Annotated in this window: 43 protein-coding genes and 1 pseudogene; 21 read left to right on the top strand and 23 right to left on the bottom strand. The window is 73.5% G+C overall.

Features of this window, described 5'->3' with window-relative positions; all coding sequences use genetic code 11:
- Positions 1-132: 132 nt before the first annotated feature.
- The gene (locus tag AAFN69_RS12775; protein WP_347728549.1) at positions 133-636 is read left to right on the top strand and encodes an NUDIX domain-containing protein; all 504 of its coding nucleotides are present in this window, start codon (positions 133-135) and stop codon (positions 634-636) included.
- A 15-nt stretch (positions 637-651) separates the two neighbouring features.
- On the opposite strand, the gene AAFN69_RS12780 is transcribed toward AAFN69_RS12775, so the two are convergent.
- The 3 genes from AAFN69_RS12780 to AAFN69_RS12790 are packed head-to-tail and all read right to left on the bottom strand — an operon-like array spanning position 652 to position 4,211.
- On the bottom strand, positions 652-2,940 hold the full coding sequence (locus AAFN69_RS12780) for an FtsX-like permease family protein (RefSeq protein ID WP_347728550.1): 2,289 nt from the start codon (positions 2,938-2,940) through the stop codon (positions 652-654).
- A 3-nt stretch (positions 2,941-2,943) separates the two neighbouring features.
- Positions 2,944-3,708: an ABC transporter ATP-binding protein gene (locus tag AAFN69_RS12785; protein WP_347728552.1), complete on the bottom strand. Its 765-nt coding sequence runs from the start codon at positions 3,706-3,708 to the stop codon at positions 2,944-2,946.
- Positions 3,705-4,211 carry a PadR family transcriptional regulator gene (locus AAFN69_RS12790; RefSeq protein WP_347728553.1) on the bottom strand — a complete coding sequence of 169 codons (507 nt, stop codon included), beginning with the start codon at positions 4,209-4,211 and terminating at the stop codon, positions 3,705-3,707. Before AAFN69_RS12790 ends, AAFN69_RS12785 begins: the two co-directional genes overlap by 4 nt.
- A 205-nt stretch (positions 4,212-4,416) precedes the next feature.
- Between AAFN69_RS12790 and AAFN69_RS12795 the strand changes: the two genes are divergently transcribed.
- The 4 genes from AAFN69_RS12795 (at position 4,417) to AAFN69_RS12810 (ending at position 9,470) form a co-directional block, all read left to right on the top strand.
- On the top strand, positions 4,417-5,688 hold the full coding sequence (locus AAFN69_RS12795; protein ID WP_347728555.1) for an ABC transporter substrate-binding protein: 1,272 nt from the start codon (positions 4,417-4,419) through the stop codon (positions 5,686-5,688).
- A 344-nt stretch (positions 5,689-6,032) separates the two neighbouring features.
- Positions 6,033-7,496: a hypothetical protein gene (locus AAFN69_RS12800; protein ID WP_347728557.1), complete on the top strand. Its 1,464-nt coding sequence runs from the start codon at positions 6,033-6,035 to the stop codon at positions 7,494-7,496.
- The gene (locus tag AAFN69_RS12805; protein WP_347728559.1) at positions 7,478-8,338 is read left to right on the top strand and encodes a hypothetical protein; all 861 of its coding nucleotides are present in this window, start codon (positions 7,478-7,480) and stop codon (positions 8,336-8,338) included. The genes AAFN69_RS12800 and AAFN69_RS12805 overlap by 19 nt, the downstream gene beginning before the upstream one ends.
- 142 nt (positions 8,339-8,480) lie before the next feature.
- Positions 8,481-9,470 carry an alpha/beta hydrolase gene (locus AAFN69_RS12810; protein ID WP_347728561.1) on the top strand — a complete coding sequence of 330 codons (990 nt, stop codon included), beginning with the start codon at positions 8,481-8,483 and terminating at the stop codon, positions 9,468-9,470.
- Positions 9,471-9,790: 320 nt separating this feature from the next.
- Here the strand turns inward: AAFN69_RS12810 and AAFN69_RS12815 are convergent, their stop codons facing one another.
- Positions 9,791-13,132: a tetratricopeptide repeat protein gene (locus AAFN69_RS12815; protein WP_347728562.1), complete on the bottom strand. Its 3,342-nt coding sequence runs from the start codon at positions 13,130-13,132 to the stop codon at positions 9,791-9,793.
- Between the two features lie 205 nt (positions 13,133-13,337).
- Here AAFN69_RS12815 and AAFN69_RS12820 point away from each other — a divergent pair, with 205 nt between their 5' ends.
- A complete protein-coding gene (locus AAFN69_RS12820; RefSeq protein ID WP_347728563.1) occupies positions 13,338-15,563 on the top strand; it encodes a tetratricopeptide repeat protein in 2,226 nt (741 codons plus the stop codon).
- 498 nt (positions 15,564-16,061) lie between these two features.
- Here AAFN69_RS12820 and AAFN69_RS12825 read toward each other — a convergent pair whose 3' ends face one another.
- Positions 16,062-16,565, bottom strand: coding sequence for a hypothetical protein (locus AAFN69_RS12825; RefSeq protein WP_347728564.1), 504 nt, complete (start codon positions 16,563-16,565; stop codon positions 16,062-16,064).
- On the bottom strand, positions 16,562-17,785 hold the full coding sequence (locus tag AAFN69_RS12830; RefSeq protein WP_347728565.1) for a hypothetical protein: 1,224 nt from the start codon (positions 17,783-17,785) through the stop codon (positions 16,562-16,564). Before AAFN69_RS12830 ends, AAFN69_RS12825 begins: the two co-directional genes overlap by 4 nt.
- Positions 17,786-18,153: 368 nt before the next feature.
- Here AAFN69_RS12830 and AAFN69_RS12835 point away from each other — a divergent pair, with 368 nt between their 5' ends.
- Positions 18,154-18,894 (top strand): Clp protease N-terminal domain-containing protein, encoded by a 741-nt coding sequence (locus tag AAFN69_RS12835; protein WP_347728566.1) that lies wholly within the window; start codon positions 18,154-18,156, stop codon positions 18,892-18,894.
- 558 nt (positions 18,895-19,452) lie between these two features.
- Here the strand turns inward: AAFN69_RS12835 and AAFN69_RS12840 are convergent.
- On the bottom strand, positions 19,453-20,376 hold the full coding sequence (locus tag AAFN69_RS12840; protein ID WP_347728567.1) for a MurR/RpiR family transcriptional regulator: 924 nt from the start codon (positions 20,374-20,376) through the stop codon (positions 19,453-19,455).
- 205 nt (positions 20,377-20,581) lie between these two features.
- Here AAFN69_RS12840 and AAFN69_RS12845 point away from each other — a divergent pair, with 205 nt between their 5' ends.
- Entirely contained in the window at positions 20,582-23,170 is a 2,589-nt protein-coding gene (locus AAFN69_RS12845; protein ID WP_347728568.1) for a SpoIIE family protein phosphatase, read from the top strand.
- 39 nt (positions 23,171-23,209) lie between these two features.
- Here the strand turns inward: AAFN69_RS12845 and AAFN69_RS12850 are convergent, their stop codons facing one another.
- A complete protein-coding gene (locus AAFN69_RS12850; RefSeq protein WP_347728569.1) occupies positions 23,210-23,644 on the bottom strand; it encodes a DUF6299 family protein in 435 nt (144 codons plus the stop codon).
- Between the two features lie 495 nt (positions 23,645-24,139).
- On the opposite strand from AAFN69_RS12850, the gene AAFN69_RS12855 reads away from it, so the two are divergent.
- The 3 genes from AAFN69_RS12855 to AAFN69_RS12865 all read left to right on the top strand — a co-directional run bounded on the left by AAFN69_RS12855 (position 24,140) and on the right by AAFN69_RS12865 (position 27,646).
- Positions 24,140-25,096 carry a hypothetical protein gene (locus AAFN69_RS12855; protein ID WP_347728570.1) on the top strand — a complete coding sequence of 319 codons (957 nt, stop codon included), beginning with the start codon at positions 24,140-24,142 and terminating at the stop codon, positions 25,094-25,096.
- A 172-nt stretch (positions 25,097-25,268) separates the two neighbouring features.
- A complete protein-coding gene (locus tag AAFN69_RS12860; protein WP_347728904.1) occupies positions 25,269-26,723 on the top strand; it encodes an amino acid permease in 1,455 nt (484 codons plus the stop codon).
- A 47-nt stretch (positions 26,724-26,770) separates the two neighbouring features.
- Positions 26,771-27,646, top strand: a complete 876-nt coding sequence (locus AAFN69_RS12865; protein ID WP_347728571.1) for a GNAT family N-acetyltransferase — start codon at positions 26,771-26,773, stop codon at positions 27,644-27,646.
- Between the two features lie 33 nt (positions 27,647-27,679).
- Here the strand turns inward: AAFN69_RS12865 and AAFN69_RS12870 are convergent, their stop codons facing one another.
- Positions 27,680-28,942: a DUF6777 domain-containing protein gene (locus AAFN69_RS12870; protein ID WP_347728572.1), complete on the bottom strand. Its 1,263-nt coding sequence runs from the start codon at positions 28,940-28,942 to the stop codon at positions 27,680-27,682.
- A 1,089-nt stretch (positions 28,943-30,031) separates the two neighbouring features.
- Here AAFN69_RS12870 and AAFN69_RS12875 point away from each other — a divergent pair.
- Complete coding sequence (locus AAFN69_RS12875) at positions 30,032-31,303, top strand: streptophobe family protein (RefSeq protein WP_347728573.1); 1,272 nt, start codon at positions 30,032-30,034, stop codon at positions 31,301-31,303.
- Here the strand turns inward: AAFN69_RS12875 and AAFN69_RS12880 are convergent.
- The 5 genes from AAFN69_RS12880 to AAFN69_RS12900 form a co-directional block, all read right to left on the bottom strand.
- The gene (locus AAFN69_RS12880) at positions 31,297-32,289 is read right to left on the bottom strand and encodes a serine/threonine-protein kinase (protein ID WP_347728574.1); all 993 of its coding nucleotides are present in this window, start codon (positions 32,287-32,289) and stop codon (positions 31,297-31,299) included. The two genes, AAFN69_RS12875 and AAFN69_RS12880, sit on opposite strands and share 7 nt — an antisense overlap.
- Positions 32,289-33,179 carry a hypothetical protein gene (locus tag AAFN69_RS12885; protein ID WP_347728575.1) on the bottom strand — a complete coding sequence of 297 codons (891 nt, stop codon included), beginning with the start codon at positions 33,177-33,179 and terminating at the stop codon, positions 32,289-32,291. Before AAFN69_RS12885 ends, AAFN69_RS12880 begins: the two co-directional genes overlap by 1 nt.
- A gap of 11 nt (positions 33,180-33,190) precedes the next feature.
- The gene (locus AAFN69_RS12890; RefSeq protein ID WP_347728576.1) at positions 33,191-35,527 is read right to left on the bottom strand and encodes an FHA domain-containing protein; all 2,337 of its coding nucleotides are present in this window, start codon (positions 35,525-35,527) and stop codon (positions 33,191-33,193) included.
- Between the two features lie 79 nt (positions 35,528-35,606).
- Entirely contained in the window at positions 35,607-38,717 is a 3,111-nt protein-coding gene (locus AAFN69_RS12895) for a glycoside hydrolase family 38 C-terminal domain-containing protein (RefSeq protein WP_347728577.1), read from the bottom strand.
- A gap of 34 nt (positions 38,718-38,751) precedes the next feature.
- A complete protein-coding gene (locus tag AAFN69_RS12900) occupies positions 38,752-40,092 on the bottom strand; it encodes a 6-phospho-beta-glucosidase (RefSeq protein WP_347728578.1) in 1,341 nt (446 codons plus the stop codon).
- 254 nt (positions 40,093-40,346) lie between these two features.
- On the opposite strand from AAFN69_RS12900, the gene AAFN69_RS12905 reads away from it, so the two are divergent.
- Positions 40,347-40,697, top strand: a complete 351-nt coding sequence (locus AAFN69_RS12905; RefSeq protein ID WP_347728579.1) for a hypothetical protein — start codon at positions 40,347-40,349, stop codon at positions 40,695-40,697.
- Between the two features lie 130 nt (positions 40,698-40,827).
- On the opposite strand, the gene AAFN69_RS12910 is transcribed toward AAFN69_RS12905, so the two are convergent.
- Positions 40,828-42,333 carry a hypothetical protein gene (locus AAFN69_RS12910; RefSeq protein WP_347728580.1) on the bottom strand — a complete coding sequence of 502 codons (1,506 nt, stop codon included), beginning with the start codon at positions 42,331-42,333 and terminating at the stop codon, positions 40,828-40,830.
- Between the two features lie 271 nt (positions 42,334-42,604).
- On the opposite strand from AAFN69_RS12910, the gene AAFN69_RS12915 reads away from it, so the two are divergent.
- Positions 42,605-43,426: a hypothetical protein gene (locus AAFN69_RS12915; protein WP_347728581.1), complete on the top strand. Its 822-nt coding sequence runs from the start codon at positions 42,605-42,607 to the stop codon at positions 43,424-43,426.
- Between the two features lie 80 nt (positions 43,427-43,506).
- Here AAFN69_RS12915 and meaB read toward each other — a convergent pair whose 3' ends face one another.
- The 3 genes from meaB to AAFN69_RS12930 are packed head-to-tail and all read right to left on the bottom strand — an operon-like array spanning position 43,507 to position 48,669.
- Positions 43,507-44,496 carry a methylmalonyl Co-A mutase-associated GTPase MeaB gene (gene meaB / locus AAFN69_RS12920; protein WP_347728582.1) on the bottom strand — a complete coding sequence of 330 codons (990 nt, stop codon included), beginning with the start codon at positions 44,494-44,496 and terminating at the stop codon, positions 43,507-43,509.
- A gap of 4 nt (positions 44,497-44,500) precedes the next feature.
- Complete coding sequence (scpA, locus tag AAFN69_RS12925; RefSeq protein ID WP_347728583.1) at positions 44,501-46,738, bottom strand: methylmalonyl-CoA mutase; 2,238 nt, start codon at positions 46,736-46,738, stop codon at positions 44,501-44,503.
- The gene (locus AAFN69_RS12930; protein WP_347728584.1) at positions 46,738-48,669 is read right to left on the bottom strand and encodes a methylmalonyl-CoA mutase family protein; all 1,932 of its coding nucleotides are present in this window, start codon (positions 48,667-48,669) and stop codon (positions 46,738-46,740) included. Before AAFN69_RS12930 ends, scpA begins: the two co-directional genes overlap by 1 nt.
- 331 nt (positions 48,670-49,000) lie before the next feature.
- On the opposite strand from AAFN69_RS12930, the gene AAFN69_RS12935 reads away from it, so the two are divergent.
- The 7 genes and pseudogenes from AAFN69_RS12935 (at position 49,001) to AAFN69_RS12965 (ending at position 52,632) form a co-directional block, all read left to right on the top strand.
- Entirely contained in the window at positions 49,001-49,381 is a 381-nt protein-coding gene (locus AAFN69_RS12935) for a VOC family protein (protein WP_347728585.1), read from the top strand.
- Positions 49,382-49,623: 242 nt separating this feature from the next.
- Positions 49,624-50,415, top strand: coding sequence for a carbon-nitrogen hydrolase family protein (locus tag AAFN69_RS12940; protein ID WP_347728586.1), 792 nt, complete (start codon positions 49,624-49,626; stop codon positions 50,413-50,415).
- 89 nt (positions 50,416-50,504) lie between these two features.
- A pseudogene (locus AAFN69_RS12945) lies at positions 50,505-50,717 on the top strand (DUF6629 family protein); the annotation flags it as partial.
- Between the two features lie 106 nt (positions 50,718-50,823).
- Positions 50,824-51,159 (top strand): DUF6629 family protein, encoded by a 336-nt coding sequence (locus AAFN69_RS12950; RefSeq protein ID WP_347728905.1) that lies wholly within the window; start codon positions 50,824-50,826, stop codon positions 51,157-51,159.
- 236 nt (positions 51,160-51,395) lie between these two features.
- Positions 51,396-51,641 (top strand): WhiB family transcriptional regulator, encoded by a 246-nt coding sequence (locus AAFN69_RS12955; protein WP_347728587.1) that lies wholly within the window; start codon positions 51,396-51,398, stop codon positions 51,639-51,641.
- Positions 51,642-51,686: 45 nt separating this feature from the next.
- Positions 51,687-52,007, top strand: coding sequence for a hypothetical protein (locus tag AAFN69_RS12960; RefSeq protein ID WP_347728588.1), 321 nt, complete (start codon positions 51,687-51,689; stop codon positions 52,005-52,007).
- Positions 52,008-52,233: 226 nt separating this feature from the next.
- Positions 52,234-52,632 (top strand): hypothetical protein, encoded by a 399-nt coding sequence (locus tag AAFN69_RS12965; protein ID WP_347728589.1) that lies wholly within the window; start codon positions 52,234-52,236, stop codon positions 52,630-52,632.
- 38 nt (positions 52,633-52,670) lie between these two features.
- Here the strand turns inward: AAFN69_RS12965 and AAFN69_RS12970 are convergent, their stop codons facing one another.
- The 5 genes from AAFN69_RS12970 to AAFN69_RS12990 form a co-directional block, all read right to left on the bottom strand.
- The gene (locus AAFN69_RS12970; RefSeq protein ID WP_347728590.1) at positions 52,671-53,939 is read right to left on the bottom strand and encodes a globin domain-containing protein; all 1,269 of its coding nucleotides are present in this window, start codon (positions 53,937-53,939) and stop codon (positions 52,671-52,673) included.
- A 235-nt stretch (positions 53,940-54,174) separates the two neighbouring features.
- The gene (gene nagB / locus AAFN69_RS12975) at positions 54,175-54,957 is read right to left on the bottom strand and encodes a glucosamine-6-phosphate deaminase (protein WP_347728591.1); all 783 of its coding nucleotides are present in this window, start codon (positions 54,955-54,957) and stop codon (positions 54,175-54,177) included.
- Between the two features lie 405 nt (positions 54,958-55,362).
- Positions 55,363-55,578 carry a hypothetical protein gene (locus tag AAFN69_RS12980; protein ID WP_347728592.1) on the bottom strand — a complete coding sequence of 72 codons (216 nt, stop codon included), beginning with the start codon at positions 55,576-55,578 and terminating at the stop codon, positions 55,363-55,365.
- A 314-nt stretch (positions 55,579-55,892) separates the two neighbouring features.
- Positions 55,893-56,537 (bottom strand): class F sortase, encoded by a 645-nt coding sequence (locus AAFN69_RS12985; RefSeq protein WP_347728593.1) that lies wholly within the window; start codon positions 56,535-56,537, stop codon positions 55,893-55,895.
- Positions 56,538-56,556: 19 nt separating this feature from the next.
- Positions 56,557-57,399, bottom strand: a complete 843-nt coding sequence (locus AAFN69_RS12990) for a hypothetical protein (RefSeq protein ID WP_347728594.1) — start codon at positions 57,397-57,399, stop codon at positions 56,557-56,559.
- Positions 57,400-57,671 lie beyond the last annotated feature (272 nt).

Consider the following 57,671-nt stretch of genomic DNA (forward strand, 5'->3'; position numbering starts at 1 on the left):
ATACACCCAGGTCAGGAGACCAAGACCCGATAAGTTAGACACACTCGCAGCCACCTGAACCACCCCCGGGACCCACTACCAAACACAGTACGCCCACCACAAAGACAACGGCATTGGGCCTAGGGTCGTGGCATGGCGACTCCCGATTTCATCCGCGACATCCGCGCCGGTGCCGGACACACCCTGCTGCTCCTGCCCGGAGTCAGCGCGACCGTCTTCGACGACCTCGGACGCGTCCTGCTGGTGAAGCGCGCCGACAACGGCCAGTGGTCGGTCATCGGCGGTATCCCCGAGCCGGGCGAGGAACCGGCCGCGACCGCCGTGCGCGAGGTGTACGAGGAGACCGCCGTGCACTGCGAGGCCGAGCGGGTCGTCCTCGTGCAGGGGCTGCCGAAGCCCGTCACCTACCCCAACGGCGACCAGTGCCAGTACATGGACATCACCTTCCGCTGCCGGGCCACCGGCGGTTCGGCCCGCGTCAATGACGACGAGTCGCAGGAGGTGGGGTGGTTCGCGCTCGACGCGCTGCCCGGGGAACTGAACAACTTCGCCCGGTTCCGGATCGAACAGGCGCTGACCGACGGCCCGGCCTGGTTCCGCTCACCCCCGGCGCTGTTCCCGCTCCACGCCGAGTAGCGCCGCGATCCCGGGTCACCGCACCGCCGTCGCGGGATCCGGGGTGCGGCGGCGCTCCGCGCGGAGTGAGGGGACCACCGCCAGCGCGACCGCCGCCGCCACCAGCCCGGCACCCGTCAGCAGCAGCGACTGCCCCGGCGGCAGCAGCGCGATTCCCGCGCCCACCCCGCTCCTGTCCCCCTCCAGATCGATCACCGGACGCGCCAGCAGCACCCCCAGCGCGATGCCCGCGGCCGCCGCCGCGACCGCCGTCACCGCGCAGTGGGTCACCACCACCCCCGTGAGCTGGCGCGGGGTGAGGCCGACGGCGCGCAGCGCGGGCAGCTCCCGCGCGTGGTGCCAGACCGCGGTGGTCACCGACGCCGCCAGCTCCGCCACCGCGATCAGCGCCAGTACCGCGATCAGCCCGGTGAGCACCCGGCTGACCAGCGCGGCGGAGGCGATCGGCGGCGGAGCGCGGTGCACGACGGCATCCGGCAGAACCGCCGTGAGGGAGCGCGCGACGCGCTCCGGATCCGCGCCGGGCCGCAGCAGCACCGCGTACGCCTGGGGTCCGCGGGCCGTGCCGTTCTCCCGCAGGGTGTCCAGTGTGGTGGTCACCACGAGACCGTCGTGCTCGGGCTCGATCGAGCGACCCACGATGTGGAGGATGTGCGCGGTGTCGCCGACGGTGAGCCGGATCCACTGGCCCACCTCGGCCCGGATCGCGTCCAGCACTCCCTGGCCCGCCACCGCCTCGTGCGAGGCGGACGGCGCCCGGCCCTCCACCGTCACCGGGGAGTACGGCCGCTCGCGGGTGCCGAGGCCGCGCAGGGTCACCGACCCGTGCTGCCCCGGCAGCAGCGCGGTGACCTCGGCCGCCGGATACACCTCCCGTACGCCCGGGAGATCCGTCACCCGCTGTACGCCGCGGGCGTCGATCCCGCTCTCCTGACGGACGGTCAGCGGCGGTTCGGGGGTCAGCCTGCTCCGGTCACCGCCGTCCAGGCCGTCGAGGGTCGCGATCGTGGAGAGCGCCACCGTGATCATCACGACCGGCATCGCGAGCCGCAGCACACTCGCGGCGAACCGCGACCGCCGGTGCACCGCGCCCCGCCACCCCAGCACCAGAGCGGGCGGCACACCCCGGCGCAGCGCGATCCGGGCGGCCCGCGACATCCCGCGCGGAGCCTGCCTCGCCGCCCGGGCCGCCGGGCTCGGCGACACCCGCGACGCCCGCCATGCCGCGAAAGCGGTGGCCGCCGCGATGGCCGCCACCGTCGCGCCGCCGAAGGCGAGATACGCCCCGCCCGAGTCCGGCAGCGCCGTGCTGTGCGCGACCGCCTCCCCGATCGGCCCCGGCACATGGACCCCCAGGGCCCGTACCGCGAGCGAGCCCGCCGCCACCCCCACCAGCGCCAGCGCCGTGTGCTGGCCGAAGAACATCACCGCGACCTGACGCGGGGTCATCCCGATGGCCTTGAGCGCCGAGATGTCCCTGGTCTGCCCCAGTACCCGGCCGCCCACCCCGCCGGTCACCGCGACCGCCGCCGCGAGCAGCGCGCCGACCCCGAAGCCCCGGAGCAGCCGCCCCAGCAGCTGGTTGTCGTCCGCGAAGGCGGAACGCGCGTCCTTCCAGGTGGTGAGGGCGACGACCTGCCCCTGCCCCACCGCCGTGATCGTCTGCTGTACCACGAAGTCGGTGTCCGCCGGATCGTCCAGCCGCAGCCCCGCGGTACGGCCCGGCCGGGCACTCTCCGCGTACCGGCTCCGCGTCGCGGGCGACACCCAGCCGATACCGGGCCGCTCGCCCGGCGCGAACCCGGCCTCGGCGGTGGCCGCCACCCCCACCACCCGCAGCGGCAGCTCCGAGCCGGCGACCGAGACCAGGTCGCCGGTCCGCACCCACAGCTGCCGCGCGGTCGAGTGGTCCAGCACCAGCTGGCCCTCGGCCCCGCTCAGCCCGGTCCCGGTCAGCAGCCGGGTGCCGGGCGGATCGTGGTCCTCGGTGACGCGTACCTCCACACCCGCCGCCGCGGACTCACCGCCCAGGGTCAGCGAGAGGGTGGCGTACGGGCCGGACACCGACCGCACCCCGTCGATTTTCGCCAGCCGCCGGGTGTCGGCGCCGTCGGACAGCCGCAGCCAGACATGGCTGCCCCGGGTCTCGGTGAACAGCTGCTGCCAGGGGTTGGCGGCGAATTGGAGCAGCGCCGCCGACAGCAGGAACGCCACGGTGATGCCGGCCGTCGCGAGCGTGAGGGTGGCGGCCTGGCCGCGATGTGTCCGGAGATCGGCGAAGGCCCAGCGGAGAATGGCGCGCACGCGTCACTCCGGGAGGTCGGAGAAAGCGGCCCGGGTGACGCCGGCCGGTCCCGTACCGCCGTCGCCCAGCGGATGCTCGTCGACGATGCGGCCGTCCAGGAAACTGATCACCCGCTCGGCCTCGATCGCCACCCGTTTGTCATGGGTGACCAGCAGGATGGACTGTCCGCCGCGGTGCAGACCCGTCAGCAGCCGGATCACCTCGCGGGTGCCCCGGCTGTCGAGGCTGCCGGTCGGCTCGTCGGCGAGCAGCAGATCGGGCGAATTGACCAGCGCCCGGGCCAGCGCCACCCGCTGCTGCTCCCCGCCGGAGAGATCACCGGGCAGGCTGTTGGCCCTTTTCTCCAGGCCGAGTTGGGTCAGCAGGGCGCGCACCGCGGCCCGGCTCTCCCGGCCGCCGCGCCCGGCGAGCAGGGCGGGCAGCTCGATGTTGTCGGCGACGGTCAGGGTCGAGACCAGATTGAAGAACTGGAAGACGATGCCGAGCCGGCGTCTGCGCAGCTTCGCCCAGCCGGACTCGCTCAGCTGATCGACCCGTTGCCCGTCGAGGGTGATCGTGCCGCTGTCGGGGCGTTCCAGCCCCGCCAGTAAGTGGAGCAGCGTGGACTTCCCCGCCCCGGAGGTACCGGTGACGGCGATGAACTCACCGCGTGCCATGGTCAGATCCACGCCGCGCACCGCGCGCACCCGGTCCCCCTCGGCCCGGTGGCTCTTGGTGAGTCCGGCGACGCTCAGCAGCGGGAGGCGGGCATCGGCACCGCGGCTCATTCGAGTTCCTCCTGACAGCGCTCCAACCAGTCCAGATCGGCCTGGAGATGCAGGGTCGCCCCCTCGATCAGCAGGCTCGCGATCCGGCCGCCGTCCTCGCCGCCGGTATCCATCCGGGAGAGTGCCCGCATCAGATTGAGATAGTGCCGCCGCTGCTTGTTGATCAGATTGATCTGGTCCTGGCGGCCGGTGCGGTGGGCGAGGGCGAGTTTCATGAAGAAGTCGTCGCGCACCCGGGGAGCCTCGGACGGGGTCTCGTACCAGGCGTCCACCGCTGCCCGTCCCGCCTCCGTGATCTCGAAAATCCGCTTGTCCGGCCGGTCCGACTGGCTGACATGCCTGCCCGCGATGAGCCCCGCCTGTTCGAGCCGGCCCAGAGTCACATAGATCTGGCCGATGTTGGGCTGAGGGTACGCCTCGCCCAGCAGTTTCTCCAGAGCCTGTCGCAGCTCGTATCCATGGGCGGGACCACCGGCGAGCAGCGCCAGCAGATGAAGACGCACGGTGCCGGTTCCCTCCTGGAACGGGTGGTCCGCAGAGTCGGCGGTGACTGGCCGGACGGGGACGGTGAAATCTGCTTCTCCGGGGGTCGGATCGGCCCGCGGACCTCCATGATGCCTGGTACGGATTACACATGATGTGCCGGAGGGTTCCGGGTCGCGTGCCCGGATCCACACCCTCCGGCGGGGGCGGAGAGGGTGGCGAGTGATGCGCTGGACCTGGGTGGCGGGCCGTGCGGTGCTCGCCGTCGCCGTGGCTCTGACGGCCCTCGCGGCTCCCGCCGCCCGTCCCGGCGGGACCTCGGCCGGGACGGACCGCCGGGGCCCGCTGACCCTGGTGACCGGTCGTGATCTCACCGGATACCTCCGCGGTGTGCTCGATGGGTGGAATCGTACGCACCCCGGGGAGCGGGTCAGACTGATCCAACTGCCCGACACCGCCGATGAGGTGCATGCCCAGATGCGGGAGAGTCTGCGCTCCGGGAGCGGCAGATTCGATGTGCTGAACATCGATGTGACCTGGACCGCCGAGTTCGCCGGCGAGGGCTGGATCTCCGCCGTCGACCCGCGCGGACTGCCGCTGGGCGACCTGCTGCCCGCCGTCATCGAGACCGCGGTCTACGACGGCAGGCTGTACGCCGTCCCCTTCGTCACCAACGCGGGCCTGCTCTTCTACCGCAAGGACATCCTCGACCGGGAGAGGATGGCCCCGCCGCGCACCTGGGACGAGCTGGCGACAGCGGCCTCGCGGCTCTCGCGGAAGTACGGAATGGGCGGGTACGGCGGCCAGTTCCTTCCCTACGAGGGGCTGACGGTGAACGTGACGGAGGCGATTCTCTCGGCGGGCGGTTCCCTCGTCGACGAGCGGGGCGAGGTGACCGCCGACTCGCCCCGGGCGCTGGCCGGGCTCTCCTTCCTCACCCGGGGCGTCAGGGAGGGATGGATCCCCCGGGAGTCGCTGGGGCACAAGGAGGAGAATTCCCGGCTCGCCTTCCAGTCGGGGAAGCTGATCTTCCTGAGGAACTGGCCCTATGTGCACGCGATGGCGTCCGAGAACGGCTCCCAGGTCGCCGGCCGATTCGCCGCCGTGCCCCTGCCCGGACCCGCCGGTCCGGGCGTCGGAGTGCTCGGCGGATCCAATCTCGCGGTCAACTCCCGCTCCCGGCACCCCGATTCCGCGGCCGACCTGATGGCGTATCTGCTGAGTGAGAGCGTTCAGCGGCGGGTACTGACCGAGGGCGGGCTGCCGCCGGTGCGCGAATCGCTCTACCTCGACCGGGGGCTGGCGGGGCGCTTTCCCTGGCTTCCGGCGCTGCTCCAGAGCGTACGGAAGGCAGGACTCCGGCCCAAGCACGCGGAGTACGAACAGATGACGCTCGCGGTCGCCGCGATCTCGCACGGCGCGCTCGCCGGCCGGGTCTCGCCCGCCGCCGCGCTGAAGCGGCTGGACCGCGAGCTGCGCGAGGTGCTCGACCGCTGAGGCGGGCCGGGCGCCGGGCCGACAGCCCGTCATATCCGCCGGGAACATGGATACTTGTTAAGTAGAAGGCGGCTCTTCCAATTCCTTGCGCCCGCTCCCCATGACAGCGTTTTCCCCCAGTTCATCCCGGTAACTCCGCTCAACATATGGGAAATGTATGCGCATCACTTGACGCTGCTCTGTCGCCGGTACCTAACATGAAACTAGGACCGCCGGATCGCCTACGAAGGACGGTGCCGATGTCCCTGACACACACGGTGGAGCCCGTCAAACCGTTAAGCCGCCCCGTTCCGCCCTGTCACCGGGCGGACGGCAGTGGCACAGGGGCATGGTGGCGCCACGCCGTGATCTACCGGATCTGTGTAACGACCTTCCTCGACACCACCGGGGACGGAGTCGGCGATCTCGCCGGTGTCCGGGCCGGATTGCCGTACATCAGCGACCTCGGTGTCGACGGCATCCGGCTGACCCGTCTTCCCGCCCCCCTCCCCGCCGGCTCCGCCGCCGACACCGCCCCCGGCCGCATCGCCGGACCCGGGTACGCGGCGGGTGAGGCGGAGGAGCTCGGGCTGCTGGCCGCCGATGCCGGGCGGTACGGTCTGAGGCTTCTCGTCCCCGGCCCGGCGGGCGCCGCCCGGGACGGCGTCACCCCGTCGCCGTTCGCCGGGGACCGCGCCGGCACTCCCCGGCCCGGCGCGACCGGCGCGCCGCTCCTCTGCGACCCGCTGAGCGCCGGCTGGGACGCGGACGCCGTGCACCGGGCGGTCACCGGCGCACTCCACGACGCCGGGCGCACCGGAACCACCGTCACCTGGGCGCTGGACAGCGGGCACCGCCCGCGCGCCGCCCTCGGGTTCCCGGCGGACGGCGGCCGGGAGGCGGCCCGGGCCCGCGCCGCGGCCCTGCTGACGCTGGCCCTGCCGGGGGCCGCCCAGCTGCACCAGGGGGAGGAGCTGGGACTTCCCGGGACCCGCCCGCCCGAGTCCGCCGGAATCCGGCGGCTCACCGGGCGCCGGACCCCGCACGAAGGCGTCCGGCCCCCGCGGCCCCGGTCCGGCCACGGCTCACCCCCGGCCGCCCCCTCGCCCCCTGAGGCCGTGCCTCTCGCCGCCACCCCACCCCCCGGCCCCACAGCACCGGTCGGCCATGTCTCACCCTTCGGTGACGGCGGACCCCGGAATCCGGCGCCCTCCTGGCTGCCCCGGCCCGGTCGGCTCACCGAACTCCCGGCCGACCGCGCCATCGCCGACCCCGACTCCCGCTGGCACCTCTACCGCACCGCCCTCGGCCTGCGGCGGGCGCTCGGCCGCCCGGGCGACGGCGCCCCCCGACTCCTCGAAACCCTGCCCGGAGTGCTCGCCTTCGTCCGCGACGGACTGGTGTGCGCGGTCAACTTCAACGACTGGATGGTGCCCGCGCCGGTACCGGGCACCCCGCTGGTCATCAGCGGCCCGTGCACCCCCGGCACGCTCTCCGGCAACGCGGCGGCCTGGTGGCCGGCCGACGCCCTCACGGCGGGCCCGGCCGGCCGGCGGACCACCTGCTTCCGTGCCCGTACCGGCACCGATGGCGGCTCTCCCCGTATGCCGGGTGCGCGGCGGGCCGCGGCCGTCCCGGACGCCGGGAACACCACGGATCCCACCCCGGCGACGCCGGCGCCGGAAGCGGCCGGCCCTGCGGCACGGCGTGTGGCGGCCGGTGTGCCGCAGGGCGGCCGGCAGATGCCGGGAGGGCTCTCCCCGGCGGGACGCACGACGCCCGCCCGCCCCGGTTCCCAGGAAGCGGAATCATGCGGACCGGCACGCTGAGCCCCGGCGCCACCGGCGCACCGCGCCCGGGCCGGCCGAGAGCGGAGGCCCCGCGAGTGGTCGTCGTCTCGCTCGACCCGGCCGCCAGCCTCGCATGGGTGGCACGGCTCCGCAGGGCCTGCCCGCTCCGGCTCGTCGTCCGGCCCTGGGGCGACCAGCTCGGTTACGAGTACCTGCGCCGCGCCACCGGCGTACTCGCCCTGCTCGACAGCACCGCGCCCGAACCCGTCGCCGAACTCGTGCAGCGGGTGCGCTCGCTGCGCCTGCTGGCACCGGTCACCGTGTCGTCCGCCACCCGGGTCGACACGGAGGCGCTGCTGGGGGCCGGGGCACTCAACGTACTGCGGAGGGACACCTCCGCGGCCGTGGCCGCCGCCCGGATCACCGCGGATCTGCGCTGGCTCTGCCGGTCCCTGGCCACCGAGCGGACCGGGCACATCGGTCCCGCGGGCCACGGCGGCGGGTCGGGGGCGTCCGGTGCGTCCGGCGCGTCCGGCGTCTCCGGCGTCTCCGGCGCGGAGGAGCCCTGCGCCGATCCGCTCAAGCCGTCCCACCGGAGCCAGTCCCTGCTTCTGGAGATCCTGCTCGGTGCCCGGGCCCCGCTCTGCTGCCACGATGTGCGCTATCTGCTCGGCGAGGCGTCCCGGCCCATGAGCCTTCCCGCGCTCAGGGCGAGAATCCAGCGGCTCGCGCCGCACCTCGCCCAGCACGGTCTGGTCTGCCGGCGCACGGTCCGCTGGGGAGCGGACACCTTCACCCTCCACCCGGCCGGGTCGTCCGGCGCGTCCGGCGCCGGCCCGCGTCCGGCGCCCGGCTCCCGGCAGCACCGGCTCCCGGCCTGACGGCGATCGGTGTGCGCACCCTGCCGGAGCGGTGACACCCCGGCCCCCGGGCGCGAAATACCCGCCGGCGCGCTCCGCGCCGGGGAGACTGCCGACCACACCCGTCGTGCCGCGATCCGCCACCCGTGAGGAAACCCGGAGCATGTCCGAGAACCGCACCCCCGCACCGCCCGCGCCCGAGCCGCCCGTACTCGAACAGGCGGCGGCCGACTTCGCCGCCGCCACCGCGAGCCCGCCGTTCCTCTTCGAACTGCCCCCGGCGGAGGGCCGTGAGGCGGTCGAGAAGGTCCAGTCGGGCGAGATCAACCGGCCCGCGGTCGACGAGCAGTGGGTCACCGTCCAGGGCGGCCCCACCGGATCGGTGCGCGCCCGGGTGGTCCGGCCGGCCGGGGTGAACGGCCGGCTGCCGGTCATCCTCCATCTCCACGGCGCCGGCTGGGTCTTCGGCAGCGCCCGCACCCATGACCGGCTGGTCCGGGAACTCGCCGCGGGCGCGCGGGCGGCGGTCGTCTTCCCCGAGTACACCCGCTCGCCGGAGGCCCGCTATCCGGTGGCGATCGAACAGAACTACGCGGTGGCCCGCTGGATCGTCGCCGAGGGCGCGGGGCGGGGGCTCGACGCCGGGCGCATCGCCGTCGCGGGCGACTCGGTCGGCGGCAACATGGCCGCCGCCCTCACCCTCATGGCGAAGGCGCGTGGTGATGTTCCGCTGGTTCAGCAGGTGCTGTTCTACCCGGTGACCGACGCGTCGTTCGACACCGGTTCCTATCGGCAGTTCGCCACCGGGTACTTCCTCAGCCGGGACGCGATGCGGTGGTTCTGGGATCAGTACGCCCCCGATCCCGCGCGGCGCGCCGAGATCACCGCGTCACCGCTGCGGGCCGGCCCGGAGCAGCTCGCGGGACTGCCGCCGGCCCTGGTGATCACGGCGGAGGCCGATGTCCTGCGCGACGAGGGGGAGGCGTACGCCAGCCGGCTCCGCGCCGCCGGGGTTCCGGTGACCTCGATCCGGTACCAGGGAGTCATTCATGACTTCGTGATGCTCAATGCCCTGCGCGCCACCCGGGCCGCCGAGTCCGCGATCGGCCAGGCGGTCACCACATTGAACCGCGCATTCGGACATGCCGGGTGAAGACGCCCGGAAGCAGGCGGGCGGGGTGGCCCGATGGACCACCCCGGGCAGCGTCATACGTATATGCACCCCAGGATTCGCAGGGCGGCGATGAAATCGAATGACGCTGCGGTGAAACTGAAACTTTCCACGCTGGAATTGCCCTTTCGAAGTGCGCGACGAAGCTTGCGGAGGTGACGCTACCGCATGCAGTGTCGAAAGCTGAGCACGAGTTCGATCGCCGCCCGCTGCTGACTCGCGGGTCGGTAGCGGCGGGTGCGGTCCAGACCAATTCGGCGCCGGCGCCGAATGCGGCCGGTGCCGGATTCACGCCGGGGAAATCACTCCGCCGATCCGCTTTCGCTTGTCTGTTCGGGTTGTGTTCCGGGTGCCATCGAGGCGAGGACGGCCCGCACCCGGGCCTCTTCATCGGCGTTGTGCGTCCGCGCGGCCACGGCGAGTGCGTGCCGGAGCAGTCCCCGGGCGGAGTCCGTCCGGCCCCGGGTCAGTTCCACCCGGCCGAGGCCGCACAGTGCCCGCGCCTCGTGGTGGGCGGCGCCGATGGAGCGGGCGATGTCGAGGGCCTCACCGAGAAAACCAGCCGCCCTCCCGTGCTCCCCGATCCTCCGGAGCGCCTCACCCATTCCGTTCAGAGATTCGGCCTGACTGTCGCGGTCGCCCAGTGCGCGGAATTCATGAAGCGTCTCGCGGTAGAGCGGCAGAGCCGCCTGCGGACTTCCCGTCTCGGTCAGGATATCGGCGATGTTCCGGCGGACTGTCGCCCGGTCGTATCTGTTTCCGGTGGCGTCCAGAATGGGCAGGGCATTCTCATAGGAAATGCGGGCGGATTCGAAGTCGCCGACATGGAGATGGAGCTGCCCGATATTATTGAGGGCCTTGCCGACCGAGGCCGTGTCATCCGAGGCCCGGAAACCGGAGAGCGCGCCCCGGAAGTGTTCGAGGGCCCGGGCGTGCTCGCCGAGCTGGAGGAGCGAGATGGCGATGTTGTTGTGCGCGCGGGCCCGGTCCCAGCCGCTGCCGGACTGAGCGGTGATGGCGAAGGAGTTCTGGAACAGCACGAGCGCCCTGCGGTTGTCGCCGAGGCCGCCGCTGAGCGTGCCCAGGATCCGCAGCGCCTCGGCCTCGGCCCCGGTGTCCCCCGTCAGGCGCGCGATCTCCAGCGCCCGCTCGCCGTTGGCCGCCGCCTCCTGATAGCGGGAGGTGCGCACCTGCGCCGCGCTCAGCTGGGTCAGGGCCCGGCAGAGCCGGGGCTCGTCGCCCGTCGCGCTCCAGCGGGTGACCGCGTCCCTGAGCACGGATTCCATGTCCTGCCAGTGACATTCCGCGTCGAGGTACCCCGCCGTCGCATAGGCGAGCCGGGCCGCCGCCTCCGGGCGTCCGCCGGTGCGCGCGTACCGCTCGACGGCCAGCAGATTGCCGTGCTCGGCCGCGAACCAGGCCCGTGCGGCGTCCGCCGTCGACGCCGGTGCGGGGGCCGGCGCGGAGAGGGAGCCGGCCGCGCCGGCCGGCTCCGGCGCGAACTCGTGATCACGGGCCGCCGGCCCGGAAGCGGAATCCGGTGTCCGGGCCCAAGCGGAATCCGGTGTCCAGGCCCGAGCGGAACCGCGGCCGCGGGCCCCCGGCGGCGTCCGGCCGTCGGCGAGGTCGATTCTGATCCGGCGCGGATAGGCGAGACGGTCGGCCCGCTCCGCCGACACCACGGTGAAATCGGTGAGCCGCCGGAGCGCCTGCGCCCGTTCCGGAGCCGGATCTTCCGACACCGCCATGGCATGGGCGTATTCGCGCAGCAGGTCGTGGTAGCGATAGCGGTCCGGCACCGGCTCCCGCAGCAGATGGAAGGTACACAGAGCCTCCAGCAACCGCTCCGTGACATCGGGGGAAAGGCCCAGCAGAGCCGCCGCCGCGTCGGCGGTGAAATCCGCCCCCGGATATAACCCGAGTCTACGGAATGCCAGTTGCTGTAAACCGGTGAGCGTTCGGTAGGAGAGATCGAACGCGCGGGCCATCTCCGTATCCGCATCGCGGATTTCGGCCAATCTCCCGGGGGAGCGCGCGAGTCGGTCCCCGAGGATGGCGGGTGTCCAGGAGGTGTGCGCGCGGAAGCGGTTCGCGACGATCTCGATCGCCAGCGGGAGATAGCCGCAGAGCCGGACGATACGGGCGGTCTCCACGATGTCCTGGGTGCGTTCCTCACCCGCGAAGCCCCGGAAGAGCGCCACCGCGTCATCGGCCGGGAGCACGTCCAGCGGAACCGGCAGCGCCCGGGGCAGCCCGCTCAGATGGCGGCGGCTGGTGATGATGGTCAGCGAGGACGTGCCCCCGGGCAGCAGCGGACGGAGCTGTTCCGCGCCCGCCGCGTCGTCCAGCACGATCACCGCCCGCCGTTCGGCGAGCATGGTCCGCCACAGGGCGCTGCGGCTCTCCAGCTCCACGGGGATGTGCCCGGCCGGCGCGCCCAGCAGCCGCAGCAGGGTGGCCAGCGCCTCCCCGGGGGTCAGCGGCTCCTGATGGGGGGAGTGGGCCCGCAGATCGAGATAGAGCTGGCCGTCGGGGAAGCGGCCGGCGAGCGACCGTGCCGTGTGCACGGCGATGGCGGTCTTCCCGACCCCCGCCATCCCGCTCACCGTCTCCAGGGTGATGACGGGCCCGTCCTCGGCCGCCCGCTCGATCGCCGCGCTCAGCCGCCGCAGCTCGGACCGCCGGCCGACCAGGGGCGGCTGATACGGGAGATTGCGGGGGCCCGGCGAGGGCTCCGGGGCGGAGCCCGCCGCCCGGGGCGCGGCACGCGCGGAGCCGGTGACCGGGGCGATGCCCCCGGGCGGTGCCCCGGGCCGGGCCAGGACCCCGGGCGGCACCCGGTCCAGCACGCCCCGGTGGATCCGGTTCAGCTCCGGGCCGGGGGAGGCGCCGTACTCGGCCGACAGCACCCGGCGCGCCTGCTGGTGCACCCGCAGCGCCTCGGTGAACCGGCCGCTGCCGTAGTACGCCAGCATCAGCTGTCCCAGCAGGGTCTCGTCCTCGGGGCGGCGGCCGGTCAGGGTGCGCAACTCGCCCACCACATCGCCGAAGTGACCGAGCCGGAGCCGCGCCGCGATCCGGGTGACGGCCGCGCCGAGCCGCTTCTCCGCCAGCGCCCCGCGCACCGAATCCGCCCAGGTGCCGGGCAGGCCGGCCAGCGCCTCGCCCTGCCAGAGCTCCTCCGCCCGGGTGAGCCGTTCGACCAGCCGCGCGTCCGCGCGGTCGCCGCCGGTGCCGGGCGGGTCGTCCACCAGACGCTGGAAGCGGTGCCAGTCGACGTGGTCCGGATCGGTCTCCAGCCGGTAGGTGTGCGCCCTGTTGACGACCCGCGGCACAGCCGGCGCACTCCGCGAATCCGGCGGATTCGATGCGTCCGGTCCGGCTCCGGCGGCGCGCAGCAGCTGCTTGCGCACCTTGGAGACATAGGCATGCGCGCTCTGGCGGGCTCCCGGAGGCGGCTCGTCCGGCCAGAGCCGGTCCATGAGCACCCGCAGTGCCACGGGCCTGCCCGGCTCCAGGGCGAGCGAGGCCAGCACGATCCGCTCCTTGTCGGAGCCCAGTTCGAGCCGTCGCCGGCTCCCGCCGGAAGGCCCCCCGGCCCCGCTGTGCGCGAGCCCCACCGGACCCAGAACGAGGATCTCCACCAGCGCCCTCCCGCTGGTTCCGCCGCACCCGGCTCCCTCTGATTTTTGGTGAGCATGACATGGGCGGGCAGGCGCCGCCAGGGTGGGATCGGTACTGACCGGAAGTCGACGCGGCGTTCGCCGCCCGCCTCCGGGTAGGACGTGCCCCCACGGGTAGGACGTGAGTGATCGATCCGAGGTTCGCCGGAGACGAGGGGGCGCATGGATGACGGCGCGGGATGCGCATGGAGAGCCGATCGACGCAAACGCAACCAGCCCGGCGGAGAGAAGCGGAATCACGGGAGGTGACCTCGCCGCCCGGAGTTCCGGCTCCACGGACGCCGTCCCCGGGACCGGCGGCAGCGGAGGCGGCAACACCATCGGCGGCTCCGCCCACCTCCACGGCCCCACCATCCAGGCGCGCGAGGTCCACGGCGGCATTCACGTCCACACCACCGGCCCGGGCCCCGCGCCCCCGGTTCCGCGCCAGCTCCCGCCCGTACCCGCCCATTTCATCAACCGGAAGCCCGACCTCGCCGCGCTCGGCGCCCTCAGCACCGCGGCCCGCCCGCTGATCGTGGTCAGCGGCCCGCCGGGCGTCGGCAAGACCACCCTGGTCTCCAACTGGCTCCGCACACTCGACACCGACTTCCCCGACGGCCAGCTCTACGCCGACCTCCGCGGCCACTCCTCGGCGGGCGACCCCGCGACCCAGAGCGAGATACTGGGACAGTTCCTGCGAGCCCTCGGCGCCGTCACGGTCCCCCTGGAGCCCGCCGAACAGAGCGCGCTGTGGCGCTCCACCACCGCCGGCCGCCGGATCGTGGTCATGCTGGACAACGCCTTCACCGCCGCCCAGGTCCGGCCGCTGCTCCCCGGCGGCCCCGGCTGCCTCGTCGCCGTCACCAGCAGACGGCTCCTGTCCGGACTGCGGATGGACGGCGCCGCGTTCCACCGGCTCGCCTCCCTCGACGCCGCCGACGGCGTCGAACTCCTGCGCCGGGGCATCGGCGAGGACCGGGTCGCCGGCGAACTCACCGCCGCCCACCGCATCGTCTCCCTCTGCGACGGGCTGCCGCTCGCCGTCGCCCTCGCCTCCGCCCGGCTCGCCTCCCGTCCCCGGCAGCCCGTCGAGGCGCTCGCCGACGCGCTCGCCCGCGACCGGGGGCGGCTGACCGTACTCGAAGTCGAAGGGGAGGCCACCGTGCACAAGGCCCTGGACGCCTCGTACGCCGTGCTCAGCACGGAGACCGCCCGCCTCTACCGCACCCTCGGTGCCCTCCCGATGCGGACCTTCGACGCCCACACCTCCGCCGCCGCCTGCGCCGAGTCCCTGCCCTGGGCCGAACGGCGCCTCGACGAACTGGTGGAGGCGAACCTCGTGGAGGACCTGGGCCCGGCGGGCTGCCGCTTCCACGACCTCGTCCGCGTCCACGCACAGGACCGCGCGCATGCCGACGACAGCGCCGAGGCCCGCACGCTGGGCCTGCGCCGGGTCTGCGAGTGGTACCTGGAGGCCGCCACGGCGGCCCAGCGAAGACTCACCCCCGCCCAGCTCACCCTGGAGCGCCTCCCCGCCCGCCCCCGGCCGGGACTGCCGGTCCCCTTCACCGACGACACCGGAGCCCTGGCCTGGCTGGACGGCGGGCGCGAGCGGCTGATGACCGCACTGCGCCACGCCGCCGAACACGGCTGGCACGCCATCGCATGGCAGCTCACCGACGCGATGTGGCCCCTCTTCCTCCGGCTGCGCCACTACGACCTGTGGATCGAGGCCCACCGGATCGGCGTCGAGGCCGCCCGCGGCGACGGCAGCGCCGCGGCCGAACGCCAGATGCTCAACTCCGGCGCCATCGGCCTGAGCGGCGCCGGCCGCATCCGCACCGCCGTCGAGTGGTACGAACGCTCCCTGCACGCGGCACGCACCGCGGGCGACGCGAGGGACGAGGGCCAGGCCCTCCTCGGGCTCGGCGCCTGCCACCGCGAACTCGGCCTGATGGCCGAGGCCGTGCCGTATCTGAACGAGGCCATCGGCGTCTGGGAGAGCTGCGGCTATCCGCGCGGCAGCGCGCTCGCCCGGACCGTCCTGGGCGAGATCGCCCTCGCCGCCGGCGACCCCGCCGCCGCCATCGCCCACTTCTCCGGCGCCCGCGCCGGCATGCTCGCCGTCGACGACCCCCATGACGCCGCCCGCGCCCTCGCCTTCCTGGGCCGCGCCCGCGTCCGCTCCGGCGACCGCACCGAGGGCATGGCCGAACTCCACGAGGCGCTGGCGGTGTTCACCGCCTCCGGCGCCGCGCACTGGCAGGCCCGTACGCTGGAGATGCTCGCCGACAGCGCCGCGGAATCCGGCGACGCCCCCGCCGCCGTCGACTTCCGCGCCCGCTCCCTGTCCCTGTACGAGACCACCAGCCCGGCGGACGCCCGCCGGCTGCGCGAGCCCGCCGACTGAGCCGGCGGCGCGGCCCCGCCGCCCGGGCCGTGGTCTCGACGCGCGGCGGCGCCGTCCTCCGACCGGCCGGCGTCCCCGGACCGCCCTCGCGCGCCGGCCATGGCGGCCTGCCCCCGGAGGCGACCGGCCGAACACCGCGCGCCCGCGCCGGCGCCGGGCGGGGCCGCTTCAACCCGTCCTCCGCACAGCCGTGATGGAGGTCTCCGCCTCCGGCCGGGGGCTTCGTCCGTTCCGGCCGGGGCTCCACGCTGAGCGGAGCGGGTGCGCGCACACCCGCGGGCCGCGGGGGCGTGGCGGAGCGGCCATGGCGATCGGCGCGGGGAGGCCCCCTCGCGCCGACTGATGGAGACGGGGCGGGCCCGCCCCTCTCCGTCCGCGGGTTCGAATCCCGCCGGCACCGCGGCCGGCCCCGATGCGGCCGGCGCGCACGCGAGCAGTCGGAGAGCTTCCGCACCGCCGCCCGGGACGGCGGGGTCGCGCGGTCCCGGGCGGCGGACTTCAGCGGATCGCCGCCGTGCCCCGTACGGCCGCCGCGCCCTGTACGGCCGCGGAGGCACGGACGGCCGCGGCCAGCTCGGCCAGCTCCCGGCCGGCCGTCAGCCAGGTGTGCAGACAGGACGGCAGCAGCGACCAGCCGGACACCGGGGCACAGGGGACGACGACCGGCCGCCGCTCCGCGCCCTCGGCCGCGAGCAGGCCGCCGCCGATGAGCGGTACCGCCGCCAGGCGGCAGCCGGGGCGGGCGGCCGTCAGCCCGGTGAGCCGGTGCCACGCCTCACCCAACGGCAGCCGTCCCCCGCACAGCAGCACATCCGCGCACCCCAGCACCCGCTCGTCGCGGCACAGGTCCGCGTCGACCGCCAAGTGCTCGTCCACCAGGGCCGGAAGCCACACCCGCGGCGGCAGCACCAGCAGTTGGGGGGCCGATCCCGGACCGTCCTCCGCCCGCAGGGCGCACCGTCCGGCGAACGGGGCCACCGCCACCGTGACCAGCCGTTTCATGCCGACGCCTCCCGATGGCCGGACATCCATGTCGCCAGGGGCGGCGGTTCCGGCAGCGGTACCGTCACCGGGTCGTGGGCGGGCTGCCCGAGACCCAGTACGCGGTACATCAGCCGCCGCGTATTGCGGTTGAACCGCCCCGGCTCGGAGGTGATCCGCCCGCTGATCGCCGCGTACTCCTCCGGCCGGTACTCGGCCGCCGCGTAGGCGAGTTGCTCCCGCAGCGGATGCGCGGGGGAGAGGGCCGGCGCGGTGACGGCGAGCGCCGCGGCCGGGGAAGCCGGATTGATCTCCTGCTCCGGCGAGGCCGCCAGCAGTACCGGGGCGCCGGTGAGTGTCCCGTACAGCGTCACGGATCCGTGGTCCCCGATGATCCAGTCCGCGGCGATCAGCACGGCGCGCCAGTCCGCCTCCGGCGGCACCAGGGCGATCTGCTGCCGTCCGCACCCCGCCAGCCACGCCTTGACCTGCCACGCGCCATGTCCCGACCACACATTGGGGTGGACGAGCGCGGCCGTCCGGAACCGGTCGCGCGGCAGTTCGCCGGCGAGACGGGGCAGCAGCGTCTCGAACCTGCCGAACGACGAGCGCGGACCCCAGCTGGAGACCGCCACCACCAGCTTCTGCCCCTCCGCCAGACCGAGCGCCCGCCGGTACACGGCGCGTGCGGGCAGGCTCGCGGTGATGCGGTCGTACACCGGATCGCCCACGACATGGATCAGCGGGCGCACCTCCGGGCAGTGCGCGGCCATCTCCCCGGCCTCCGCCCGGTGCGGGACCGCCACGGCGGCCGGCAGTGTTCCGCCCGGCGCCAGATCCTGCCGCCGCAGTCCGGCGATCCCGGCTTCCGGCCCCGAGGTGATGCGCTTCAGATAGCCGGCCCCGTGCGGCACCGTGATCAGCGGCGCGCGCAACCGCTCCACCCCGCGCGGCCCCGCCGCCAGCGCCAGATCGAACGTCATGCGCACCGCGTCCTCCCAGGGCACCACCGCACTGCCCAGCCGGGCGAGGAACCTCGGCACCTCGTCGCCGAAGGCGTGCGGCGGCGCGGAGAAGACCACCTGCACGCGGAAGTCGCGCTCCAGCAGTGCCAGGAACTCCAGCAGCCTCTTCGTATAGGTGACCGTGTGCGCCACGGCCAGCACCTTCTTCCGTTCGACCAGCGTCAGCCACTGCCGCCCTTCGGCCGCCTCCGCTGTGGTCGTGTACAACGCCGACATGGCGCCCCCGATGTCTCCCTGGTGTCCGGGTCCGGATCACCGTCTGCCGGGGGAATGCCCGGGGGGCCGGGCGGAAGGCTTGCCCGACCCTTGGGGAAACCTTGTCCCGCACCACATGAGCAGGTTCCCGATGGCGCATCACCTCGCGCGGCGGGCTCGGGGGGAGCCGGTGCCGGAGAGGGAGGAGCCCTCCCCGGGTCTCGGCCGCCGGAGCCCCCGGCGCGATGGTGCCGGGCTCGCGCGGTGCGCGGGGGTGTGCGCTGGAAGGTGCGCGAACGCGATCGGATCTCCCGCCGGGCACTCCGGGCCCGATGGACAGGTGTCAACTCATGGTTGACAGCGAAGGGCTGTCAACCTAAGGTTGACACATGGAGAATCCCGTGGAGATGAAGAACCCCGTCCGGCTCGACGAGCTGATCGAGGTCATCAAGAAGGTGCACAGCGGTGCGCTGGAGCAGCTCTCCGGCGCGGTCGTCGCCGCCGATCACCTCGGTGAGGTGGCCGACCATCTCATCGGCCACTTCGTGGACCAGGCCCGCCGCTCCGGCGCCTCCTGGACCGAGATCGGCAAGAGCATGGGGGTCACCCGGCAGGCGGCCCAGAAGCGGTTTGTCTCGAAGGAGGGCGGCGAGGTCCCGGATCTCGATCCGAGCCAGGGCTTCAGCCGTTTCACCCCCCGGGCCAAGAACGCGATCGTGGCCGCGCAGAACGAGGCGCATGCGGCCCGCAATGAGCGGATCACCCCGGCCCATCTCGCGCTGGGGCTGCTGACCGAGCGCGAGGCGATCGCCGCGCGGGCGATCCTCGCGCAGGATGTGCCGCTGGACGCGGTCCGGCAGGCCGTCGGCGAGGTGCTGCCCCCGGCCGCCGACGCGGTGCCGGAGCTGATTCCCTATGACGCGGGGGCGCGGAAGGCGCTGGAGCTGACCTATCGGGAGGCCCTGCGCCTGGGGCACAACTACATCGGCACCGAGCACCTTCTGCTCGCCCTGCTCGAACAGGAGGACGGCGCGGGCCCGTTCGCGGCGCTGGGGATCGAGAAGGGGGCCGCCGAGGCGTTCATCGCCGAAGCGGTGGCGGCGTCGCTCGCCGCCCGCGAGGAGGGCTGAGCCGGGGCCGCTCCGTCCATCCGCCGGATGCCGTGTCGCGGTGCCCGGCGGGCGGGCTCCCCGGCGGGACGGGGATTATTGGCGGCCCCGGCCCAGGGGTTGGCCGGGGCCGCCGAGTGGACAGTCCGCAGGGGACGTGACTGCCCGGGGCGGAGTGCCGTGGAGGGCGACGCGAGGAGGACAAGCGTCTTTCCCCGGACTCCGGTCTTCGGGTCCGCGAGCCCCGGCCGTGGCCGGGTGGGGCGGTGTCGATTCCGCCCGTCTCGGGTGCGGGTCCCCGCCGTTCGCGCCGGACGCGGTGCGGGTGGCGGGTGAGGTGTGGTGGTGGCCGGCTGCCGGCTCTCCGCGAGGGCGTGGGCGGGGGCCGATCCGGGATCTCGTGGATCTTCGGGTGTAAGAGAAGTAAACATATATACCGTCGAGTAAGCAAGGGTATGAAAAAATTCATGCATGGTGGGGTATGAAAGTTTCTGTTCTTCCGCGGTGACCGGATCGTCCCGCGCCGGTCGGCGTCACCGGCCGGGTTCCGCCGGCGGCCCGTCCCGGGGGAGGGGCGGCTCAGTCGTCGAGGAAGAAGTTGTGCTGCTCGGCTGCCTGTTCGTAATCCTCCAGGCGGGCCTGGGTCCGCTGCGGATCGGCGTCCGCCATGGCCTGGAGAAGCGCGGCGGAGAGCACTCCGTGTGCCGCGTACGAGTCGAAGACCAGCCGTGACCCGGTGGGCGCCGTGAGGGTGACGTCGGCCTCGTCCACCAGCGGCCCCAGCGGCAGATCGGTGATCAGCGCGACCTTGAGACCGCTGCCGCGGGCCGTCCGCATCGCCGCCAGCGTCTCGTGCGCATGCCGGGGCATCGCGAAGGCCAGCACCCAGCTCCCGCCCGCCGCCCGGGACTGCAACAGCGTGTCGTACGCGACGCTGCCCCCTCGGGTGACCGTCCGCACATCGGGATGGATGCGGCGCGCGGCGTACGCGAAGTACTCGGCGAGCGAGACCGAGATCCGCAGGCCGAGGACGGTGAGCGGGACCGAGCGGGCCAGCTCGCGGCCGATGGTGAGGACCTGGTCGGGGTCGGCGAGCGCGCGGCGCAGATGCTCCAGATTCTCGATCTCCGCGTCCACGGCCGCCTGGAGCTCATTGCGGCGGCTCTCCCCGCCGGTCTCCGGCGGTCCGGCCACCGAGGAGAGCGCGATCGGCTGGAGGGCCTCCCGGAGCGCGGGATAGCCGCTGAAGCCCACGGAGGCGGCGAACCGGGTGACGGACGGCTGGCTCACCCCCACCCGCTCCGCGAGATCGGTGATCGACAGAAACGCGGCCTCGGTGAGGTGGTCGGTGATGTACTGCGCGATGCGCCGCTGCCCCGGCGAGAGCCGATGGCCGCCGAAGAGGGCGAGAACACGGTCGGTGGGGGCGGGTTCCGCGCCCGGGGAGAGCCTGCCCGGTGTGATCGCAGACGCCTGTGCGCGTGCCTGCTGATCTGATGCCACCGGTGTCACTCCTTCTCGTCCCACTGCTGCTCAACATAGCCCAGGAGATCCGGCCGCAACTCCGGGATCCGGCCCGGCCGTGTCCGTCGTCTCAGATACCGGACAGTCGGCGGACGGCCGCCGGGTGTTCCGCACCCACGCGCCGGGATGGTCCGGGCCGGCGGGCCGGGGGCCGCCGCCCGCCCGCTTTCCGGGCCCGACGGAGATGCGCTCCCCGGCCACCGGGGAGCATCCTGACTGTGTGACCTGGTACGGCGCGACCGGGCGCCCTCCCCCCGATCGGTACGGGGAGCCGCCCGGAACACCGAGCGACGGCGGGCGGGCACCGGGTGAGCTGGAGCTGATGCTCGCCCAGGCGGCCGTGAACGCGATCGAAGGGGTGGGCGGATTCGCCGGCGGAATCCATCTGCGCACCAGCACTCCCGGCCTGCTGAAACTCTCCGTCCTCGCCGGGCTGCCGTGCAGACTCTTCCGTCCGTGGTGGCGGGTGCACATCAACCGCCCCTTCCCGATCGCCGAGGTCCACCGTCTGGGACACGCCGTCCACCTGGCGGACGCGGAGGAGGCCATGCGGCGCTTTCCGCAGCTGATGGCGGGGATGCCGTTCCCCTTCGGGTCGCTCTATGTGCCGGTGGTCAGCGGCCGGGAACGCTTCGGCGTGCTCTCGGTGCTGCGCCGGGCCACCCCGGGCCGGCCGGTCGAGAACAACGACCGCCACCGGGTCCACAATGTCGCCCGGCGGCTCGGTGCGGCACTCGGCGCCCTCGGCGACCGGGGGGAGGCGGTCCGGTGGGACGGCGAGCCCGTCTCCGTACAGCTGCCCGCCGTCGCGCCCCCGGTGCGTATCGGCCATTTCACCTGGGAGCCCGGCACCGGCGCGGTGCTGGCCGACGGGGACCTCTGCGCGGTCCTCGGCATCGATCCGGACGGGTTTCCCGGCACGGTCGGCGCGCTGACCGAACAGTTCTCCCCGGAGGACGTCCTCGGGCTGTGGTCCCTCGCCCGGCAGCTCGCCGACTCGGGCCGGCCGGCCTCCCGCCGGATCCATCTGCGCGGCCCGGACGGCCGCCCGCATCTGCTCGAACTCGCCCGCCCGCCGGACCCGGATCCGGGCCCGTTCGGTTCCGCTTCCGCCACCGCCTCCCCTTCCGCCTCGGCCTCCGCCTCCGGGGGAGTGCGGCTGCACGGCTTCCTGCTGGATCTCGGCACCGGCCCGATGGCCTCCGAGGCGGCCGAACGGATTCCGCGCGGCGTCCTCACCCTCGACCGGCTGGGGCGGATCACCTACCTCAACCACGGCGCCGAGACCGGACTCGGCCTGGCCGGCCCCGAACTGACGGGCAAGGTGCTGTGGGAGGCGCTGCCCTGGCTCGGCTCCTCCTCGTACGAGGACCACTTCCGCGCCGCCCTCATCTCGCACGCCCCGGTGCACTTCGTCGCCCGCCACCGGCCGGACGAATGGCTCGCGCTCTCGCTCTACCCGGGGCACGACGGGGTGACCGTCACCTTCGACATCGCCGACGAGCCCATTCCGGACGCCGGCCCACGGGTGATCGAGGGCAGCGGCGAGGGGCTCGGCCCGGAGGCCGGCCAGGCGTCGGCGCTCTACCGCCCGGTGGCGCTGGCCATCGCGCTCACCGAGGCGGTCACCGCCCGTCAGGTGTCGGCCGTGGTCACCCAGGAGCTGCTTCCCGCGTTCGGCGGCCGGCAGCTCGCGATCTATCTGCTGCACGAGCGGCATCTCTTCCTCGCCTGGGAGACCGGCTTCCCCCAGGGTTTCCTCGACCGCTTCGACGGCGTCGCCCTGGACACCCGGCTGCCCGGGGTGGAGACCCTCACCTCCGGCCGGCCCATGTTCTTCGAGTCGATGGAGCGGCTGGCCGCCGCCTACCCCGGAATCCCGCTGGACGCCCATGTCGGCGCCCGCGCCTTTCTGCCGCTGATCGCCTCCGGCCGGCCGGTGGGCTCCTGCATCCTCGGCTTCGACCAGCCGCGCGGATTCACCGCCGTGGAGCGGACCGTGCTGACCGCGCTCGCCGGACTGATCGCCCAGGCCCTGGAACGGGCCCAGCGGTACGACACCGAGGCGGCGCTCGCCCGCGGTCTCCAGGACGCCCTGCTGCCCCACCGGCTGCCCGTGCTGGAGAACATGGAGACCGTCGGCCGCTATCTCCCCGGCACCCAGGGCATGGATGTCGGCGGCGACTGGTACGACGTGGTCGAGACCGGCGACCGGCTCGCCCTGGTCATCGGCGATGTGCAGGGCCACGGGGTGTCCGCCGCCGCCACCATGGGCCAGCTGCGCAGCGCGGTACGGGCCTTCGCGCTGAGCGGCCACGATCCGCAGGAGGTGATGAGCGGGACCAACCGGCTGCTCATCGATCTGGATCCCGGCCAGTTCGCCAGCTGCTGCTACATCCTGGTCGACCCGGCCACCGGTCACACCGAGGCGGTACGGGCCGGCCATCCCCAGCCGCTGCTCCACCACCCCCGGGACGGGACCCGGGTCCTCGACCTGGCGGGCGGGGTGGTGCTCGGGGTCGACGGGACGGCCGCCTACCCCGTCACCGAACTGCGGCTCGACCCCGGCTCCGTACTGGCCCTCTACACCGACGGCCTGGTCGAACAGCCGGGCATCGACATCGACCTCGGTGTCGAGCGGCTCCGCGGCACCCTGGCGGAGTGCGGGGCCTCCCCGCTGGGCGAGACCGCGGACCGGCTGATCAGCGAGGCCAGCCGGGCGGCGGACCGCGCCGACGACATCGCTCTGCTGCTGGCCTGCCGCTGGGCCTGAGCGCCGCTCCCCGATCCAGCCCGATCCGCGAGAAACGGCCTAACGCCCGAGCGTCAGCCGCCTGCTGTGCGAGTTGAGGATGACGGGGAGGGGGATCAGCCCGTGCGAGGTGTCCAGCTCGATGAGGGTCGCCCGGCCGTCGGCCCCGCCGGTGCTGAACTTCTTCAGCGGATGACCGCTGTTGCGCCAGCTGTGCACCCGGTTGTCGCAGGTCGCCACGGTGCCGTCGGTCCCGGCCCGCTTCTTGCCCTGGGTGGCCTCCGCGCCGATGAGGACCACACCGGAACGGAGCGACGAGCAGCGGTAGGTGCCGCTGAGAGTGAGGGTGCCGTCCCGGGCGATCCGTCCGGCCGGCGCGATGGTCACGGTGTCGGGGGTGAATTGCGCACTGGCGGTGCCGGGGAGGAGTCCGGCCGCCAGGGCGGCCGCGATACCGGCCGCGGAAAGAAGCAGAGCGCGTCGTGCGTTGATCATGTTCCCCCAACGAACACATCCGGCAAAGGTTACGCAGATCCATGCGAACGGGTGATGTGTCTGCTATTCCGATTCTCGGTCAACCGTTCGGTGGATTCCCTGAGTCGCGGTGTCATGGAGGTCGGTCTGGTGAAGATTCAACAAAATTGGGCGGCTCGGCAAGGCCGCCCCGGCCGGCGGGGTCAATACGCGCGCGCGGGCCGTGCCGCGGCCCGTGTCACCAATGGGGCGGGCGTTTCGGAAGGTGCCGGGAATCCCTTGTCGCCCATGATGGAGGCATATGCCAATCGTCGGTTGAGTGTCCTCGCCGCGTCCAATCGGGCGCACCGGAGTTACTCGGACGAGTGTTTTCGCTCTCACTTGATCGTGAGTAGGGTGTGGTCCCGCTGTTCGGTGATCCACACGGATCCGAACCGGCCCGGCCGGATTCGGCCTGGTCTGAATGCCCGCGGTTGACACTCGTCCGGGGGAAGTCCGGGGGAAGGGGGGAGGATCGTGTCTGCCGGTTCGTTCGACGGGCAGTATGTCTGGCATCCCGCGGCCGACGATCATCAATTGGCCCGCGCCTGCATCGACATCAGGGCCGGACGCTACCTCAGCGCCCGGGAGACGCTCCGCGAATCCCGCGGGGATTTCGACCTCAGGGCCCATCGCTCACTTGTTCTCGCCTCCGAGGCCGCCGACTCCGACATCGCCGAACGCTGGCTCGCCGAACAGCCCTGCCCCGAATCGGCTCTGCTGTGGGCGCGGGTGGCCATGCTCAGGGCGCTGCGCGCCGCCGACACGGGAGACCCGCACACCCCGCCCCTCGCCGGTATCGCCGTCGCCGCCTGCGCCCGTGCCGCCGGACTGCTGCCCCACGACCCCACCCCGCATGTCGCCCTGCTGGCCCTCGCCCCGATCCGGCGCACCGTCGACCCCGCGCCGAACGGCCTGCTGACCGCCCCGCCGGGGCCCTGGCGGCTGCTCTCCCGCATCCTCGGTCTCGACCCCTGGAACCGGGAGGCGCACCATCGTTTCCTGGCCTTTTTCTTCACCCGCCACGGCGGCACCGCCAGCGCCCGCTGGGATGTCGCCTCCTTCCTCAGCCACCGCGCCCCCGCCTCCTCGGCGCTGCGCATGCTGCCCCTCGTCGCCCTCGCCGAGGAGTACGACCCCTCCGCGCTCCTCGCCTACCGGGCCTGGCGCCAGCCCCAGTGGGTGACCACCGCCACCGGCGGCTACCGCAACTGGTTCCCCCTGGTGGGCCGCTACCGCTTCACCCCCGTACTCGACCTGTCCTATCTCGCCCACGCCCTCTACATGGGAAACCGGGAGAAAGAGGCCCGTGAAGTCCTGCTGGCGATGGGCCCCTATGCGGCACGCATGCCCTGGAGTTTTTTCGGAGCTCCCTGCGAACAACTGACCAAGGCGAGACGTGCCTGCGGACTTCCCATTCCGAACTCCGGCTGAATTCCGCAGCGACCGTCCCGCGCGTCATCAACGGAAAGGACGCGTTGTGTCCGAGCGACCAGAAATTCCCGCACCGCGAAAAAGCCGGTCCCGGCGGCGTTCCGGCGGCAATGCCGACGCCGGTGCCGATGACCGCTCGATCACCCTCGACGACGACGCCACGCTGCATGCCATGGGCTATCCGCGGAAACTCACCAGAAGATTCCGCGCATTCGACAACTTCGCCATCTCCTTCACCATCATCAACATAATCTCCGGTGTATTCTCCGCCTTCGGCTTCGGCATGGGGGCGGGCGGCCCGCTGATTCTGGTGCTCGGCTGGATCGGCGTCTCCGTCATGGTGCTGTTCGTCGGCGCCGCGATGGGCGAGATCGCCTCCGCCTACCCCACCAGCGGTGCGCTCTACTTCTCCGCCGGCAAGCTCGCCAGACGCCACCGGGGCGCCTGGTCCTGGTACACCGGCTGGCTCAACTTCGTCGGACAGATCGGCGGCACCGCCGCCACCGGCTATGCCGCGGCCACCTTCATCCAGGCATTCCTCGCCATGCAGTGGCCCGGATATCAGGTCACCGGACAGCGCACGGTGCTCATCATCACCGTCATTCTGCTGTTACAGGCACTCGCCAACACCTACACCGTGCAACTGGTCGCCACCCTCAACCGGATCTCCGTGTGGTGGCTGCTGATCGGTATGACGGCGATTGTCCTCGCCCTCGTCATCATTCCCGATCACCATCAACCCCCTTCATTCGCCTTCGATTTCGTGAACACCACCGGCTTCGACAGCGCCGTCTACGCGGCCATGCTCGGACTTCTCGTCACCAGCTGGACCTTCACCGGATTCGACGGCAGTTTTCACATGTCCGAAGAGACGGTGAAGGCGACCGTCAACACTCCCAAGGGCATCATGCGGGCCATCGGCGGCTCCGCCGTCGCCGGACTGATCCTGGTACTCGCCCTGGTCTATGCCATCCGTGACTATGCGGCCACGGCGGCCTCCGCCGCGCCACCGGTACGGATCCTGCTCGACGCGCTCGGCCCGACCACCGCCGAAGTGCTGCTGCTGGTCGTGATCGGGGCCATGCTCTTCTGCGGCCTCGCCAACATGACCAGCAACACCCGCCAGATTTTCGCCTTCGCCCGGGACGGCGCCATGCCCGGATCACGCCACTGGCACTCCGTCTCCCCGCGCACCCGGACCCCCGTCAAAGCGGTATGGCTCGCCGCCGCCTGCTCCTTCGTACTGATCACCCCCGCCTGGTGGTCCCACACCGCCTTCACCGCGATCGTCAGCGTCAATGTCGTCGGGCTCTATCTCGCCTACGGAGCACCCATATACCTCCGGCTCCGGCTCGGCGACGACTTCGAACCCGGCCCCTGGCACCTCGGCCGCTGGGGCAGACCGGTCGCCGCCGTCGCCGTCGCCTGGATCGTCTTCAGCAGTGTGCTCTTCATGCTGCCGCACGCCTCCCCGGTGACCGCCCGCACCTTCAACTACGCCCCGATCGCCCTCGGCGCCGTCCTCCTCATCGCCACCGCGTGGTGGTTCACCACCGCCCGGCGGCGCTTCCAGGGACCCGTCAGTTACGGCAGCCCCGACGAGGTCGCCGCGATGGATCTGGTCTGACCCGCGCGCCTCGGACACACCCGCTCACCCGAATGGAGTAATCCCCCGTGAACAACCCTCTCACCGGCACCCGGGAACCGGCCGGTCTCACCATCGCCCCCGCCTCCCTCGACGCATGGCACGAGGTGGCGGAGTGGTGTGCCGACGAAGGATGGAACCCGGGCCGCGGCGATGTCGGCTGTTTCCATCCCACCGACCCCGCGGGCTTCTTCACCGGCCGGATCGACGGGGAACTCGCCACCGCCATCTCCGTCGTCACCTACTCCGACCGGTACGCCTTCCTCGGCTACTACCTCACCCGCCCCGACCTCCGGGGCCGGGGCCTGGGCCTCGCCACCTGGCGGGCCGCCTTCGGGCACGCCGGGGACCGGCTCGTGGGGCTGGACGCGGTCCCCGCGCAGCAGGCCAACTACCAGCGCTCCGGTTTCATCCCGGCGTACGGAACCGTCCGCTGGAGCGGCCGGCCCGAGCGCGCCGGCGCGCCGGCCCCGGGCACCGTACCCGTCGCGCCGGAACATCTGGACGCGATCGCCGCGTACGACCGCGAGTGCTTTCCCGCCGACCGCAGGGGCTTCGTCTCCCGCTGGCTCGGCACGGCCGGACACACCGCGCATGTCCGGCTGCGCGACGGCCGGGTCACCGGATACGGGGTCATCCGGCCCGCCCGGGACGCGTACCGGATCGGCCCGCTCTTCGCCGACACCCCCGACGACGCCGGAGCGCTCCTGGACGCGCTCACCTCCGGCCTCGGCCCCGGCGACGAGGTCGCCGTCGACATGCCCGAGACACAGCCGGCGGCGGCGGAAATCGCCGCCGACCGGGGGCTGACGGCCCAGTTCCCCACCGTCCGCATGTACACCGGTCCGGCGCCCGAGATCCGGACCGAGCGGGTCTTCGGGATCACCACACTCGAACTCGGCTGACCCGGAGCCGGGGGCCCGCCGGCCCCCGGCTCCTCAGCTCTCCGGCGTGCCCGCCGGCGGCGCGGGGCTGCCGGGGGTCCCGTATCCGTCCGATGCCGGCGCCTCCGGCGGTGATTCGGGCGCGGGTGCCTCGGGCGACGCCGGCTCGGCCGGGGGCGCCGACGAGGGCCCCTCGGGCGACGCGGGCCCGGACGACGGCGCCTCGGGCGACGCGGGCTCCGATGAGGCGCCCGACGGCGAGACCGGCGGACACTCCGCCGCGCCCTCCGGACACGGCGAGACCGGTGGATACGGTTTGCCCTCGGGCGGCTTCGCCGTGGTGTCCGTGTCGCCGTCACTGCCCGGGGGACGGGCGATCCAGTCCCGGTTCTTCCCGTCGTAGAGGACGAACTCCTTCACCGGCCCCGGCGCCGGCTCCACCACGACCACCTTCGACGGGTTGTAGCCCGGCCAGGAGTCCCCCGTCCGCTTCACCGTCCCCTTCTGGGCCACCGGCGGATCCAGCGGATTGCCACAGGCACAGCGCACCCGGGGCACCCCGCGATCGTCGATCAGCACCGCCGTGCCCGCCTGGAGCACCGCCTGGTACGGGGTGGCCGAGCCGTTGCGGTAACCGTGGTTGGTCACCCGGGTGTCCAGCCGCAGCTGAACCGGCGTCAGCGAGCGCAGATAGCGCGGTACGTCACCGGGCTCGATGTCCAGGGCGCCGGCGAAGGCGTTCCGCCGGGACGGATCGTCCGTCAGGTAGCGGATCTGCCGCTCCACATCGCAGCTCGCCGTGTTCCGGGTGCCGCCGTACAGACCCGGTGTCGAGCCCGTGACCCCCTGAGTGGTGTTCGCCGGCGAGGCCGACGCGGTGGGCAGGCCCGTGGCGGTGCCCTCGGCGGCGCTGTCATCCGCCGTCGAGGCGGTGTACGGGTCCGGCCCCGCCGACCCCGCCGCCTGGAGAAACACCTCCCCCTGCGCGGAGCTCCCCGAGCCGGCGCCGTCACCGTCGGAGCGCGTGAGGATCACCGTCACGACGACGGCCGCGATGAGCACGGCGGCGAAGCCGGCGATCCCGGGTACGGAGCGCCACCACGGGCGCCCCGGCTTCCCGGCGGGCCCGGTGGGGCCACCTGGTTCCCCCGTGCCGCCCGAGCCGCCCGGAGGGCGCGGGCCGGAGGGACCGCCGCCGGTCCCGTCCGGCGGTGGCGGCGGGACGGGGTTCTGCCGCGTGGGACCCGAGAGCGGTCCGGAGGGCGGTCCGGACGGCGATTCGGTGGGCCGCTCGGACGAGGGCGGTTCGGCGCTCATGGGTGGACTCTTCTTCCCCGAGTAAGAACGAAGGCGAGAAACCTCCGATTTCTCGCATCTAGGTGCATTGTGCGCCGGGGGGTTGCGGGGTGCGGGATTGGACACGGCCGGTGCGGTGTATGCGGACCGCATGGCGCACACGGGTCGGGGTGCGGGTTCTTTCCCGGGGCTCCGCCCCGGGCCCGGCGCCTCAATCTCCCCCAGAGCTTCGCCTGGGAGGTACCCCCAGCGGGGCTGGATTTTGCTTGCTCTCGTTCGCGGGTGCGGGCTGGTGTGGGGGCGGTGTCGCGTCCTCGCCCGCGTCGTTCGGGTCGCCCGTGGTGCGGGTGCCTTTCCGGGGCTCCGCCCCGGACCCGGCGCCTCAAACGCCGGCGAGGCTGAGTTTGGTGCTGTTGTTCGCTGGTGCGGGTCGGTGCGTGGGTACGGGGCGGGACACCTTCGCATTGGTTCGGCCCGGGGGTCCTCCGGGCTCGACTCCTCAGAGCCGGCGGAAACCGGCGCGCTTGCACTGATCACCCCGGTCTTACCGCCGGCTCTTCCGGGGACGACCCTGCACACCCCCTTCACGAGCATCGCCCGATAAGCAGCCCCCCACCCCAAGCCGCTTGTTTCCGGTGCGGGAGCGCCCGCCCAGAAGCACCCGCCCACTCTGACGCCCATCACAATCCGGCCCCCGGGTGACGTTCCGGAGCGGGGTTCCCCGCCTTGTGAAACCGTCTCGGAACGCACGGACGCGCAGAGCACTGTCATCACGCACTGGGCTTACTCGCGGAAAGGGGGACGCGCAGGAGCGGTACTGGGGCGTCAAGCGTGATTTGTGGCGCAAACCCGGGTGATCAGAACAAGACCGGGTGCGCGCGCCGTAAATCATGCAGCCCCAGTGCCGAACCGGAGCGGCACCCAACCCGCACCAACAAGCACCCGGCCCGGGGATACGGGCAACCCGCACACACAAGAGCCCCGCCGGCGATTGAGGCGCCGGGCCCAGGGCGGAGCCCCGGAAACGCACCCCGCCAGAGGCACCCGCCCCCCTTCGCGGTCGGACCAGTCCGGCGGGCGGGCGCGGGGATGCCTGCATAGCGTGACAGCGTGAGCTCTCCACAGCCTCCGGCCCGCGCGCGTGCCCCGCACGGCTGGCTTCAGGCACTTGTCGCGGTCGCCGCCGCCGTGGTGGCGGCGGCTGTCACGGCCGCGCTCGGGGTGTGGGCGGCGGGTGCGGGCGGTCTGCCCGGCGGTGCGTACCCGCGCGTGGTGGCGGCCGTGATGGTGCTGGCCTTCGGCGGTTCCGTGGATCTCTCGGGTGACGCCGGACCGCTCGGGGAGACCCGGGCCGTGCTCCATGTCCGGCCGCTCTCCGTCACTCTCGCGGCGGCACTCGCTCTCGCCCGGGGCTTTCTGCGCCCGCTGCGGCACCGGGCCGTGACGGCCGGCCGTGAGCTGCTCGGCTGGGCGGCGCGCACGGCCGCCCTCTGGACACTGGTGCTGATCGCCCTCGCGGCGTACGCGCGGCAGACCTTCGCGATCGAGCCCGGCGGCGTCGTCTCCGACATCGGCGAGCTGTTCGGCACCACGCCGCACGCGGGCTTCCGGGCCGATGTCCCGCGCACGCTGTTCCTGGGGCTGGTCTGGGTGGCGATCCTGCTGCTGCTCTCGCTGGTGGTGTCGCGCGGCGCTCCGCTCCCCGCCCGGCTGCTGCGTTTTCAGGCTCCGGTGCGGCCCGCCGCGTACGCCATGGTCGTACTGCTGCTCGGCTGTGTCGCGGTGGGGGTGATCGCCGGGCTGGTGGTCGCCGCCACGCGCGGGCATCCCGCCGAGACCTTCGCCGTGATCCTGCTGGGTGTGCCGAATCTGGTCTGGCTCGCTCTCACTCTCGGGCTCGGGGCGTCCTGGGACGGCACGGCCGAGGGGCCGTTCGGGCTGCCCATGCCCCGGCTGCTCGATCTGGTGGTCCGCACCCCCGGCGGCGGGACCCTCAATCTGCGTACGCTGGCCGAGCACGACGCCCGGGTCTGGTGGCTGCTGGCGGGGGCCGCCGTACTGGTTCTGGGGGCCGCCGTGCTCATGGCGGTGCGTTCACCGGCGTCCATGCCGGCCTGGGAGCATGCGGCGCGGATGGCGGTGGCGCTCACTCTGACGGTGCTGGTGATCTGTCTGATCGTGCCCGTCGACGCCTCCTTCGGGCTCTCTCTGCTCGGCATCGGTGATCTCGGCGGCGCCCTGGGTGCCAAGGTCGCGCTCACCCCGCACTTGTGGCCGGCGCTCGGCCTCGCTCTGGTGTGGGGGGCGGTCACGGGCTTTCTCGGCGCCCTGATCGCCGGGCCCGTGCGGCGGCGGGGTGAGGCCGGGGCGCGGGGTCAGTGACCGCGGGGGAAGACCGGCCGGGCCCACTCCGGCGGTTCCGGCGGCGGGGTCACCGTGCGCGACACGATCCGGGCGGAGCGCGGCGCGGTGGGGGGTACGCGGGCGAGGGCGGCGGCGCGCAGCGCGCTCACGAATCCGCCGCAGGTGTCGTACCGCTCGTCCGGGCTCTTCGCGAGTGCCCTGGCGAGGACGGGGTCCACCGCGGCCGGGAGTTCGGGCCGGCGTTCGGTCAGGGATGGTGGTGTGTCGAACTGATGGGCCCACAGCAGGGCCATGTCGTCGTCGCGCTGGAACGGCGGAGTGCCGGCCAGGGTCTCGTAGACGACACAGGCGAAGCCGTACACATCGCACCGGCCGTCCACGGGCCGGCCCGAGATCTGTTCCGGTGCCACATAGTCGAGCGTGCCGACGAACTGCCCGACGGTGGTGAATCCGGTCAGTGAGAGGGATTTCTTCGTGAGCCCGAAGTCGGTGAGATAGACATGCTCCGGGTGGTCGCTGTCGGTGCCCTCGGCGATCAGGATGTTGCCCGGTTTCACATCGCGGTGCACCAGGTCGTGGGCGTGGGCGGCGTCGAGTGCGGAGGCGACCTGGGCGGCGATCCGGCCGGCGGTCGCCACCGGCAGCGGGCCCGTGCGGTTGAGCAGGGCCCGCAGGTCCTGGCCCGGGACGTAGCGCATCGCGATGTAGAGCAGCCCGTCCGTCTCACCCGCCTCGAAGACCGGCACGATGTGCGGATGGTCGATGGCCGCGGCCACCCGTGACTCGTGGGTGAACCGTTTGCGGAAGGTGTCGTTGCGGGCGAGTTCGGGGGCGAGGAGTTTGAGTGCCACCGTCCGGTCGAGCCGCAGATCCCGGGCGCGGTACACCACGGCCATGCCGCCGCGGCCGATCTCGCGCTCCACCCGGTAGTCCGCGATCCGCTTCCCGATCAGATCGGAGGCCCGGCCCGAGGGCAGCCCGGTCCCGGGAGGGACCGGCGCCATCAGGGTTCACCCTCGCGCGGTGCGGCGGTACGGGTGGGTTCGGGCACTTCCTGGTCCGGCTCGGCCGGTACGACCCGGGTGGGGTCGGGCGCGGGCGCGGTCTCGGCCGGTACGACGCGGGTGGGTTCCGGTGCGGGTGTGTCCTCCGCCGGTACGACCCGGGTGGGTGGCGGCGACGGTGGCGCGGCGACGCGGGTGGGGTCGGGCGCGGTCTCCGCCGGTACGACCCGGGTGGGTTCCCGTGCCGGTGTGCCCTCCGCCGGTACGCCCCCGGTCGGCTCGGCGCCGCCCGAGGCGTCCCGACCGCCCGAAGCGCCCCGACCGGCGGGGTCCGCCGGGTCCACGGGGTCCGCCGGGTCCACGGGGTCCACGGGGTCCGCCGGGTCCACGGGGTCCACGGGGCCCGCCGGGTCCGCCGGGACCGCGAAGGTGCTCAGGCTCCGCCCGTCGCCGTACACCCAGCGCTCGTGCTCCGCGTCGTACAGCCAGACCGACTCGCCGTCGGCGACCAGCCCCACCCGGCGGCCCCGGGTCCGCTCCCGGAAGCCCTCGCCGTCGATCCGGCCCGCCATCAGCTCCTCCACCGCCTCCCGGTACTCGGCCAGTGCCCGCTCCGCCCTGGCGAGCAGCGGGCGCGGGTCCGCGGTGCGGGCGGGTGGCAGGCCGGGGGCGGGCGGGGTCTCGGGGACGGTGATCAGCAGACGGCCGTCCACCCAGGCGGACCAGCCGTTCGCGCAGAGGATCCGGCCCCAGTCGCCGCGCCGGTCGACCAGACGGACCGGCAGCAGCGGGTCGAGCGGTTCGGTGGGGCGGGAGACATCCGGGTCCTGCCACGCGGGCAGCCCGGCGGGCGGGATCACATGGGTCGGCCGGAAGTCCGCGGTCGTCATCGGACGCCGCCCTACTTCCGCATCACGGCGGGTTCCTGGTGGCGCAGCAGCCGGAGCACCAGGAAGCCGAAGAGCACGGAGAGGACCACCATCATGCCCATATTGGTGAGCCAGACCGCCGCCGAGTGCTCGAAGAGAGGATCCGAGGTCAGCTTTCCCGGCACGGTCCGGGCCAGTCCGATGGTGCCGGCCATCGCTCCGAGCGCCCATCGCGACGGCACGAGCCAGGCCAGCTGCTCGATCACCGGCAGCCCGTCCAGCTTGAGCAGCGCCCCGCAGAACACCACTTGCACGATCGCGAGGAGCACCAGCAGCGGCATGGTGACCTCCTCCTTGCGCACCAGGGCGGAGACGAGCAGGCCGAGCATCATCGCGGTGAACGACAGCAGTGCCACGGCCAGGGTGATCTCGGCCAGCGGGGCCGTCACCACCCCTTCGCCGCCCGGAGCGCCGAGATCGACGCCCGCGAGCCCCACCAGGGTGAGGACAACGGCCTGGAGGACGGTGATGGTGCCCAGCACCACGACTTTGGACATCAGATACGCGGAACGGGACAGCCCGACGGCACGTTCCCGCCGGTAGATGACGCGTTCCTTGACGAGTTCCCGCACCGCGTTGGCGGCGCCCGTCAGCACACCGCCGACGCAGAGGATGAGCAGGGCGTTCATCGCGGTCTCGCGGTCCAGCCGGCCGCCCGCCAGCGCCCGGGCCATCGCGCCCATCACGAACGGCAGCGCGATCATGATGATGAGGAAGGTGCGGTCGGCGGCGAGCGCGGCGGAGTACCGCCTGATCAGGGTCCACAGCTGGGAGCCCCAGCTCTGCGGTTTCGGCGGGGGCGGCGCGACCGGGACGGAGATGTCCCGGTCGGGCGCGTCCGAGGCCGGGCGGGACGCGCCGTATCTCCGGCTGAGCGGGGAGTCGCGGTACGCGCCGGCCCAGTCGCGCTCCCGGTCGTTCTCGAAGGCTTCGAACGCCTCCGGCCACCGTTCGAAGCCGAAGAACGACAGCGCGTCCCCGGGCGGGCCGAAGTAGGCGATCCTGCCGCCGGGCGCGAGGACCAGCAGCCGGTCGCACACATCGAGACTGAGCACACTGTGGGTGACCACGATGACGGTCCGGCCGTCGTCGGCCAGGCCGCGCAGCATCTGCATCACCGAGCGGTCCATCCCGGGGTCGAGGCCCGAGGTCGGTTCGTCGAGGAAGAGGAGCGAGGGCTTGGTGAGCAGCTCCAGCGCGACACTGACGCGTTTGCGCTGGCCGCCGGAGAGGGTGTGGATGCGCTGGCCCGCGCGCTCCTCCAGGCCGAGTTCGCGGATCACCTCCGCCACCCGCGCCCGGCGTTCGTCCGCGGCGGTGTCCTGCGGGAAGCGCAGTTCGGCGGCGTACCCGAGGGCGGCGCGCACGGTGAGCTGGGTGTGCAGGATGTCGTCCTGCGGCACCAGCCCGATGCGGCTGCGCAGCTCGGCGTAGTCGCGGTAGAGGTCGCGGCCGTCGTAGAGCACGGTGCCGTGGTCGGCGGGGCGCAGTCCGGTGAGGGCGTTGAGCAGGGTCGACTTGCCCGCGCCGCTCGGGCCGACGACGGCGAGCAGACACTTCTGGCCGACGGGGAAGGAGACATGGTCGAGCAGGGTGCGCCGGCCCCGGTCCACGGTGACGGCGAGATCCTGGACGCCGAGGGAGATCTCACCGGTGTCCACGTACTCCTGGAGCTCGTCGCCCACCAGGCAGAAGGCGGAGTGCCCGATGCCGATCACATCGCCCTGGGCGACCGGGGCGGTGGTGACCGGCGCGCCGTTGAGGAAGGTGCCGTTGTGCGAGCCGAGGTCGGCGATCTCATGGGTGCCGTCCGGGCGCAGCCGCAGTTCCGCGTGGTGGCGGGAGACCGTCAGATCGTCCACCACCAGGTCGTTGGAGGGGCTGCGGCCGATCCGCACGGTCCGGGCGGGCAGCGGGCGCACCGTGGTGGGCCGGCGGAAGGTGCCGGTGGCGGCGGGCGCGGCCAGATGGAGGCCCGAGAGCGGGGGAGCGGAGGCCATGAGCACGGCGCGCGGGCCGTCGGCCGCGTCGCCGAAGCGGAGCACACTGCCGGCGCGCACATCGCTCTCCGCGACCCGTCTGCCGTCCGCCCAGGTCCCGTTGGTGCTGTGCTCGTCGGCGACCGTCCAGTGCCCGTCCTCGGCATGCAGGACGGCGTGGTGCCAGGACACCCGGTCGTCGTCGAGCACGATGTCGCTCAGCGGGTCGCGCCCGAAGTGGTAGTCCCGGTCCGGGCTGATCACGGTGGATCTGTCGCCGGTTTCGAGGACGAGTTCGGGTGCGGTCGGAGCGATGGGCCGCTCTGCCATGCTTGAATTCTATCGATTGGTGACGGTATCCGCCCCCGCGAGCCGGTCTCACGAGGGCGGACATCCTCCGGGGCCGGTGCTACGCCTCCGGGGTCAGCCGCAGGGTCAGGATCTGGAACGGACGGAGCGCCACCGCGATCCCCTCCCCGGTCACCCGGAGTGCTCCGCCGCCCTCGCCGTCTCCGAGGGGGCGTTCCAGCAGATCCGTGACCACGGCCCGGGCGAGCGGGAAGCCGGTCCGCAGGGTCGCGGCCGCCCGGCCGCCGTGGGCCTCGTACAGCCGTACGATCACCGCGCCCGAGCGGTCGTCGGCCATCTTCACCGCCTCCACCGTGACGGCCGGATGGTCACTGCTCACCACCGGTTCCACGGCCGCCCCCGGTGCGAGCCGGAGCGGCAGATTGAGCGCGTACCCCTCGGCGATGGCGTCCTCCAGGGAAGCGCCCGGCAGCAGGGCATAGGTGAAGCGGTGGCGGCCCTGGTCCGCCCCGGGGTCGGGGAACCGGGGCGCGCGCACCAGGCTGAGCCGGACCGTGGTCGTCGTACCGCCGTCCGGACGGGTCGTGCGCGACACATCATGGCCGTAGGTCGCGTCATTGAGGATCGCGACGCCGTACCCCGGCTCCGCGACATGTACCCAGCGGTGGTGCCAGACCTCGAAACGGGCCGCGTCCCAGGAGGTGTTGGTGTGGGTGGGCCGGTGCACATGGCCGAACTGGATCTCCGACGCCGCCCGGTCGGCGTGCACATCGAGCGGAAAGGCGGCCTTGAGGAGCTTCTCCGCCTCGTGCCAGTCGATCTCCGTCCCGATGTCGATCCGCCGGCTGCCCGCCCGTACGGTGACGGTCTGCGCGATCCGCGAGCCGGTGCCGAAGGCCCGCTCGATCCGTACCGCGCCGAGCAGCGGACCGGACTCGGCCACCGTCACGGAGTCGGTGCCGAGCAGATCGGTGAACCGGCCCCGGTAGTGCTCGTCGATGTCCCAGGCGTCCCAGCGGTTGGGCAGGTCGGTGTGGAGCCGCAGCAGATTCCCGGGCGCCGCCAGCACCTCGCGGCCGGCCGTGAGATCGCGTACCGAGGCGAGGGTGCCGTCGGCCGCGAACTCCACCCGCACCAGGCCGTTGTCGAGCACCCGGTCCGTCACCGTCACCGGATGGGGCGCGACCGAGGTCACCCGGTCCGTCACCGCCACCGTCACCGGATGCGCCGGGACCGCGGTGGTCAGCGGGGCGCTGCCGTTCGCGGGAACCACGGTGTGCGCGAGCCCGCCGTCGGGGGTGCGCACCACCTCCGCACGGTCGCGCGGCGCGGCGTTGAAGGCCCGGAGCCCGCCGCCGTCCGCGCCGAGTGCGGCCAGCGACGCGGCGATCAGCTCCTCCAGCTCCCGGGTGACCCGCGCGTACTCGGCCTCCGCCTCGCGGTGCACCCAGCCGATGGACGACCCGGGCAGGATGTCGTGGAACTGGTGGAGCAGCACCGTCTTCCAGAGCGCGTCCAGCCGGTCGTACGGATAGGGCCGGCCCGGTGCGCGCAGCGCGGCCGCGGTCGCCCACAGCTCCGCCTCCCGCAGCAGATGTTCGCCGCGGCGGTTGCCCTGCTTGGTGCGGGCCTGCGAGGTGTAGGTGGCGCGGTGTGCCTCCAGATAGAGCTCGCCCGACCAGACCGGGGCATCGGGATACTCCGCCCGCGCCGCGGCGAAGAAGGCGTCCGGATGCTCCACCCGCACCCGCGCCGACCCCTCCAGATCGGCCAGCCGCCGGGCCCGTTCCATCATCTCCCGGGTGGGGCCGCCCCCGCCGTCCCCATGACCGAAGGGCACCAGGGAGCGGGTGCCCCGGCCCTTCTCCCGGTAGTTGCGCACGGCATGGGCCAGCTCCCGGCCGGAGAGCTCGGCGGTGTAGGTGTCCACCGGCGGGAAGTGGGTGAAGACCCGGGTCCCGTCGATGCCCTCCCAGCGGAAGGTGTGGTGCGGAAGCTGGTTGGTCCGGTTCCAGGACATCTTCTGGGTCAGGAACCACTCGTGCCCGGAGAGCTTCGCCAACTGCGGGAAGGCGGCGGTGTAGCCGAAGGAGTCGGGCAGCCACACCCCCTTGGTCTCGATGCCGAAGTGATCGAGGAAGAACCGCTTCCCGTGCACGAACTGCCGGGCCAGCGCCTCGCCGCCGGGCAGATTGCCGTCCGCCTCCACCCACATCCCGCCGACCGGCGCCCACTGCCCGGCGACGACCGCGTCCCTGATCCGCTCCCATAGGGCGGGCGCGTGGTCGCGCACCCAGGCGTACTGCTGCGCCTGGGAGCAGGCGAAGACGAACTCCTCGTACTCCGCCGCCAGCGCGGTGGCGTTGGCGAAGGTCCGGGCCGCCTTCCGCCTGGTCTCCCGGACCGGCCAGAGCCACGCACTGTCGATGTGCGCGTGACCGACCGCCGAGATCCGGTGTGCGCTGGCATGCGCGGGGCGGGAGAGCGCCGGCAGCAGCCGTTCCCGTACCGCGGCCGCCGAACCGGACACATCATCCGGGTCCAGGGCGTCGAGCGCCCGGTCGAGCGCGTGCCCGATCTCGTGCCGGCGCGGCTCGTCCTCGCGGAGCTCCGCCATCAGCTCGCCGAGCACCCGCAGATCGAGCGAGAGCCCCCACACCTCCTCGTCGAGCACCGCGAGGTCGGCACGGGCGAAGGTGTACAGCGGATCCCTTCCGGCGGTGGACGGCTCACCCAGCGGGGTCGGCCGGAAGCCGCCGCCCAGGATGTCGGGGTTGGAGGCGGCCTCCAGCAGAAGTGTCACCCGCTCGCCGCCGGCGGCCGGACGGGCGAGGGGGACATGAAGGTTCCGCGGATTGACCGCCTTGAGCGGGGTGCCGCCGGCCGTGTACACCAGCGCCTCGGCCTGGAAACCGGGCATGTCGCCGGAGAAGCCGAGATCGAGAACGGCCTCGACCCGGCGGCCCGCCCAGGCGGCCGGCACCTCCCCCGTCACCCGGAACCAGGTGGTGCCCCAGGGCGGACCCCACCGGGTGCCCGGTGCGAAGGGCCGGTAGGACCGGGCCACCGCCTCGGCGAAGGGCACCGGTTCACCGGGCGCCTCCCAGGCGGTCACCTCGAAGGGGACCGCCGGTGAGTGGACGGCGGGCTCGACGCGCAGGGCGAGGGCGCGGGCCACCCGCTCCTCGATCCTGCGGGGTTCATCGTGCATGGACGGCTCCTCGGGACGGACGGCGGCGGGGCTGCTACCGGAGATGGGCCAGACCGGGATGGGCGGCGGTGTACGCGTCCACCAGCCGCCGCGCCACACTCACCGAGTCCACCAGCGGATGGAGCGCGAACGCCGAGACCGCCCGCTCCCGGGAGCCGCTCGCGGACGCCGCCAGCACCTCCCGCTCCACCGCCTTGACCGCGCACACCAGACCGGTGGCATGGCCCGGCAGCGGACTCACGGGCACCGGATGGGCGCCGTTCGCGTCCACGAAGCAGGGCACCTCCACCACCGCCTCCGCGTCCAGCGCCGCGATGGCGCCGCGGTTGCGGACATTGAGGATGAGCGTGGCCCGCCGGCCCCGCGCGATGGCCCGCATCAGGGCGAGCGCCACCTTCTCGTACCCGCCCGACTCCAGATCGGCCGCGTCGCGCTCACCCGCGCCGGACGCCTCCCGGTTGTGGGCCATGTAGGTGGCCTCCCGCTCCGCGCGGGTACGGTCCCAGGCCGCCAGCGCGGGGGTGCCGGGGCGCTCCATCTCCGCGTAGAACCGGGCCTGCTGCCGGTGGAGGAAGGCGCCCCGGGTCAGCTCCGCCTCGCGGTAGGCGCGGACCGTCTCCCGGTTGAAGTAGTAGTAGTGCAGATACTCATTGGGGATCGCGCCGAGCGAGCGCAGCCACTCGGGGCCGAAGAGCCTGCCCTCCTCGAAGGAGCCCAGCAGCTCCGGATCGGCCAGCAGCCGGGGGAGTTCGTCCCGCCCCGCCACCCGCAGTCCGCGCAGCCAGCCGAGATGGTTCAGGCCCGCGTAGTCGAACCACGCGCTGTCCGGGTTGACACCCAGCACCCGGGCCACCCGGCGGCCGAGCCCCACCGGCGAGTCACAGATCCCGATCACCCGGTCGCCCAGCAGCGCGGCCATCGCCTCGGTCACCAGCCCCGCCGGATTGGTGAAGTTGATGACCCAGGCGTCCGGGGCGAGGCGGGCCACCCGGCGGGCGATGTCGACCGCGACCGGCACGGTCCGCAGACCGTAGGCGATACCGCCGGCGCCGACCGTCTCCTGCCCCAGCACCCCCTCCGCCAGCGCGATCCGCTCATCCGCCGCCCGGCCCGCCAGACCGCCGACCCGGATCGCGGAGAACACGAACTCCGCCCCGCGCAGCGCCTCGTCGAGATCACCGGCCACCACCACGGCGGGCGCGTCCGGCACCCCGGCCGCCTGGTCCGCCAGCACCCGGGCGATCGCCGCCGACCTGGCCGGGTCCGTGTCGTACAGGGTCACCCGGGTGACCCTGCCCTCCGCCCGGTCGGCGAGGAGCGCGCCGTACACCAGCGGCAGCCGGAATCCGCCCCCGCCGAGGATCGTCAGCCTCATGCCCCCGCCACCCGCCTCATGTCCACCACTCCCGCTCCGTGTCGCTTCCGTCCGCCGGGTCCCCGGCGGCCATGGTCGTCCCCGTACCGCCATCCTGCCCGCGCGTCCCGCCCGCGCGGACCGAAACGCCGTGCCCGGTCACGGGTTCCCGGCTCGTGGGAGGATGCCCGCCATGACTCGCATGCGAAGGGCCCGTGCCGCGTAGAACACCCGTCTCACTCCGTCCTCGGGAAGGTCTCCGCAGGAATCCCCGGGTGCGGTACCGCGATGTCCCCGGTCTGTCCGGCGGGGCGAATGCCGCGATCCGTCTGCTCGAACGGGAGCGGCTGACCCCGGGCATCGTCTCGGCGGCGCTGAGTGTGTGGTCCGTGCGGGTGCACGGCACCGGGCGCCGGTGGCGGCCGTGGGAGGCCGAGTTCACCTGCCCGTGCTGCGGCGAGGGCTGGGCCCGGGACCGGCTCCGGGATGTTCTCCGCATGCTGCCGCCGGGAGCCGCCGCCGAACTCCGGATCCGGGTCGAGCGCCTGGACGCGGTGCTCCTCGAACGGACACACCCGGAGCCGGCGGCGGATCCGGAGCCGGCGTGGTGGCATCACCGGTGCTGACCCCGCCGGTGGCGCTGATGTGCGTACGGGTTCGTGGCCGGCGGGCCCGCCCCGACGCCGGGATCCGGGCGGCCCCTTGCCCGGTGCCGTGCCGGGCGTCGCGGGCCGGTGAACCCCGCCGGTCACGGCGCTAGTTCGTCAGCTCCGCGCCCAGCCGGCTCCGGAACGGGTCGGTGCCCAGGGTCTTCCCGCCGAAGGAGACCGATCCCCTGGCCGTGATCCCGGACGCCGTCCCGCGCAGGATCCACGCCGCGCCGTCCCCGTTGTTCTCCTCGGGAGCGCCGACGACCAGCTCCGCCCGTCCGTCCCTGTCGAGGTCCACCAGCCGGGTCGCCCGGCCGAACCGGTCCTGCGGCTCCGCGGTGCCCGGCACCCCGGCGGTGTTCTGGCCGATGAGCTGGGCGCCGCTGCCGGTGAGCCCCTGGCGCGAGCCGCGCAGCAGCACCACGGTCCCCGCCTGCTCCGCCGCGCCGACGTTCTCGTACGGGACGCTCACGGCCACATCCTGGTAGCCGTCTCCATTGGCGTCGCCCATGGTCAGCGCGGTCCCGAAGCCGTCATGGAGGCTGTCGGCGCCCGGCACCCCGGCGCTGTTCTGGTGCACCACCCACGGCTTGTGGGTCAGCGGTCCGGCGGAGGAGCCCCGCAGGGCGATCACCGCCCCGCCCCCGGCGCCGGAGTTGCGGGGCGCGGTGGTGCCGATGACCAGGTCCTTGTACCCGTCCTTGTTGATGTCGCCGATGGCGAGCGAACGGGTGCCGGCCCCCGCCCAGCCCACGACCCCGATCCGCGCGATGGTCGTGCCCAGCCCGCGCGGGCCGCCCAGCCTCACCTCGGTGTGGAGGGGGCGGTCGGGTGCGGCGGCCCGCCCCCGGGCCATGGCCAGGTCGGTGTGTCCGTCACGGTTCAGATCGCCCGCCGCCCAGGTCGTGATGCGGGTGTCCAGGCCCGAGTAGAAGTGGTTGACCCGGCTCGGGGACCCGCTCCGGCCGAACGGTCCGGCCAGCAGCCGGATCCAGTTGCCGGCCTGCTCTCCCTTTCCGGCGCCGGAGCGGGTGGCGACATCGGTCCGCCGGTCCCCGTCGAAGTCGCCGGTGAGCAGTCCCTCGACCCGGGCGTCGGCGGTGCCCTCGATCAGCACGGCGGAACCCTTGAGCCCGGCCCGGCCGCCCCAGATCACCGAGATCATTCCGTGCCGCCGGCCGAGGGCGCTGCCGTCGGCGGACTCGACCAGCAGATCGGTGTATCCGTCGCGGTCGAGGTCGGCGGCGGCGACGGTGGTGCCGAAGAGGTCCCCGGCCTCGGGGGTGCCCGGCACCCCCGCGGTGTCCTGGTGGATGATCTGCCGCTTCGCCGGGAGGCCGGCGGACTTGGCGCCGTAGAGCACCGCCACATGGCCGGCGTCCGGCACTCCGCCGATCCGGGCCCCGGGCGCGGCGACCGCGATGTCGCGGTAGCCGTCGCCGTTGAAGTCCTCCGGTGTCGCGGCGGGCGCGGCGTACGTCCCGGTGACGGGGCCCGCCGCCGGGGCGGCGAGGGCGACCGGGGCGGTCAGCGGGACGGTGACCGCGAGTGCGGCGGTGAGCCCGAGGGCACGGAAGGGCGCGGAGACCGGCCCGGATGATCTGGCTCGCATGAACTCTCCCCATGAGTCCGGGTGTGCGGATGGTGATCCATCCCTGACCCGCGTTGACCCCCGGCGCGGCCGAAGGGTTGTGCTTCTCGGGGCACTTGCCTCCCGGGGCCCGGAGGGCCGCCCGGGCCCCGGGGCCGGTGCCGGACCGCCTCCCGCCGCCCGGCGGGGCGTGGGCGTGGCGGGATACGGACACCCGCGCGCAGGGACTTAGGGTTACCTAACTACACTGGCGGGCTCACGGGCGCACCACCGCTCGCCACACCCTGGAGAGATGACCATGGAGCATGGAGCCGGGCGTTCGCCGGAGCTCGGAGAGAGCCGCGGAGCGGGACACGTTCCGCCGCGTACGGGGACGGCCGCGGGCGCTCCCGGTGCCGCCCGCTTCGGCGCCGGCGGGCGGGGCCTGATCGGTGCCGCCGTGCGCACACTGCTCTTCGACATCTGGACCGAGGAATTCCTCACCCGGCACCCCGGCGGGACCGTGGTGGACCTCGGCGCCGCTCCCGGCACCCGCTTCGAACGGCTCGACAACGGTACGGCGCACTGGTACGAATTCGGCCATTCCGCTCCGGAACCGGACCTCCGGAGCGCGCCGGGCGGCTCCGTCGCGGCCCGCGGCCGGCGGCACCGGATGGCCATGGACCCGGCCGACCCCGTGTGGACCGGCACCTGGACCGAGGCCGTCCGGGCGAGCCCGGGGCCGTACTTCCTCATCGCCGAGGCGGTGCCGCCGCACTGGGGCGCGGAGCAGATCCGGCAGGTCTTCCGCACCGCCGCCGCACGGCTGCCGGGCGCGCACTTCGCGGTGGAGACCGCGGCCCCCGGGACGCCCGATCTCCACGACCTCCGGGAGACTCATGACGCGCCCCGCCCGGCCGGCGGGCCCACGGGCTGGCACTGCACCGACCCCGCCGAGCCGGAGAGCTGGTACGACGGCATCCGGCTCACCCAGTCCTGCACCCTCGCCCGGCTGCCCGCCGCGGTCAGCGCGCGGATCCCGATGCCGCAGCGCGGGATGCTGCGGGCGATGGCGACGGTGATGCGCCGCCAGGTCCAGTCGTACCGCTTCAACCGCTATCTGCTGGGCGGCTAGAGCCCACCCCGGCCCACCCCGGCCCACCCCGGCCCCGTTCCGGCCCACCCCGGCCCGCTCCGGACAGCGCGCCCGAACCGCTACCGCGGCAGCCGGAACGCCTCCAGGATCCGCTCCGCCGCCAGCGTCGCCGTCAGCTCCCCGTCCCGCACCAGCCGCTCCAGTCCCGGAGCCAGCTCCCGTACCGCCGGATGGCTGCGCAGCCGCTCCCGCAGCTCGTCGTGGACCATCGCCCACGCCCAGTCGATCTGCTGCGCCCGGCGCTTGGCGGCGAGCCCGTCCGCCGATTCCAGTACCGCCCGGTGCTCTTCGATCCGCTCCCAGACCGTGTCCAGCCCGGCGGACTCGCGCGCGCTGCACGACAGCACCGGCACGGTCCACGCGGCGCCGGCCGGATGCATCAGCCGGAGCGCTCCGGCCAGCTCCCGCGCCGCCGAGCGGGCGTCGCGCTCGTGCGGGCCGTCCGCCTTGTTCACCGCGATCACATCGGCCAGCTCCAGCACACCCTTCTTGATGCCCTGGAGCTGATCGCCGGTCCGCGCCAGCGTCAGCAGCAGAAAGGTGTCGACCATATGGGCGACCGCGGTCTCCGACTGGCCGACCCCGACCGTCTCCACGAGCACCACGTCGTACCCGGCGGCCTCCATCACGATGATGGTCTCCCGGGTCGCCTTCGCCACCCCGCCGAGCGTCCCCGAGGTGGGGGAGGGGCGGACGAAGGCCGACGGGTCCACCGCCAGCCGCTCCATCCGCGTCTTGTCCCCGAGAATGGAGCCGCCGGTACGGCTGGACGACGGATCGACCGCGAGCACCGCCACCCGGTGGCCGAGCCCCGTCAGCATGGTGCCCAGCGCGTCGATGAAGGTCGACTTGCCGACCCCCGGCACTCCGCTGATGCCCACCCGGCGGGACGCTCCCGCGTACGGCAGCAGCGCGGTCAGCAGCTCCTGCGCCAGCACGCGGTGATCCGCCCGGGTGGATTCCACCAGGGTGACGGCCCGGGCGATGTACGCCCGCGAACCGTCCCGCACACCCTTCACATAGGTGTCGATGTCGATCGTCGGCGGCACCGGCTCACCGCTCGTGGCCGAGCGAGGCCGCCAGGGTGCGCACCAGATCGTGCGCGGCGTCCGGGATCACCGTGCCCGGCGGGAAGACCGCCGCCGCACCCGCCTCCCGCAGCGTCGCCACGTCCTGGGGCGGAATGACCCCGCCGACCACGATCATGATGTCCTCGCGCCCCTCCGCGGCCAGCCGCTCCCGGAGCGCGGGCACCAGGGTGAGATGCCCCGCCGCCAGCGAGGAGACACCCACGATGTGCACATCGGCCTCCACCGCCTGCCGCGCCACCTCGGCCGGGGTCTGGAAGAGCGGGCCCACATCGACATCGAAACCGAGATCCGCGAAAGCGGTCGCGATCACCTTCTGGCCCCGGTCGTGGCCGTCCTGGCCCATCTTCGCCACCAGAATCCGCGGACGGCGCCCCTCCGCCTCCTCGAACTCCGCCACCAGCCTCCGGGTGCGCTCCACGGACGGGGAGTCTCCGGCCTCGTTTCGGTACACACCGGAGATCGTACGGATCTGGCCCGAGTGCCGCCCGTACACCTTCTCCAGGGCGTCCGAGATCTCCCCGACCGTGGCCATCGCCCGGGCCGCGTCCACCGCCAGCGCCAGCAGATTGCCCTCGGGGCCCGGCCCCGGGCCGCGCTCGGCCGCAGCCGTCAGCGCCCGCAGGGCGTCCTGGCAGACCCGCTCGTCCCGCTCCTCGCGCAGCCTGCGCAGTTTGTCGATCTGCCGCCCGCGCACCGCGGAGTTGTCGACCTTCAGGACCTCGATCCGCTCGTCGGCCGCCACCCGGTACTTGTTGACCCCGATGACCGGCTGCCGGCCGGAGTCGATCCGCGCCTGGGTACGGGCCGCCGCCTCCTCCACCCGCAGCTTCGGGATACCGGCGTCGATGGCCCGGGCCATGCCCCCGGCCGCCTCCACCTCCTCGATGTGCTGCCACGCCCGGCGGGCCAGATCGTGGGTCAGCCGTTCCACATAGGCGCTCCCGCCCCAGGGATCGATCACCCGGCAGGTGCCCGACTCCTGCTGGAGCAGGAGCTGGGTGTTGCGGGCGATCCGCGCCGAGAAGTCGGTCGGCAGCGCCAGCGCCTCGTCGAGCGCGTTGGTGTGCAGCGACTGGGTGTGCCCCTGGGTCGCCGCCATCGCCTCCACACACGTCCGGGTCACATTGTTGAAGATGTCCTGCGCGGTCAGCGACCACCCCGAGGTCTGGCAGTGGGTGCGCAGCGAGAGGGATTTGGGATTCCTCGGATCGAAGGTCCGCACCAGACGCGCCCAGAGCAGCCGGGCCGCCCGCAGTTTGGCGATCTCCATGAAGAAGTTCATCCCGATCGCCCAGAAGAAGGAGAGCCGGGGCGCGAACGCGTCCACATCGAGCCCCGCGCCCAGCCCCGCCCGCAGATACTCCATACCGTCCGCGAGGGTGTAGGCCAGCTCCAGATCGGCCGTCGCCCCCGCTTCCTGGATGTGATAGCCGGAGATGGAGATGGAGTTGTAGCGGGGCATCCGCCGCGAGGTGAAGGCGAAGATGTCGGAGATGATCCGCATCGACGGGGTGGGCGGATAGATATAGGTGTTGCGGACCATGAACTCCTTGAGAATGTCGTTCTGAATGGTCCCGGCCAGCTTCTCCGGCGGTACGCCCTGCTCCTCCGCGGCCACGATGTAGAGCGCCAGCACCGGCAGCACCGCACCGTTCATCGTCATCGACACACTCATCCGGTCCAGCGGAATACCGTCGAAGAGCTGCCGCATGTCGTAAATGGAGTCGATCGCCACCCCCGCCATGCCGACATCCCCGGTGACCCGGGGGTGGTCGCTGTCGTACCCCCGGTGGGTGGGCAGGTCGAAGGCGACCGAGAGCCCCTTCTGGCCGGCCGCCAGATTGCGCCGGTAGAAGGCGTTCGACTCCTCCGCGGTCGAGAAACCGGCGTACTGCCGGATCGTCCACGGCTGATTGACGTACATCGTGGGGTAGGGGCCGCGGAGAAACGGCGCCACCCCCGGATATCCGCCGGTGAAATCCAGCCCGGCGAGATCCTGTCCGGTGTAGAGCGGCTTGACGGGAATTCCCTCCGGGGTCTCCCAGACGAGATCGCCGTCGCCCTTTCCGGTGGATTCCTTCAGGGCGGTGCGCCACTGGTCCGCCGCGTTCGCGGAGGCCCCGGAGAAGACCGGGGAGACCCCCTCGGGAGCCGGCGCCCCGAGCGGGACACCGGAGAAGTCCGGAATCGGATCACCCATCACGCCACTCCCATCCGGTCCAGCGCGGAGGTCAGCACGGCGACCGCGTCACCACCCGCGACAAGGAACTCGTCCAGCCCGTCCCGTACCCACCGCTCGCGCAGCTCCGCGGGCGGCCGGCCCGCCAGATACACCCTCACCGCCCCCGCCTCCTTCAGCGCCCGCGCGACCGGCCCCGCCCCCTCCGCGTACAGCGCGTCACTGGAGCAGACACAGGCGATGGCGGCACCGGAGGCCCGGAACGCGGCGGCGGCCGACTCCGCGTCCACCGACACCGGGTCGTGCACCGGTTCCACCCCGCCCGCCCGGAAGAGATTGCCGGCGAACGACGCGCGCGCCGTGTGCGCGGAGGCCGGGCCGAGCGCGGCGATGAAGACCCGGGGCCGGACGCCGGCGGTCGCGAGCCAGGCGTCCGAACGGGCCCGCAGCGCCTCGAAATCCCCGTCCCGGCGCACCCTCGGCAGCCCGCCGCCCGGCGCGGCGGGCGCCGGGTCGCGCTCCACCGGGGCCTGGTCCAGCAGCGGGAACTCGCTCACTCCGGTGACCGGCTCCGCCCGCCGTGCCAGATTCGCCCGGCGCTTCTCCCAGGCCGCCCCGATCCGCTCGGAGATCAGCCCGCCGCGCAGCGCCGCGAGCTGTCCGCCCGCGCGTTCGATCTCCCGGAACCACTCCCAGGCGGCATGGGCGAGTTCATCGGTGAGCCGTTCCACGTACCAGGAGCCGCCCGCCGGATCGATCACCCGGCCCACATGGGACTCCTCCAGCAGAATCGCGGAGGTGTTCCGGGCGATCCGCCGGGCGAAGGCGTCCGGCAGCCCGAGCGCGTGGTCGAAGGGGAGCACGGTCACTGCGTCCGCGCCGCCGGCCCCGGCGGCGAGCGAGGCGACCGTGGTGCGCAGCATGTTCACCCAGGGGTCGCGCCGGGTCATCATCACCGGGGAGGTCACCGCATGCTGGCGCTGCGCCCCGGCGGAGGGCGCGCCGCACACCTCGGCCACTCTCGCCCAGACCCGTCTGGCGGCCCGGAACTTCGCGATCGTCAGAAACTGGTCGGCACTCGCCGCGTACCGGAACTCCAGCTGTCCCAGCGCCGCCTCGGCGGTGAGCCCGGCCGCCGTGAGCGACCGCAGCACGGCGACCCCGGTGGCGAGCGAACATCCCAGCTCCTGTGCGGGGGAGGCGCCGGCCTCGTGATACGGCATCGCGTCGACGGTCAGCGCGCGCAGACCGGGGTGGGAGCCGTGGCAGAGCCGGGCCAGGTCGGCCGCGGCGGCGAGTTGGCCGCCGGTCTCGTCGTACTCCCCGGTCCGTGCCGCGAGGCCGAGCGGATCGGCACCCAGATTGCCGGGCCCGGGTCCCTGTCCGGGGCCGCCCGGGCGGCCGGCGAGGATGCGCAGCAGTTCGCGGGCGGCCGGCTCGAACTCCGCGCCCGCGTCGAGGACGAGCGGCGCGAGATCGAGGTGGACACCCTCCAGCGCGGTGCCGAGCCCGGAGACCGGGACGCCCGTCCCGCCGACCGAGAGCCAGAGCGAGGTGACCCCGTTCTCCAGATCGGTCAGTACGGCCTCATTGGTCCGGGCGGGGTCGGCCAGACCGTGGCGCTGGCGCACGTCCCAGCCCGCCACCGCGCCGCCCTCGGGCCTGCCGCCCCGGACGAAGGGCGCGAACCCGGGGAACCCCCGGGACTCCGGAACCCCCGGGGAGCCGGTGCCGGCGGTGGTGTCCGGACGCCGCGCCGTGTCCGGTGTGTAGAGGGGGAGGGTGGTGATCCCGTCCTCCAGGGCGGTGGACAGCATCTCCTCCGCCGCCTCGTCCGGTACGTCCCCGCCCGTCCTGCGCAGCACACCGGCCACCAGCCGCCGCCACTGCTCATGGGTGACATCCGGAAACTCCGCGGCCAGTGGGAACCCGTCATCGGGGAGGACCGTCATGCCCGGATGCTAGGACAACCACGTATCCGAGCAGCAGTGCGACGGACTGTGACGTTACCCTCCCTCCGAGGGCTTGATCCCGTACGGCGGATGCTCTACCCGCTGGTAGGAATCCATCCCTCCGCAGGGGCCGGCTCGTGAACACCGGGGCCATTCGGGGGAACACGCGGCCGGCGCGGGTGCCGGGGCCGTCCCGTCACCCGGGTCACCGCTACCGTGCGAAACGGCCTCCGGACCCCCGCGCCGCGAACGGGGACCCGGCCGGCGCGGCTCCGACCCGGTGCGGAGCGGCCCCCACCGCACGGCTCGGCTCCTGGAAGGCGGACCCGCTATGGCAGGTGAGATCTCCTTCTTCGAACTGGGCGTCGCCGACTACGAACAGGCCCGCACCTTCTACGGCTCGCTCTTCGGCTGGACCTTCGCCCCCGGCTCCTCGGAGGGCGGCGGCTACGCGATCCACACACCCGGTGTCCCCGGCGGGGTCCACGGCGGCGATCCGCATGCCACCCCCTATCTCTTCTTCCGGGTCGACGACATGCCGTCAGCACTCGCGCGCGTCGCCGAACTCGGCGGCTCGGCCGACGATCTGGACCTCGGCGAGACCGAGGAGACCCTGGCCCGCTTCGGCCGCTTCGTCTTCTGCCACGACGACCAGGGCTCACCCTTCGGCCTGCACGAACCGCCCGGGAGCCGCCCCGCCGGCGAGGTCTGACGCCCCGCCGTCCCCGCACCGTCCGCCCGTACACATGCGCGAGCCGGTGCCCGCCGTATAGCCTCGCCCCTGCCATCGCGCCTCTGCCGCCCGCCCATCGCGCCACGCGGCGTACCCGGGTGTCCGGGACGGCGGCGCGGGTGGCGCGGAAGGCAGGAGAGACGCGGGCTCCGTTCGACTCGGGACCGCGAAGGCACCGGCATCCGGTCCGCCCGGACCGCCGAACAACCCTGGGGACATCCATGCGCATCGCCCTGAGCCAGATCACCACCGGCCCCGACCCGGCGCGGAATCTCGCCGTCGTACGGGCCGATGCGCACCGCGCGGCGGACTCCGGCGCCCGCGTCGTGGCCTTCCCCGAGGCCACCATGGCCTGCTTCGGCACCCGGCTCGCCCCGCTCGCGGAGCCGCTGGACGGGCCCTGGGCGACCGGGGTCCGGCGGATCGCCGAGGAGACCGGGGTGGTCGTGGTCGCCGGGATGTTCACCCCGGCCCCGGACGGCCGGGTGACCAACACCCTGCTGGCCACCGGGCCGGGTGTGGAGGCCGCCTATGACAAGATCCATCTCTTCGATGCCTTCGGCTTCACCGAATCCGCCACCGTCGCACCCGGATCGGAGGTCGTCACCATCGATGTCGACGGCCTCCGGATCGGCCTGGCCACCTGCTACGACGTCCGCTTCCCCGAGCTCTTCCGGGCCCATGCCGACGCCGGTGCCGCGCTCACCCTGCTGCCCGCCTCCTGGGGCGACGGTCCCGGCAAACGCGAGCAGTGGGAACTGCTCACCCGGGCCCGCGCGCTCGACGCCACCCTCTGGGTCGCCGCCGTCGACCAGGCCGATCCCGTGGCGTCCGGCCGGGAGATCGCGCCCGGCACCCCGGCGGGCATCGGCCACAGCGCGGTGATCGGCCCGGACGGGACCGTGCGCGAACGTCTGACCGCCGGTCCCGGGCTGCTGCTGGCCGAGGTGGACGCGACCGAGGTCGACACCATCCGCCGGACCATTCCCGTCCTGGCCAACCGCAGGCTCTGACGCACGGGTGCGGGCGGCGCACAGGTGTATTCGGGACCGCGCCGGGCTATGGCTTCACCGACCCCTTTCCTCCTCCCCGGAATGACCCCATGTGCTGGAGCGCGACCGCGGATCTGGTGGCGGGCACCGTCATCGGCGGGATCGGGGTGGTCTGCGCGGCCCGGGTCCGGCGGGCCCGCGATCTGCCGCTCGCGGTGCTGCCGCTGCTCCTGGGAGCGCATCAGATCATCGAATCGGCACTCTGGCGCCACGGCGGCGGGCCGGGGGCCGCGACCGACGCCTGGGTGGTGATCGCCCTGGTGGTGCTGCCCGTCTGGGTGCCGCTGGGCGTCCTGCTCCCGGCCGCGCCGGCCGTACGGGGACGGGCTCGCCGTCCCGCTCGGCGCGGGGCTCGTCACGACGGGTTTCCTGGCGTACCGCCTCGCGGGCCGCACCGTCACGGCGGAGCCCCGGGGCCGTACGGTCGGCTATCTCCTGGACCTGCCCCGGCCGGGACTGATCATCACCGGCTATCTGATCGCCACGGTGGGTGCCCTGCTGCTCTCCGGGGATCCGCCGCTCCGTCTCCTGGGCGCGGTGACGGGTGCCGGGGCGGTGGTCTGCGCCCTGCTGTGGCGGACCGCCTTCGTCTCCACCTGGTGCGCACTCGCCGCCGTCGCCTCCGTGATCCTTCTCGGCTGGGTGCGCCGGGACCGCGGGCCGGCCGGGCACCCTCCCGGAGGGGCGCGCGGCCCGGCCCGGTGACTCCCCGGGAAACCATCCCGATTCTTCCCGGCTACTTCCCGGTCGAGCGGGTAGCCGACGCGACAGCGGAGCGTTCACGACTCGGGAGGAACCATGGCGACCGGCAGTTCTCCGGCCCCCGTACCGGCAGGTGACCGGGGACCGTGTGCCCGGTGGCGCCGCAGGCCCGGACGGGGGTCGGTCTGATGCGGAGCCGACCGGCGCGAGGCCCGATACCCGCGACGGGCCGCGACACCATGGAATGGCAGCGGGACGCGGCCTGTGTGAGCGAGGACCCCGAGCTGTTCTTCCCGGTGAGCACGCTCGGCCCCGGCGCGGAGCAGGTGGCGCGCGCCCGGGAGGTGTGCGACCGCTGTCCGGTCGCCGATGCCTGTCTGGAGTGGGCCGGCCGGACCGGGCAGCGCGCCGGGGTGTGGGGCGGGGTGCCCGCGACCCAGCGCCGTTCCGTGCGGTACGCGAGCGCGGGGGCCGGCGGTCACTGACCCGCACACCCGTATGCCACCTGATCACCGACAAGGAGGGACACCATGCCGCCGACCGGCGACTCCGATCACCCCATTCCCCGGGATCCGCCCGACCAGCAGGCGGGCGACGGGAGCGACCCGCTGGATGTGCCGCGCCCGCCGGCTTCCGAGGGGAGCTCCGACAAGAGCTCCGGTGCGACATCCGGAAAGTCGTCCGGGGAGTCCTCCGGGGAGTCGTCCGGGAAGGATCCGGAGAAGTCCTCGGGGGAGCCCTCGGGGGAGAACGCGCCCGATCCCGACGAAGCGGGCGCGGGCGGCGACGGCGAGCCCCGCAGCGGCTCCGTCCATCCCGAGCGGCCGGTACCCGATGAGCCGTCCGGCTGATCCGTGACCGGCCGCCCCGGCCGCCCGGCCGTGCCGAGGTGCACGGCGGCCCGCCCCGGGTGAGCCTGGAGGGAAGCCCCCCGGCGCGGAGCCCGCACGGCCGGTGGGACCGGCTGGTGTCCGGGCGCCATCGTCCGGCGGGGCAGCGGCACCACCCGTACCACTCGTAACACCTGCACCACCCGTACCGGCGGGTCCGGACGGTTCCATGGGAGAGGCGAGAGAGATGGCGGACAGCAGCGCACAGCCGGCCGAGCCGGTCGTGGTCACGATCGCCGGATCCTCCAGGGAGGACGCCGACACCGTCTTCCGGGTGCTGGCCCGGGCGTACACGTCCGACCGGGAGGCCGGGGACGCGCCGCAGTATGTGACCGAGGGCCGGACCACCAGTGTGTGGACGGCGACCTTCGAGGTCACCGGCAGCGGATCCGCGGCCGGTCCCGCGTCGCTCGGCGCGCCCGTCGAGGCGGAGATCCAGGGCGGTTACTGGGCGGTGGACCGGCTGCGCACCGCGCTCGCGGAGGTGTTCGACGTCCATGACGAGGGCATGGCCGCCGGTGACCAGGAGAAGGATGTCCAGCTGCGCCTGGAGAACCGCGAACCGGCCGGATCGCGGACCGCCTGACCGGCGGTCGGGGCCGGTGTCCGGGGGGCCGGTGGTCCTCAGGGTCCCGGCGGGCCGGGGGCGATGGTGACCGGGGTCTCCAGTGGCCGGGTGCGCGCGTCCGGGTCGATCCAGTTCACCGGCACCGGGTCGAGAAACGCCTCCGCGTGGGAGACATGCCCGCGCGGCTTCACGGAGGACGGCTGCGGATCGCGGATCAGGGAATCCACCGGGAGCCCGTATGCGTGGAGCAGTTCGGCCGTCTCCTGGACGAAGATCACCGGGCCGCAGAGATAGACCTGCTCGTCCGCCCAGTCCCGGCGCCCGCGCAGATGGGTGTGGAGCCGGTCCGCCGCCCGGGTTTTTCCCTCACCGCGCTCCTGATACCACCAGAAGGCGCTCAGACAGGGATGGTCGCGCAGGAGTTCGTCCAGTGAGGCGCCGTCGTAGAAGTGGGCCTCGCCCCTGGCCACGGCGTCGACCCGGATCCGGGGCACGGGCCTGCGGGAGAGTAACTCGGCGAGCACCGACTTCACCGGTGCCCAGCCGGTGCCGGCGGCGACCAGGGTGACCGCCGGGGTGCCGGGCGGCGGGGCGAGTGCCGATCCCGAGGCGCCGCCGAGGCGCAGGGTCTGCCCGGGGCCGGTGCCGTCGCAGAGCAGATTGCTGAGCAGGCCGCCGGAGACCCGGCCGACATGGAATTCCAGTACCTCCGTCCGGTCCGGCGCCGTGCCGCCCGCCAGCGAGTAGGGCCGCCAGACACCCGGCAGTTCCGGATGCTCGACCGTCGCGTACTGCCCCGGCAGCCAGGGGTACGGGGTGCTGACGGCGGCCCGGATCACGGCGGTGTGGTCGCCGTGCAGCCGGTGCGACACGACCGTCGCCTCCCAGCAGGCGGGCTCGCGCGCGGCGGCCGACCGGCGGGCGCCGTCCGTCATCAGCCCGGCCAGGTCCCCGTAGACCCGGATCCAGGCCGACTCGGTCGCGCTGTCCCAGACACCCGGGCTGTGCAGCCGGATGGCGGCGAGCAGGCTCTCGCCCACCGCCGCGTAGTCCTCGTCCACGACCCCGAACTTCCGGTGGTCCCGGCCGAGCTGCTCCAGCCGGCCGGGGAGACCGGGGTGTCCGAGGTGGTCCACCACATGGACCAGCGCGCTGAACAGCCGCTCGTACTGGTCCTCCATGCGGGCGGGGAACAGCGGGCGCAGATGCGGGTGGTGTCTAAACAAATAGGCGTAGAAATACCGGACCACATGACTGGCCCGGCGTCTGACGCGTTCCAGGCTCGCCCTGACCAGCAGAGCGTCCTGCGCGGTGCCGTCGTCCATGAAGATCCCCCGGGGGCTGCACGTATGCGCGTCAGTTCGGCGCGCGACCGGTGCCATGACGGCGCACCGTATCAACTCGGGCGTCGAAACGAGTCGTTGGGAGCGGATTTGTTTCGGCCGGAGCGGAATGGTGCGCCGGCCGGTTCGCGATCGATGACGGCCGGGCCCCGCGCTGCGGCGGGACCCGGCCGGCGTGCACCGCGTGCGGTGCGGACGAGTGCGGTGACCGGGACGGTCAGATGCCCTGCCAGTCTGGCTTGGCCGCGTAGGTGGCCCGGAAGTAGTCGGCCAGCTTCAGCCGGGAGGCGGCGGCCTCGTCGACAACGACCGTGGCATGCGGGTGCAGTTGCAGCGCGGAGGCCGGCACCAGGGCCGAGAGCGGACCCTCCACGGCCATCGCCACGGCGTCGGCCTTCGACTCGCCGGTGGCCAGCAGCACCAGGTGACGGGCCTCCAGGATGGTCCCGATCCCCTGGGTGATCACATGGTGGGGGACCTCGTCGAGGCTGTCGAAGAACCGCGCGTTGTCGGTGCGGGTCTGCTGGGTGAGGGTCTTGATCCGGGTGCGGGAGGCGAGCGAGGAACAGGGCTCGTTGAAGCCGATGTGTCCGTCGGTGCCGATACCGAGCAGCTGGAGGTCGACACCGCCGGCCTCGGAGAGCGCGGCGTCGTATGCCGCACAGGCCGCCGCCACGTCCTCGGCGCCGCCGTCCGGGCCGATGAAGGAGGACTCGGTCAGCCCGAGGGGCTCGACGACCTCGCGGAGCACCACGGAACGGTAGGACTCGGGGTGGCCCGCGGGCAGCCCCACGTACTCGTCGAGCTGGCATATCCGGGCGCGGGAGGCGTCCACCGCACCGGTGCGCACCTTGGCGGCGAGGGCTTCGTAGATCGGGAGCGGGGTCGACCCGGTCGCCACCCCCAGCAGGGCGTCGGGCTTGCGGCGCAGCAGATCGGCCATGGCCTCGGCGATGAGCTCGCCGCCGGCGGCGGAGTCCGGAACGATGACAACTTCCACGAAGATCCCTGTCTCTGTGTGTGCGTCTCGGTATGCGCAATGGTGTAGACCAATCTACCGGGTGGGTGGGGTATCTGTCGCCTGTCGTCCGCCGATCGCCCGGCGATTGGCGACTTGTCCCCGGACGGCGCGGTGGTCGCGGCGCTTCCCGCCCGGTGCCGGGTGGCGGCACCGGCCGGAGGACGTGAACGGTCCGCCGGCCCGCGACGGGCCGGGGCCGGGCCCGCGGGGCCGGGGCGCGGTGGGCCGGGGTGTGGTGACGGTGCGCGGGCGCGGCGCCTCGGGATTCCGTCCGCGCCCGGCCGGACGGTCCGGATCCGCGCGTACGGGCGCCCGGGCGCCGGCGGTCCGGGGACATGCGCACGGGCGCCGGCGGGCTCGCCGCCCCGCGGCGTGTCCGCCGGGTCAGAAGAGCGGCAGCTGGCCGGGGAAGGAGGGGACCACCGCGCCGTCCAGGGTCGGCTGGAGGGCGGGGTCGTACGGAGCGTGGCGCAGCGAGCCGGGGCAGGAGACCAGCTCGGTCACCGCACGGGAGCCCGCCGGGTCGTGACGGGCGAAGCGGCCCGCGACGACGGCGATTTCACGTCGGCAGACCGGGCAGAGACGGCGAGGAGCGGACATGCCCCTCAGTCTGCCAGTACGCGTGCCGCCGGGACCCGTCCGCCCGCCGGCACCGTCCTCATGACCGGCCGGGCCGGCGCCCGCCTCCGGGAGCGGCGCCCGCGGGCCGGCGCCGAACCGGGCGCTCGCGCAGCGGAGTCCGGCACCGGCGTACCGCGACTCCGGTGAGGGTGGCGGCCGCCACTCGCCGGGGTCGGGGTCGGGGTCGGGGTCGGCGGCATCGGCAGGAGGCAGGGGGCGTGGGCGGGGGTGCCGTCCGCTGGGTCCGCCCGGATGTCACGCGGAGACCGTGCCCCCGGAGCCGGCCGGCCGTCTCAGCGCACCTCCACCAGTCTGGCGAAGACCACCACATTGGCGTCGTAACCGGTCCGCGCGGTGAACCGGCCGCCGCAGGTGATCAGCCGGAGCTCGGGTTCCGGCCCGTCGCGGTAGACCCGGTCGGCGGGGAAGTCCGTGCGCGCGTGCACCTCGGTCGCGTACACGGCGAAGACCGCAGTGGTGCCGTCCTCCCGCAGGACGCCGATGCGGCTCTCCCGCTCCAGCGAGCCGAGGAGATGGAAGACCGAGGGACCGGTGGTGTTGTCGACATGTCCGACGATGACCGAGGTGCCCCGCTCACCGGGCGCGGCGGCACCGGTGTACCAGCCGGCCAGATTCCGGTTCGCCAGGGGCGGTGCCTGTACGGAGCCGTCGGCGGCCAGACCCACCGCCGTCAGCGGCGCGTCGACGGCGAGGGACGGCACGCTGATCCGCCGGGGCGGGGAGTGGCGGAGGGCGCCCGGCGCGGGCGGCAGCGCGGCGGCGGTCCGGTCCCGCGCCGTGACCGGTGCGCGCGCGGCCTGGGGCGGCCGTCCATCGGTCCCCGTCAGCCCCTCGCGCAGCAGGAACACCCCGAGCAGCAGGACACAGAGCAGGGTGAACCAGGCCCCGCGCCGGGCGGTCGTGCGGTCCGGGTCCATGAGCTCGCGCCCGGGCCGGTCAGCCGCCGCCCTCGGCGCGGCGGCGCAGCAGCAGCCCGCCGCCGCCGACGGCGCCCGCGACCAGCAGACTCCCGGCGGTGATCTGTGCCGCGCTCGGCCCGCCGGAATCGCCGCCGGCACCCGCGTTCACCCCGCCGCCGGGCTTCACCGGATGCTGCGGGGTGGTGTGATTCCCGGCTTCACCGGGCGGCCGGGACCCCTTCACCGAGAGCTTGGCCGTCCCCTTCTCGCCCTTGCAGTCGAAGGTGACGTCGTACTCGGTGTCCGCCTCGGCATGCTCGAAGATCCGCGCCGTGCCCGGCCGCCCCCCGGAGAGGGTGACGGTCTCGAACACCCCGGACGACGCGGTGACGGTGGGGGAGGCACACTCGGCCGCGTTGAGGGTCACGGTGCCGCCGGGCGCGACGGTCAGCGGTGAGACGGTGAAGTCGAACGATGTGAGATCGCTGCCGTCGATCCGGCCGGCCGCTCCGTCCTCGGCCTCCCCCGCCGGGCCGGTGATCCCACCGCCCGCGATCCCGCCCGTGACCTCGTCCACCCGCTCGTCACCCTCTTCGCCGGTGTCCCCGTCCGCCGCCGTCCCCGCTTCCGTCTCCTCGTCCGCGACGGGGGCCGGGAGGTCGTCCGCCAGATCGTCCGCCGTGGCGGCGGGCGGGTCCCCGGCGGCGTCGCCCACGGGGTCCCTCTTCAGGCCGCCCGTGCTCCCGGCGTGCTCCGCGGCCGGTGCGACCGCCGCCGCGCCCTCGTTCCGCTTCTCGTCGGCCGCGGCGGACGGAGTGCCGAAACACAGCGCGGCGGCGGTTCCGATGACAGCGAGGGACGCACCACTCAGGGCCCGCATGGTCAGATCTCCGAAGGTAGGAATCACACCACAGTGAGACCGACGCTAGGAGCGCGGCCGTGCCCCTGCCACTCATGGGGGGCCGAACGCCGTACCGCCCCGGCCCGAACGCCGTACCGCCCCGGCCCGGACGCCGTACCGCCCCGGCCCGGACGCCGTACCGCCCCGGCCCGGACGCGGTCACCCCCGGCCCCCCGGACGCCGTACCCCCGGCCCGGCCCGGACGGGACGGTCGGGCCCGGCTCCGTGCGCCGCCCCGCCCGCGCCCCGGA

Origin of the sequence: Streptomyces sp. CAU 1734, assembly GCF_039888735.1 — a bacterium.
Classification (GTDB): domain Bacteria; phylum Actinomycetota; class Actinomycetes; order Streptomycetales; family Streptomycetaceae; genus Streptomyces.

Excerpts from the sequence above, each read along its gene's own strand:
- AAFN69_RS12795 (WP_347728555.1), top strand. The coding sequence starts at position 4,417 with ATGCGCTGGACCTGGGTGGCGGGCCGTGCGGTGCTCGCCGTCGCCGTG.
- AAFN69_RS12820 (WP_347728563.1), top strand. The coding sequence starts at position 13,338 with ATGACGGCGCGGGATGCGCATGGAGAGCCGATCGACGCAAACGCAACC.
- AAFN69_RS12990 (WP_347728594.1), bottom strand. The coding sequence starts at position 57,399 with ATGCGGGCCCTGAGTGGTGCGTCCCTCGCTGTCATCGGAACCGCCGCC.
- AAFN69_RS12910 (WP_347728580.1), bottom strand. The coding sequence starts at position 42,333 with ATGCGAGCCAGATCATCCGGGCCGGTCTCCGCGCCCTTCCGTGCCCTC.
- AAFN69_RS12930 (WP_347728584.1), bottom strand. The coding sequence starts at position 48,669 with ATGACGGTCCTCCCCGATGACGGGTTCCCACTGGCCGCGGAGTTTCCG.
- AAFN69_RS12825 (WP_347728564.1), bottom strand. The coding sequence starts at position 16,565 with ATGAAACGGCTGGTCACGGTGGCGGTGGCCCCGTTCGCCGGACGGTGC.
- AAFN69_RS12955 (WP_347728587.1), top strand. The coding sequence starts at position 51,396 with ATGGAATGGCAGCGGGACGCGGCCTGTGTGAGCGAGGACCCCGAGCTG.
- AAFN69_RS12775 (WP_347728549.1), top strand. The coding sequence starts at position 133 with ATGGCGACTCCCGATTTCATCCGCGACATCCGCGCCGGTGCCGGACAC.
- AAFN69_RS12960 (WP_347728588.1), top strand. The coding sequence starts at position 51,687 with ATGCCGCCGACCGGCGACTCCGATCACCCCATTCCCCGGGATCCGCCC.
- AAFN69_RS12900 (WP_347728578.1), bottom strand. The coding sequence starts at position 40,092 with ATGAGGCTGACGATCCTCGGCGGGGGCGGATTCCGGCTGCCGCTGGTG.
- AAFN69_RS12810 (WP_347728561.1), top strand. The coding sequence starts at position 8,481 with ATGTCCGAGAACCGCACCCCCGCACCGCCCGCGCCCGAGCCGCCCGTA.
- AAFN69_RS12890 (WP_347728576.1), bottom strand. The coding sequence starts at position 35,527 with ATGGCAGAGCGGCCCATCGCTCCGACCGCACCCGAACTCGTCCTCGAA.
- AAFN69_RS12970 (WP_347728590.1), bottom strand. The coding sequence starts at position 53,939 with ATGGACGACGGCACCGCGCAGGACGCTCTGCTGGTCAGGGCGAGCCTG.
- AAFN69_RS12885 (WP_347728575.1), bottom strand. The coding sequence starts at position 33,179 with ATGACGACCGCGGACTTCCGGCCGACCCATGTGATCCCGCCCGCCGGG.
- AAFN69_RS12935 (WP_347728585.1), top strand. The coding sequence starts at position 49,001 with ATGGCAGGTGAGATCTCCTTCTTCGAACTGGGCGTCGCCGACTACGAA.
- AAFN69_RS12915 (WP_347728581.1), top strand. The coding sequence starts at position 42,605 with ATGACCATGGAGCATGGAGCCGGGCGTTCGCCGGAGCTCGGAGAGAGC.
- AAFN69_RS12785 (WP_347728552.1), bottom strand. The coding sequence starts at position 3,708 with ATGAGCCGCGGTGCCGATGCCCGCCTCCCGCTGCTGAGCGTCGCCGGA.
- AAFN69_RS12860 (WP_347728904.1), top strand. The coding sequence starts at position 25,269 with ATGGGCTATCCGCGGAAACTCACCAGAAGATTCCGCGCATTCGACAAC.
- AAFN69_RS12850 (WP_347728569.1), bottom strand. The coding sequence starts at position 23,644 with ATGATCAACGCACGACGCGCTCTGCTTCTTTCCGCGGCCGGTATCGCG.
- AAFN69_RS12835 (WP_347728566.1), top strand. The coding sequence starts at position 18,154 with ATGGAGAATCCCGTGGAGATGAAGAACCCCGTCCGGCTCGACGAGCTG.
- AAFN69_RS12830 (WP_347728565.1), bottom strand. The coding sequence starts at position 17,785 with ATGTCGGCGTTGTACACGACCACAGCGGAGGCGGCCGAAGGGCGGCAG.
- AAFN69_RS12845 (WP_347728568.1), top strand. The coding sequence starts at position 20,582 with ATGCGCTCCCCGGCCACCGGGGAGCATCCTGACTGTGTGACCTGGTAC.
- AAFN69_RS12870 (WP_347728572.1), bottom strand. The coding sequence starts at position 28,942 with ATGAGCGCCGAACCGCCCTCGTCCGAGCGGCCCACCGAATCGCCGTCC.
- AAFN69_RS12965 (WP_347728589.1), top strand. The coding sequence starts at position 52,234 with ATGGCGGACAGCAGCGCACAGCCGGCCGAGCCGGTCGTGGTCACGATC.
- AAFN69_RS12985 (WP_347728593.1), bottom strand. The coding sequence starts at position 56,537 with ATGGACCCGGACCGCACGACCGCCCGGCGCGGGGCCTGGTTCACCCTG.
- AAFN69_RS12805 (WP_347728559.1), top strand. The coding sequence starts at position 7,478 with ATGCGGACCGGCACGCTGAGCCCCGGCGCCACCGGCGCACCGCGCCCG.
- AAFN69_RS12940 (WP_347728586.1), top strand. The coding sequence starts at position 49,624 with ATGCGCATCGCCCTGAGCCAGATCACCACCGGCCCCGACCCGGCGCGG.
- AAFN69_RS12980 (WP_347728592.1), bottom strand. The coding sequence starts at position 55,578 with ATGTCCGCTCCTCGCCGTCTCTGCCCGGTCTGCCGACGTGAAATCGCC.
- AAFN69_RS12880 (WP_347728574.1), bottom strand. The coding sequence starts at position 32,289 with ATGGCGCCGGTCCCTCCCGGGACCGGGCTGCCCTCGGGCCGGGCCTCC.
- scpA (WP_347728583.1), bottom strand. The coding sequence starts at position 46,738 with ATGGGTGATCCGATTCCGGACTTCTCCGGTGTCCCGCTCGGGGCGCCG.
- AAFN69_RS12895 (WP_347728577.1), bottom strand. The coding sequence starts at position 38,717 with ATGCACGATGAACCCCGCAGGATCGAGGAGCGGGTGGCCCGCGCCCTC.